This window comes from Frankia sp. CeTa3Moorea, from assembly GCF_978021225.1.
On the sequence record NZ_CDXDOR010000004.1, the window covers coordinates 1 to 57,671 of the forward strand.

General features: G+C 72.0%; 44 protein-coding genes (1 of these 44 running past the window's edge). 26 read left to right on the top strand and 18 right to left on the bottom strand.

The annotated features are described in order from the left end of the window. Nucleotides 1–266: 266 nt before the first annotated feature. The 7 genes from wecB (AC08OV_RS01490) (at nucleotide 267) to AC08OV_RS01520 (ending at nucleotide 10,747) form a co-directional block, all read left to right on the top strand. Nucleotides 267–1,439, top strand: a complete 1,173-nt coding sequence (gene wecB, locus AC08OV_RS01490) for a non-hydrolyzing UDP-N-acetylglucosamine 2-epimerase (RefSeq protein ID WP_476616196.1) — start codon at nucleotides 267–269, stop codon at nucleotides 1,437–1,439. 21 nt (nucleotides 1,440–1,460) lie between these two features. Beyond that, nucleotides 1,461–2,807, top strand: a complete 1,347-nt coding sequence (locus tag AC08OV_RS01495; protein ID WP_462202891.1) for a nucleotide sugar dehydrogenase — start codon at nucleotides 1,461–1,463, stop codon at nucleotides 2,805–2,807. 207 nt (nucleotides 2,808–3,014) lie between these two features. Continuing rightward, nucleotides 3,015–4,124: a glycosyltransferase gene (locus AC08OV_RS01500; RefSeq protein WP_476619161.1), complete on the top strand. Its 1,110-nt coding sequence runs from the start codon at nucleotides 3,015–3,017 to the stop codon at nucleotides 4,122–4,124. Nucleotides 4,125–4,187: 63 nt separating this feature from the next. Further along, nucleotides 4,188–5,468 (top strand): glycosyltransferase, encoded by a 1,281-nt coding sequence (locus AC08OV_RS01505; RefSeq protein ID WP_476619162.1) that lies wholly within the window; start codon nucleotides 4,188–4,190, stop codon nucleotides 5,466–5,468. A gap of 366 nt (nucleotides 5,469–5,834) precedes the next feature. Further along, a complete protein-coding gene (acnA, locus tag AC08OV_RS01510) occupies nucleotides 5,835–8,618 on the top strand; it encodes an aconitate hydratase AcnA (protein WP_476612886.1) in 2,784 nt (927 codons plus the stop codon). Nucleotides 8,619–8,830: 212 nt separating this feature from the next. Then, nucleotides 8,831–10,204, top strand: a complete 1,374-nt coding sequence (gene wecB / locus AC08OV_RS01515; RefSeq protein WP_476612885.1) for a non-hydrolyzing UDP-N-acetylglucosamine 2-epimerase — start codon at nucleotides 8,831–8,833, stop codon at nucleotides 10,202–10,204. A gap of 126 nt (nucleotides 10,205–10,330) precedes the next feature. Continuing rightward, nucleotides 10,331–10,747 carry a hypothetical protein gene (locus tag AC08OV_RS01520; protein ID WP_462186970.1) on the top strand — a complete coding sequence of 139 codons (417 nt, stop codon included), beginning with the start codon at nucleotides 10,331–10,333 and terminating at the stop codon, nucleotides 10,745–10,747. Between the two features lie 87 nt (nucleotides 10,748–10,834). Here the strand turns inward: AC08OV_RS01520 and AC08OV_RS01525 are convergent, their stop codons facing one another. Further along, nucleotides 10,835–11,602 (bottom strand): hypothetical protein, encoded by a 768-nt coding sequence (locus AC08OV_RS01525; protein WP_476612884.1) that lies wholly within the window; start codon nucleotides 11,600–11,602, stop codon nucleotides 10,835–10,837. A 357-nt stretch (nucleotides 11,603–11,959) separates the two neighbouring features. Between AC08OV_RS01525 and AC08OV_RS01530 the strand changes: the two genes are divergently transcribed. Next, nucleotides 11,960–14,785 carry a helix-turn-helix transcriptional regulator gene (locus AC08OV_RS01530; protein ID WP_476619163.1) on the top strand — a complete coding sequence of 942 codons (2,826 nt, stop codon included), beginning with the start codon at nucleotides 11,960–11,962 and terminating at the stop codon, nucleotides 14,783–14,785. A gap of 39 nt (nucleotides 14,786–14,824) precedes the next feature. On the opposite strand, the gene AC08OV_RS01535 is transcribed toward AC08OV_RS01530, so the two are convergent. Further along, nucleotides 14,825–15,631 carry an inositol monophosphatase family protein gene (locus tag AC08OV_RS01535; RefSeq protein WP_462186965.1) on the bottom strand — a complete coding sequence of 269 codons (807 nt, stop codon included), beginning with the start codon at nucleotides 15,629–15,631 and terminating at the stop codon, nucleotides 14,825–14,827. A 264-nt stretch (nucleotides 15,632–15,895) separates the two neighbouring features. Here AC08OV_RS01535 and valS point away from each other — a divergent pair, with 264 nt between their 5' ends. Then, complete coding sequence (gene valS / locus AC08OV_RS01540; protein WP_476612882.1) at nucleotides 15,896–18,535, top strand: valine--tRNA ligase; 2,640 nt, start codon at nucleotides 15,896–15,898, stop codon at nucleotides 18,533–18,535. A 19-nt stretch (nucleotides 18,536–18,554) separates the two neighbouring features. Here the strand turns inward: valS and AC08OV_RS01545 are convergent, their stop codons facing one another. The 3 genes from AC08OV_RS01545 to AC08OV_RS01555 all read right to left on the bottom strand — a co-directional run bounded on the left by AC08OV_RS01545 (nucleotide 18,555) and on the right by AC08OV_RS01555 (nucleotide 21,122). Beyond that, the gene (locus AC08OV_RS01545) at nucleotides 18,555–19,937 is read right to left on the bottom strand and encodes a nitrate/nitrite transporter (RefSeq protein ID WP_476612881.1); all 1,383 of its coding nucleotides are present in this window, start codon (nucleotides 19,935–19,937) and stop codon (nucleotides 18,555–18,557) included. Between the two features lie 202 nt (nucleotides 19,938–20,139). Continuing rightward, complete coding sequence (locus AC08OV_RS01550) at nucleotides 20,140–20,658, bottom strand: gamma carbonic anhydrase family protein (protein WP_476612880.1); 519 nt, start codon at nucleotides 20,656–20,658, stop codon at nucleotides 20,140–20,142. Nucleotides 20,659–20,813: 155 nt separating this feature from the next. Beyond that, a complete protein-coding gene (locus AC08OV_RS01555; protein ID WP_476612879.1) occupies nucleotides 20,814–21,122 on the bottom strand; it encodes a DUF4235 domain-containing protein in 309 nt (102 codons plus the stop codon). 248 nt (nucleotides 21,123–21,370) lie between these two features. Here AC08OV_RS01555 and dut point away from each other — a divergent pair, with 248 nt between their 5' ends. The 4 genes from dut (at nucleotide 21,371) to AC08OV_RS01575 (ending at nucleotide 24,050) form a co-directional block, all read left to right on the top strand. Next, on the top strand, nucleotides 21,371–21,949 hold the full coding sequence (gene dut / locus AC08OV_RS01560) for a dUTP diphosphatase (protein WP_476612878.1): 579 nt from the start codon (nucleotides 21,371–21,373) through the stop codon (nucleotides 21,947–21,949). After that, complete coding sequence (locus AC08OV_RS01565) at nucleotides 21,930–22,643, top strand: DUF3710 domain-containing protein (RefSeq protein WP_476612877.1); 714 nt, start codon at nucleotides 21,930–21,932, stop codon at nucleotides 22,641–22,643. The genes dut and AC08OV_RS01565 overlap by 20 nt, the downstream gene beginning before the upstream one ends. A 254-nt stretch (nucleotides 22,644–22,897) precedes the next feature. Then, the gene (locus tag AC08OV_RS01570; protein ID WP_462187663.1) at nucleotides 22,898–23,284 is read left to right on the top strand and encodes an OB-fold nucleic acid binding domain-containing protein; all 387 of its coding nucleotides are present in this window, start codon (nucleotides 22,898–22,900) and stop codon (nucleotides 23,282–23,284) included. A 40-nt stretch (nucleotides 23,285–23,324) separates the two neighbouring features. Continuing rightward, nucleotides 23,325–24,050 (top strand): DUF3159 domain-containing protein, encoded by a 726-nt coding sequence (locus tag AC08OV_RS01575; protein WP_476612876.1) that lies wholly within the window; start codon nucleotides 23,325–23,327, stop codon nucleotides 24,048–24,050. 44 nt (nucleotides 24,051–24,094) lie between these two features. On the opposite strand, the gene AC08OV_RS01580 is transcribed toward AC08OV_RS01575, so the two are convergent. Together AC08OV_RS01580 and AC08OV_RS01585 are read right to left on the bottom strand one after the other, a co-directional pair. Beyond that, a complete protein-coding gene (locus tag AC08OV_RS01580; RefSeq protein WP_462187661.1) occupies nucleotides 24,095–24,790 on the bottom strand; it encodes a potassium channel family protein in 696 nt (231 codons plus the stop codon). 46 nt (nucleotides 24,791–24,836) lie between these two features. Further along, on the bottom strand, nucleotides 24,837–25,508 hold the full coding sequence (locus AC08OV_RS01585; RefSeq protein WP_476612875.1) for a potassium channel family protein: 672 nt from the start codon (nucleotides 25,506–25,508) through the stop codon (nucleotides 24,837–24,839). Nucleotides 25,509–25,637: 129 nt separating this feature from the next. Here AC08OV_RS01585 and AC08OV_RS01590 point away from each other — a divergent pair, with 129 nt between their 5' ends. From AC08OV_RS01590 to AC08OV_RS01610, 5 genes are all read left to right on the top strand, one after another. Next, nucleotides 25,638–27,644: an APC family permease gene (locus AC08OV_RS01590; protein ID WP_476612874.1), complete on the top strand. Its 2,007-nt coding sequence runs from the start codon at nucleotides 25,638–25,640 to the stop codon at nucleotides 27,642–27,644. Beyond that, entirely contained in the window at nucleotides 27,641–29,107 is a 1,467-nt protein-coding gene (locus AC08OV_RS01595) for a class I SAM-dependent RNA methyltransferase (protein ID WP_476612873.1), read from the top strand. The genes AC08OV_RS01590 and AC08OV_RS01595 overlap by 4 nt, the downstream gene beginning before the upstream one ends. 301 nt (nucleotides 29,108–29,408) lie before the next feature. Next, a complete protein-coding gene (gene dxs, locus AC08OV_RS01600) occupies nucleotides 29,409–31,376 on the top strand; it encodes a 1-deoxy-D-xylulose-5-phosphate synthase (protein ID WP_476612872.1) in 1,968 nt (655 codons plus the stop codon). Nucleotides 31,377–31,549: 173 nt separating this feature from the next. Then, the gene (locus AC08OV_RS01605) at nucleotides 31,550–32,548 is read left to right on the top strand and encodes a lysylphosphatidylglycerol synthase domain-containing protein (protein WP_462187656.1); all 999 of its coding nucleotides are present in this window, start codon (nucleotides 31,550–31,552) and stop codon (nucleotides 32,546–32,548) included. After that, nucleotides 32,545–33,213, top strand: coding sequence for a hypothetical protein (locus AC08OV_RS01610; RefSeq protein WP_476619164.1), 669 nt, complete (start codon nucleotides 32,545–32,547; stop codon nucleotides 33,211–33,213). The genes AC08OV_RS01605 and AC08OV_RS01610 overlap by 4 nt, the downstream gene beginning before the upstream one ends. Before the next feature lie 60 nt (nucleotides 33,214–33,273). Here AC08OV_RS01610 and AC08OV_RS01615 read toward each other — a convergent pair whose 3' ends face one another. The 6 genes from AC08OV_RS01615 to AC08OV_RS01640 form a co-directional block, all read right to left on the bottom strand. Then, nucleotides 33,274–35,421: a 3-hydroxyacyl-CoA dehydrogenase NAD-binding domain-containing protein gene (locus AC08OV_RS01615; RefSeq protein WP_476613838.1), complete on the bottom strand. Its 2,148-nt coding sequence runs from the start codon at nucleotides 35,419–35,421 to the stop codon at nucleotides 33,274–33,276. Nucleotides 35,422–35,510: 89 nt separating this feature from the next. Further along, on the bottom strand, nucleotides 35,511–36,719 hold the full coding sequence (locus AC08OV_RS01620) for a thiolase family protein (RefSeq protein ID WP_476613839.1): 1,209 nt from the start codon (nucleotides 36,717–36,719) through the stop codon (nucleotides 35,511–35,513). A 266-nt stretch (nucleotides 36,720–36,985) separates the two neighbouring features. Continuing rightward, entirely contained in the window at nucleotides 36,986–38,335 is a 1,350-nt protein-coding gene (locus AC08OV_RS01625; RefSeq protein ID WP_476613840.1) for an HRDC domain-containing protein, read from the bottom strand. A gap of 173 nt (nucleotides 38,336–38,508) precedes the next feature. Further along, nucleotides 38,509–39,162: a DUF3000 domain-containing protein gene (locus AC08OV_RS01630; protein WP_476613841.1), complete on the bottom strand. Its 654-nt coding sequence runs from the start codon at nucleotides 39,160–39,162 to the stop codon at nucleotides 38,509–38,511. Between the two features lie 137 nt (nucleotides 39,163–39,299). Then, complete coding sequence (locus AC08OV_RS01635) at nucleotides 39,300–39,551, bottom strand: hypothetical protein (protein WP_476613842.1); 252 nt, start codon at nucleotides 39,549–39,551, stop codon at nucleotides 39,300–39,302. 284 nt (nucleotides 39,552–39,835) lie between these two features. Beyond that, nucleotides 39,836–40,351, bottom strand: a complete 516-nt coding sequence (locus tag AC08OV_RS01640) for a DUF3817 domain-containing protein (protein WP_476613843.1) — start codon at nucleotides 40,349–40,351, stop codon at nucleotides 39,836–39,838. 224 nt (nucleotides 40,352–40,575) lie between these two features. On the opposite strand from AC08OV_RS01640, the gene hemE reads away from it, so the two are divergent. From hemE to AC08OV_RS01660, 4 genes are all read left to right on the top strand, one after another. Beyond that, nucleotides 40,576–41,685 (top strand): uroporphyrinogen decarboxylase, encoded by a 1,110-nt coding sequence (hemE, locus tag AC08OV_RS01645; protein WP_476613844.1) that lies wholly within the window; start codon nucleotides 40,576–40,578, stop codon nucleotides 41,683–41,685. A gap of 102 nt (nucleotides 41,686–41,787) precedes the next feature. Continuing rightward, nucleotides 41,788–43,203, top strand: coding sequence for a protoporphyrinogen oxidase (gene hemG / locus AC08OV_RS01650; protein WP_476613847.1), 1,416 nt, complete (start codon nucleotides 41,788–41,790; stop codon nucleotides 43,201–43,203). Between the two features lie 51 nt (nucleotides 43,204–43,254). Then, complete coding sequence (gene hemQ / locus AC08OV_RS01655; protein WP_011435779.1) at nucleotides 43,255–43,950, top strand: hydrogen peroxide-dependent heme synthase; 696 nt, start codon at nucleotides 43,255–43,257, stop codon at nucleotides 43,948–43,950. A gap of 975 nt (nucleotides 43,951–44,925) precedes the next feature. After that, complete coding sequence (locus tag AC08OV_RS01660) at nucleotides 44,926–46,587, top strand: sugar transferase (RefSeq protein ID WP_476613845.1); 1,662 nt, start codon at nucleotides 44,926–44,928, stop codon at nucleotides 46,585–46,587. Here the strand turns inward: AC08OV_RS01660 and cysC are convergent. Next, nucleotides 46,584–48,419, bottom strand: coding sequence for an adenylyl-sulfate kinase (cysC, locus tag AC08OV_RS01665; RefSeq protein WP_476619170.1), 1,836 nt, complete (start codon nucleotides 48,417–48,419; stop codon nucleotides 46,584–46,586). The genes AC08OV_RS01660 and cysC overlap by 4 nt on opposite strands. Nucleotides 48,420–48,580: 161 nt before the next feature. Between cysC and AC08OV_RS01670 the strand changes: the two genes are divergently transcribed. The 3 genes from AC08OV_RS01670 to AC08OV_RS01680 all read left to right on the top strand — a co-directional run bounded on the left by AC08OV_RS01670 (nucleotide 48,581) and on the right by AC08OV_RS01680 (nucleotide 51,750). Further along, nucleotides 48,581–49,393 carry a 3'(2'),5'-bisphosphate nucleotidase CysQ gene (locus tag AC08OV_RS01670; RefSeq protein WP_476613894.1) on the top strand — a complete coding sequence of 271 codons (813 nt, stop codon included), beginning with the start codon at nucleotides 48,581–48,583 and terminating at the stop codon, nucleotides 49,391–49,393. A 198-nt stretch (nucleotides 49,394–49,591) separates the two neighbouring features. After that, complete coding sequence (gene cysD / locus AC08OV_RS01675; protein ID WP_476613893.1) at nucleotides 49,592–50,506, top strand: sulfate adenylyltransferase subunit CysD; 915 nt, start codon at nucleotides 49,592–49,594, stop codon at nucleotides 50,504–50,506. Beyond that, on the top strand, nucleotides 50,506–51,750 hold the full coding sequence (locus AC08OV_RS01680; protein ID WP_476613892.1) for a sulfate adenylyltransferase subunit 1: 1,245 nt from the start codon (nucleotides 50,506–50,508) through the stop codon (nucleotides 51,748–51,750). The genes cysD and AC08OV_RS01680 overlap by 1 nt, the downstream gene beginning before the upstream one ends. 25 nt (nucleotides 51,751–51,775) lie before the next feature. Here AC08OV_RS01680 and AC08OV_RS01685 read toward each other — a convergent pair whose 3' ends face one another. The 3 genes from AC08OV_RS01685 to AC08OV_RS01695 form a co-directional block, all read right to left on the bottom strand. After that, nucleotides 51,776–54,067 (bottom strand): hypothetical protein, encoded by a 2,292-nt coding sequence (locus AC08OV_RS01685; protein WP_476613891.1) that lies wholly within the window; start codon nucleotides 54,065–54,067, stop codon nucleotides 51,776–51,778. 5 nt (nucleotides 54,068–54,072) lie between these two features. After that, on the bottom strand, nucleotides 54,073–54,390 hold the full coding sequence (locus AC08OV_RS01690) for a hypothetical protein (protein WP_476613890.1): 318 nt from the start codon (nucleotides 54,388–54,390) through the stop codon (nucleotides 54,073–54,075). Nucleotides 54,391–54,569: 179 nt separating this feature from the next. Next, complete coding sequence (locus AC08OV_RS01695) at nucleotides 54,570–55,364, bottom strand: pyrimidine reductase family protein (protein WP_476613889.1); 795 nt, start codon at nucleotides 55,362–55,364, stop codon at nucleotides 54,570–54,572. Between the two features lie 140 nt (nucleotides 55,365–55,504). Here AC08OV_RS01695 and zapE point away from each other — a divergent pair, with 140 nt between their 5' ends. Beyond that, nucleotides 55,505–56,668 carry a cell division protein ZapE gene (gene zapE, locus AC08OV_RS01700; RefSeq protein ID WP_476613888.1) on the top strand — a complete coding sequence of 388 codons (1,164 nt, stop codon included), beginning with the start codon at nucleotides 55,505–55,507 and terminating at the stop codon, nucleotides 56,666–56,668. Between the two features lie 319 nt (nucleotides 56,669–56,987). Here the strand turns inward: zapE and treZ are convergent, their stop codons facing one another. Then, nucleotides 56,988–57,671 carry the final stretch of a malto-oligosyltrehalose trehalohydrolase gene (treZ, locus tag AC08OV_RS01705; protein WP_476613887.1) on the bottom strand. It continues 1,098 nt past the right edge of the window, so only the last 684 of its 1,782 coding nucleotides appear in the window; the start codon falls outside the window, past its right edge — the gene reads right to left on this strand; the stop codon is at nucleotides 56,988–56,990.

Sequence of the window (57,671 nt, forward strand, 5' to 3'; positions counted from 1 at the left end):
GCCGACGTCGCCGCCGAGACGGAACCGGCCGCGCGCGACGGGCTCGCGGCCCCCACCGGGCGGGCGGGAGCGGCCCGTCCCGCCGGGCCTACCGTCGTCGACCAGCCGCGCGGCGGATCGGATCGTTCCGGGGCCCGCTCGTGACCGGCGTATCGGCGGGTGGTGAGTCCGTCGCCGGTGTACCGGTGGATGGCCCGCCCTCGCCGCGGGCCCCGCTCGCGGCCACGCGCCGCCGGTCCGGACCGGTCCCGACGCTCGCCGAGCCCGTGCTCGTGCCGAGGCCGCACGCGGTGGTCGTGGCCGGGGCGCGACCGAACTTCATCAAGATCAAGCCGATTCTGGACGCCCTCGACGCGGAGGGTTTCCGGACCACGCTCGTGCACACCGGTCAGCACTATGACGAGGCGATGAGCGAGGTGTTCTTCGCCGATCTCGGGCTGCGTCCCCCTGACCATCACCTCGCGGCGGGATCGGGCTCCCACGCCGTGCAGACGGCCGCGGTCATGACGTCGTTCGAGCCGTTGCTCGACCGGCTCGTCCCGGAGATCGTCGTCGTGGTCGGCGATGTCAACTCAACTCTGGCCTGTGCGCTCGTCGCGGCGAAGGCGGGCGTGCCCGTCGCCCATGTGGAGGCGGGACTGCGCAGCGGTGACCGGTCCATGCCCGAGGAGATCAACCGCATTGTCACCGACCATGTGTGCGACCAGCTGTTCGCGACCTCACCGGACGCGGTGGAGCATCTGTACCGGGAGGGCCTGCCCCCCCGGGCGGTCCATCTCGTCGGCAACGTCATGGTGGACACCCTCCTGGCGTGCCGGGATGAGGCGCTGGGCCGGCCGACGCTGACCGAGCTCGGCCTGCACCCGGGCGGGTACGGCCTGGTGACCATGCACCGGCCCGCCAACGTCGACGATCCGGACGTGCTCGCCGGGCTGCTCGGGGCGCTCGGGGAGATCGCGGTGCGGTGCCCGCTGGTCTTCCCGGCGCATCCCCGTACGGCGGCGCGGCTGGCCGGGATGCTCCCCCCGGGGGTTCGGCTACTCGGGCCCGTGGGATATCTCGACTCCCTGGCGTTGCAGGCCGGGGCGCGTCTCGTGCTCACCGATTCCGGCGGCGTGCAGGAGGAGTCCACCGTGCTGGGAATACCGTGCCTGACGCTCCGCGACTCGACGGAACGTCCATTGACTGTTACCGAGGGTACCAACCGGGTGGTGGGTCGGGACCGGCGGGTGGTGGTCACGGCCGCGTTCGACACCCTGGAGCGGCCGCCTGCGCCCCGGCGTCCGGCCCTGTGGGACGGCCACGCCGCCCGCCGCATCGCGCGAATTCTGGCCCGGGTGGTCGCACCCCCGCCGGAACCGGGCCGTCCGGGCGCACCGGATCCGGAGATCCGTCCGCCGGCTCGGGACACAGTGAGCCACCTACCTCTCTCTATGTAAACAATCTGACACACTATGTGTATGACTTCGAAGAAACTGGTGGTCGTCGGGCAGGGATACGTCGGTCTCCCGCTCGCGATGCGGGCGGTCGATGTGGGTTGGCGGGTCGTCGGGGTGGACGTGGACGCGAGCCGTGTCGCCCAGCTGGCCGCCGCGCGGTCCTACGTCGAGGACATCCCCGATAGGCAGCTCGCGGCGGCGTTGGAGTCGGGCCGGTACGAGCCGACGTCGGACTACGCCCGCGCCGCGGGGTTCGACGTCGCGGTGGTCACCGTCCCCACCCCGTTGCGGGAGGGGGCTCCCGACCTGTCCTACATCGTGGGCGCGGCGCACAGCCTCGCGCCGCTGGTCCGGCCGGGCGTGACCGTGATCCTGGAGTCGACGACCTATCCGGGGACGACCGAGGAGCTGTTCGCCCCGCTGCTCACCGAGGGTTCCGGTCTGCACCCCGGTATCGACTTCCATCTCGGCTACTCGCCGGAGCGGATCGATCCGGGTAACCGGGTGTGGAACCTGGTGAACACCCCCAAGGTCATCTCCGGGGTGCACGAGGACTCCCTGGCGGCCGTGAGCGCCTTCTACGACACCGTGGTCGAGCGGACGGTTCCGGTCGGCTCGACCCGGACCGCCGAACTCACCAAACTGCTGGAGAACACCTTCCGGCATGTCAACATCGCGCTGGTGAACGAACTGGCGATGTTCGCGCACGAACTCGGCGTCGACGTGTGGGAGGCGATCGACGCGGCGTCCACCAAGCCGTTCGGGTACCTGCGGTTCACTCCCGGCCCGGGGGTCGGCGGCCACTGCCTGCCCATCGACCCGTCGTACCTGTCCTGGCGGGTGCGCCGCAGCCTCGGCCGCAGCTTCCGATTCGTCGAGCTCGCCAACGACATCAACGACCACATGCCCGACCACGTGGTGCGGCGGGTCACCGAGATGCTCAACGCCCGGCGACGGTCGGTCGCGGGCAGCCGCATCCTGCTGCTGGGACTTGCCTACAAGAAGAACACCGGGGATGCGCGCGAGTCGCCCGCGACGCGGGTCGCCACCCTGCTCGCTGACCTCGGTGCCCACGTGCGGGCGGCGGACCCGCACGTCGACGCGGCCCGGCTGCCGCCCCGGGTGACCCTGGTAGAGGTGGGTGCGGGGGAGCTCGCGACCGCGGATCTGGTGGTGCTCCTGGTCGACCACGACGCCTTCGACCGTGACCAGGTAGCGCGGCACGCCCGTGCGGTCCTCGACACCCGGCACTGGCTGCCCACGCACGACCGGGGCCGCCGGCCGGTGGCAGCCGGCGGGGGACACCCGGTGATACCGGCGCAGGTTGCGCGGCACGACGAGCTCGCGTTCGCCGTGGAACCCCTGTGACGCCCTCCCCACCCTCTGACGCCCTCGCACCCTCGCGGCGTCCCACATCTTCCCGTATCTTTATGTAGTTGAATGATAACTGAAAATTATCGTCATCGAGAGGGTGCGGGCGGAGGGGCGGATGCCATGCGGGTCGTCGCCACCGACGCGTGGTTCCATCACCGGCCAAGCGGGCGCAGGCGCCGGGGCCCGATAACGGTGCTGAAGGTGCTGAACCGGACGGAGCGCTCCGGCATCCAGCTGGGGGCCGTGAACCTGCTCCGCCGCCTCGACCAGGACGAGTTCCGGCTGTTGTTCGCGGTGACGTCCGGCGCGGCAGGGGCGTTCGACGGTGAGATCCGGGCGTCCGGCGGCGAGGTGTACCACTGCCGGGCCGACTGGCGCTTTCCATGGTCCTTTCTGGGGCTGTTGCGCCAGGTACGCCCGGACGTGGTGCAGGCGGAGGTGGTGCAGGCGGACGTGACGATCCTCTCCGGGGTGGTCCTCGCGCTGGCCCGGCTCGGGGGGGTTCGGCGCCGCGTCGCCTACCTCGCCGATGCCCCGGACCGGCACGGCGACAGCCTGGGCGGCCGGGTGCGGCGGATCGGCGGCCGGTTGCTGCTCGACCGGTTCGCCACCCATCTGGTCGCAGTGAGCGAGGCGGTGATGCGGGGTCTGTGGCGGGAGAACTGGCGGCTCGACCCTCGTTGCCGCGTTATTTACCACGGCGTCGAGCTGGAACCGGTCGGCGTCGCCATCGCGGCCCGCCGCCGCGCGGAGGAACTCGCCGAGGACGATCAGGAGCTTGTCACCGTCGTCCACGTCGCCTGCCCGGATTCGGCGAAGAACCGGGACCGGGCCGTGGAGATCCTCGCGGCGCTGCGGGGGCGATCCGTGAACGCCCGGCTCCTCTTCGTGGGTCGTCAGGATGCCGCCGAGACGGCCCGGCTGGTCGCGCTGGCGTCCCGGTGCGGCGTCGCTGACCACGTCGAGTTCACCGGCGAGGTGCTCGAGATCCCGCGCCTGCTGGTCGCGGCCTCGCTGCTGCTGGTCACCTCCCGTCACGAGGGCCTGCCCGGCATCGTGCTCGAGGCCTGTGCGGTCGGGACGCCCGTGCTCGCCGCGGACCTGCCCGGGGTCGACGAGATCGCCCGGCTGCTCCCCGGCGTGACGATCCTGCCGCTGCGCATCTCCGACGCGGTCTGGGCCGGCACCGCCGAGATGCTCACCGCCGTTCCCCCGACCATTGATCAGCGCCGGGAGGCGATGCGTCTGCTGCGCCGGTCCCCGTTCACGATGGAGCACTGGCAACGCGACATCGCGGCGGTGTGGTCGTAGTCGGCGTCCCCGCCCGCCCGGGTACCGCCACCGCCCGGCCACGACCAGAGAGGACCGCCCACGATGAAGATCGTCACCTTGCTCGAGGCGGGGGACGGCCCGCGGTGGCCCGTTGCGCACGCCGTCGCCGAACAGGAGAGTGGGGACCACGTCATCGTTCTGATGCCCCCGCCCGACCACATCGACAGTCCGCTGGCCCGGGAGTTGACCGCGGGCGGCGTGGAGGTCGTCGCGAGCCCCGTGCCGCGCCGGGGAGCGACGATCCGCCGTCAGGCCGGCGGGATTCTCCGGCTGCGGGCGGAGCTGGCCGCGCTCGGGGCGGACGTCGTCCACTACCACCACTACGCCTCGGCGGTGGCCGCCCGCCTCGCCACCGTGGGCACCACGATCACCCGCGTGTACATGGTCGCGAACCCTCTGCACCTGGACCACCCGCTGATCCGGCCGGTCGAGCGGGTGCTCTGCCGGCTCGATCACCTGCTGATCGCGCCGACCTCCGACGTCCGGCGCCGCTACGCCGCGCTCGGCCAGCCGGTGCGCCGCCTGCGCACCGTGTCCTACGGCGTGGATCTGGACCGGTTCACGCCGGCAGACGACCGGGAGCGCCGGGCGGCCCGGACGGATCTCGGTCTGCCCGAGGACGGGTTCGTGGCGGTGCAGGTGGCGCGCTTCCACCCGCCCGGTCGTCTTGTCCATCCGGGCCGGGGGGTGGCGGGCCACGAGGTACTGCTGGCGGCCTGGTCGCGGTTCGTCGAGCTGGGCGGCCGTGGCACCCTGATCCTCGTCCACGGGGCTCCCGAGGACGGGGCTCCCGAGGACGGAGAGGATGTCGCCGGCCGGCGGAACGAGGCCGCGGCCCGTTACCGCGAGCGGGTCCGGGCCTGGGCCGGGGCGCTTCCCGGCGCGGCGGCGGTGCGCTGGGTGCACGGTGTCCGCGACGTGCGGCCGTACTACGCCGCCGCCGATGTGAACGTGGTGCCCTCCCGGGTGGAGGACTACGGTGCCGTCGGGGTGGCGTCGGCCTGCGGGGTACCGACCGTGGCGACGCGGGTCGGGGCGATCAGCGAGCTGGTGGACGACGAGACCGGCTGGCTGGTGGCACCCGGCGACGCGGTGGCGGTGGCGGAGTGTCTCACCGACGCCGCGGCCGGCCGGCGGGCACCCGCCGCGCGCGACCGCGGCTTCGCCGCGCGGGCACGGGCCGAGAAGCTGCTGGATCGCCGGTCGTTGAGCCAGGACGTCGTCGCTGCCCTGCACGAGGCCGTGCGCGGCGCGCGGTCGTGGCACGCGTGCTCCGGCCCGGGCCGGAGTGTGCCGGGATGCACCCGGGTACCGGAAGAATGAGTTCACCCGCAGGTGGGGTGATTGTCGCCGAACATTCCGCCGTTGTGGGCAGGGGCTGCCGGTAGCCTCCGATGCTGTTAGCAGTGTTAAATAATTGCCGGAGTCGGGTGTGACGACCTTGTTCGGGAGGCCCCGGCGGTTCCCGCCGACCCGGAGGGTCGGCGGGGTCACAGCGCCGCGGGCGCGGTGCGAGACGCGCCGGAATGCCAGGATGGGACGGAGCTGGCCGAGGCAGGCAGGCGCCGGATGCGTGCCCACCCGGGACCGTGGGTCCGGCGTCACCACGGTGCGGCCAGCCGGGCGGGGCCATGGGAGCGAGCCCCGCCGCTCGCGGGTGGCGGGCGGTGGGCGACGAGAAGGAGAACGATGGACACCTTCGGCAGTACCGGATCGCTCGTGGTGGGTGATCGCACCTACACGATCAGGCGGCTGGACGCGGTGCCCGGGGCCGATCGACTCCCCTACAGCCTCAAGGTGCTGTTGGAGAACCTTCTGCGTACCGAGGACGGCGCGAACATCACCGCGGACCACGTCCGGGCGCTGGCGAACTGGGATCCCTCGGCCGCCCCCAGCCAGGAGATCCAGTTCACGCCCGCCCGCGTCATCATGCAGGACTTCACCGGCGTACCGTGCGTGGTGGACCTTGCCGCCATGCGGGAGGCGATGGCCGCCCTCGGCGGCGACCCGTCGAAGATCAATCCGCTGGCCCCCGCCGAGCTCGTGATCGACCACTCGATCATCGCTGACCACTTCGGTCGGCCGGACGCGTTCGAGCTCAACGCGGCGCTGGAGTTCGGCCGCAACCGGGAGCGTTACCAGTTCCTGCGCTGGGGTCAGGAGGCGTTCGACAACTTCACCGTCGTCCCGCCGAACACCGGCATCGTGCACCAGGTCAACCTGGAGCACCTCGCCCGGGTCGTCTTCACGAAGCAGACGGCCGACGGGACGCTGGCCTACCCCGACACCCTCGTCGGCACGGACAGCCACACCACGATGATCAACGGTCTCGGTGTGCTCGGCTGGGGCGTCGGCGGCATCGAGGCCGAGGCCGCCATGCTCGGCCAGCCGGTGAGCATGCTCATCCCCACTGTGGTGGGCTTCAAGCTGACCGGCGAGCTGCCGACGGGCACCACCGCGACCGACATGGTGCTCGTCATCACCGAGATGCTGCGTCGGCACGGCGTCGTCGGCCGGTTCGTCGAGTTCTACGGCGACGGCGTGACGAACGTCCCGCTGGCGAACCGGGCGACCATCGGCAACATGAGCCCCGAGTACGGCTCCACCTGCGCGATCTTCCCGATCGACGCGGAGACGCTGAACTACCTCAGGCTCACCGGCCGTCGCGCGGAGCTGGTGGCGTTGGTCGAGGCGTACGCCAAGGAGCAGGGCCTCTGGCACGACCCGAGCCGCGAGGCTGCTTACACGACCACCCTCGAGCTGGACCTGTCCACCGTCGAGCCGTCGCTTGCCGGGCCCAAGCGCCCGCAGGACCGGGTGCCGCTGGCGAGCGCGAAGCAGGCCTTCCGGGCGGCGTTGGTCGACTACGCCCAGCCCCTGGTGCTCACGAACGGTGGCGCGGACGAGGCGGATGCCGAGTCCTTCCCGGCCTCCGACTCGGCGGCGGCATTCGCCGACAAGCCCTCCGACGCCCCGATCTCGGTGAACGCCGTGGCCGGGGACGTCGCCGCCCGCTCGTCCAACCCGACGGCGGTCACCCTCGCCGACGGCACGAGCGTCGAGATCGACCACGGCGCCGTCGCCGTCGCGGCCATCACCTCCTGCACCAACACGTCCAACCCGCAGGTCATGGTCGGCGCGGCCCTGCTGGCCCGCAACGCCGTCGAGAAGGGGCTCACCCGCAAGCCGTGGGTGAAGACCACCCTCGCGCCGGGCTCGAAGGTGGTCATGGACTACTACGAGCGGGCGGGGCTCGTGCCCTACCTGGACAAGGTCGGCTTCAACCTGGTCGGGTTCGGCTGCACCACCTGCATCGGTAACTCCGGGCCGCTGCCGGAGGAGATCAGTGCCGCGGTGAACGACGCAGACCTGGCGGTGGTCAGCGTGCTGTCGGGTAACCGCAACTTCGAGGGCCGGATCAACCCCGACATCAAGATGAACTACCTGGCGTCCCCACCGCTGGTGGTCGCCTACGCGCTGGCCGGCACGATGGACATCAACCTCGACACCGACCCGCTGGGCACCGGCACCGGCGGGGAGCCCGTCTACCTGCGTGACATCTGGCCGAGCGAGGCCGAGGTCGCCGCGGTCGTCGGCGACGCCATCCAGTCCGAGATGTACGAGTCCGACTACGCCGACCTGTCCGGTGACGAGCGCTGGCGCTCGCTGCCGGTCGGTGATGGGGGGGAGGCGTCGCGGACGTTCGCCTGGGCGCCCGACTCCACCTACGTCCGGCACCCTCCGTACTTCGAGGGGATGGCGGCGAAGCCGGAGGCCCGGACCGACATCATCGACGCCCGGGTGCTGGCGGTGCTCGGCGACTCGGTCACCACCGACCACATCTCCCCGGCTGGCTCGATCAAGAAGGACTCGCCTGCCGGCCGCTACCTTACCGAGCACGGGGTCGCGCCCGCCGACTTCAACTCCTACGGGTCGCGGCGCGGCAACCACGAGGTGATGATCCGCGGCACGTTCGCCAACATCCGGTTGCGCAACCGGCTGGCGCCGGGCACCGAGGGCGGGGTCACCCGGCACCTGCCCGACGGTGAGCAGTTGGCCATCTACGACGCCGCGCAGAAATACGCCGCCGAGGGTGTGCCGCTGGTGATCCTGGCCGGTAAGGAGTACGGCTCGGGATCCTCCCGGGACTGGGCGGCGAAGGGCACCTCGCTGCTCGGCGTGCGGGCGGTCATTGCCGAGTCCTACGAGCGCATCCACCGGTCGAACCTGATCGGCATGGGCGTGCTGCCGCTGCAGTTCCCCGTCGGCGAGTCGGTGGAGTCGCTCGGCCTGACCGGGGAGGAGACGTTCACCATCACGGGCCTCGCCGAGGTGGGCGAGAGGACCCCGTCCCTCACGGTACGTGCCGGCGACAAGACCTTCGAGGCGGTCGTGCGGATCGACACCCCCGGCGAGGCGGAGTACTACCGCCACGGCGGGATCCTGCTGTACGTCCTGCGCTCGCTGCTGTAGCCCACGGCCGATGATCCGGGACCGGCGGGTTCGCTCCCGCCGGCCCCGCCCGCCGGCCCGCATGTCGCCTGCCGCGCCTCGTGCGCTCCTCCCTTGCCCTGGTCGGCGTGCTGGGTAATTTACGTACTACCGAGAGTGATAAGCTTGCTGGGTGAACACGGACGGCCGTGCCGTCCGATCGTCACCATCCGTTGCGGTAGGGGGAAGTCCGAATGCCGCGTGGCACCCCGGAACAGAGTGGGCCCTCGGTACCGACGGTTCCGTCGGGAATCCCCGGTGAGCGGGTCACCCCGATCGTCCCCCAGCCCAGCGGGCCCCGGCCACGCCGCCCCCAGCCGGCCGTGGCCCGGCCGGGGCCGGCCGCGGACGACGCCGCCGGACCGCGCGGGCGGCGCCTGCGGGTCATGGTCATCGTCGGCACCCGGCCGGAGGTGATCAAGCTTAGCCGGGTGATCGCCGCCCTCGACCAGGCGGTCGACCTGTGTCTGGTCCATTCGGGCCAGAACTACGACCACGAACTGAGCGGAATCTTCTTCGAGGAGCTCGGCATCCGCCGACCGGACCACATGTTGGAGGCCGCCGGAGCCACGCCCGCGGAGACGATCAGCAGGATCATCGCCCGGGTGGACCCGGTGCTCGCCGCCGAGGAGCCTGACGCCGTGCTGCTCTACGGCGACACGAACACCTGCCTCGCCGCGATCCCGGCGAAGCGCCGACGCATCGGGGTGTTCCATCTCGAGGCCGGGAACCGCAGCTTCGACCAGCGGGTTCCCGAGGAGATCAACCGTAGGGTCGTCGATCACCTCAGCGACGTGCATCTCGCCCTGACTGAACATGCCCGCCGTCACCTGCTCGCCGAGGGACTGCCCGCGCAGCGGGTCTTCGTCGTCGGATCGCCGGTGAAGGAGGTGCTCACCCACTACGCGCCGCTCATCGACACCTCGTCGGTGCTCGCCACCCTCGGGGTGCAGGCTGGCCGGTACCTGCTCGTCAGCGCCCATCGGGAGGAGAACGTCGACCGCCCCGAGATGTTGTCGGCGCTGCTGGACACCCTCAACCGGCTGGTGGCCCGCTACCGGCTGCCGATGATCGTTTCGACCCACCCGCGGACCCGCGAGCGGCTCTCGGCGCTGCGCCGCTCCGGACACTTCCCGCTCATCGACGAGCGGGTGCGCTTCTGCCGGCCGTTCGGATTCTGTGACTACCTCGCCCTGCAGCGGTCCGCGCTGTGCGTGCTGTCCGACAGCGCCACGCTCACCGAGGAGGCGTCCCTCGTCGGCTTCCCTGCGGTGCTGATCCGGGAGGCCCACGAGCGCCCGGAGGGCATGGACCGCGGCGTGGGCGTCTCCAGCGTGCTGCGCCCCGACCGGATCCTTGACGCGGTCGAGCTCGTCGTCCGGGAGGCGGAGAGCGACCGCCGCCCCCGGGTCGTCGCCGACTACGACGTCGACGACGTCTCCCGCCGGGTGCTGCACATCATCGTCAGCTACGTCGATCACATCCGCCGGACGGTCTGGTACGGCGACCCCGGCCCGTCCGCCGGGCCGAGTCCGGCCGCTCCCGCCACCACCGCCGAGAGCCACTGAACCCTCCCCGTCCCGGGCACGGTAGTCAGCTTTTTTAGGGATCTCCCTGACGCGCGCCCCCGTTCCCGTTTCCCAGACTGAAAAGCGACACGCCGTCAGCGGTATCAGTTGGGGAGGAACACCGTCATGCCCGGACAGTGGGACGCCACCGTCAAGTCGGTCTACGCCGTCGACAGTGGTACCAACAACACCATTGATGTCATCGCGGATGACAAGGCCTTCGATGTCATCGCCGACGTCGAGATCGGGGAGAGCCTGATTGACTTCGGTGGCGCCGAATACACGCTCAGTGTTTCTGTTCGCAACCTGAGCCGGTTCGTCGTCGTGGCCACCGGAAACGTGATCGGCAAGATTCCGGTCAAGCCGGGGGACCCGAGGAAGGCCTTCAACAAGCCGTTGACGGTGCCAATCTCCGCACCCTGGTTCGCGAATGCTGCGGAGGATGGGGACGCCCTCGACGTCATCGCCGCACTCAAGGTGGCGTCGGGACGGTTCGTCAACACCACGGTCGCGATCAGCCCCTCGTTCATCGTCTCACCCTGATCGGGTCCGGCTCCTCACGAGGACATCGGATCCGATTGTTTGACGGTGGCCCCGGCGGAGGATCTCCGCCGGGGCCACCTCGCGCTATCAGGGTCTTGCGGTCAGCAGGGCCAGGGCGCACCGGGTCTTCGTCTCCTCGTCCTCCTCGATGTCGAGCCCGAGGCGGCGCAGGGCGGCCTCGAAGGCGATCTGGGCGATCTGGGCACCATCCGGCTCAACCCGGATGGACAATTCCAGCAGATCGAGCCCGCGGTCGCCGGGACCGGGGGCGAGCCGCCATCTCTCGGCCGCCACGGGAAAACCCGCCACCGGGATCGGAACCGGGGTGTTCCAGCGGACACCGTCGAGTGGGCCCAGTACGGACAGGCTGTCCAGGTCGATGGGGCGGTCCGCGTACTCGCGAAGGAACCGGCGCTGGCGGGGTGAGAACAGTTTCCGCGGCGACGTCGCGCCGACGAGGACGTCGGTCACCCGGCGTGCTTCCGGGTGTGCGGTCAGCGAGGCCGCGGGAACCCTGCGTTCCCCCGTCCAGTCCGCCTCCATCCGGAACACCGCGACGCGGTCGGGGCGCAGGCCGAGCCATTCCGGACTGAGCCGGGATCGCCCGGCCGGCCGGAGCCTGACCGTCGTATCACCGTGTCCGGCACCGTACTGCCGCAGCCGCAGGATGATTCCCTCGTCGAGCAGCGCTATTCCGCCGCGTTCCGCCGTTCCAGCCGGGTCCGCGCAGAAGTAGACCCGACGGCCGATGCCCAGCTCGGCGGTGAGCGCCAGAGCGTCACGCGCGGCGGATATCCACGGCCCGGTGAGGTTCACCTTGATCTGAACGCAGTCCAGGCGACGACGGGGACGCATCTCAGCTTCCGTGGGAATTACCGGGAGTGAGTAGAAGTCCGGTCATATACGGGCAACACCGGGATCATTTCTCTGCGTGGGTAACCGGACGTGACGGCCGGATCGTCAATGGCACTGGGTCGGGCACCGGACACCCCTCCGTACGGCTTCTCCCGGTTCTCCCAGGTCAACACACCGAGGGCCGAACCGCGTCCGGGAATCCCCGGCGGTTCCGGACATCGTCGTTCACTTCTGTGCTTAAAGTCCCTTTGCCGACCGTTCTGGTCGCGGAAGGATGATGTTGGTGGACAACGGCGTCACGGGGGAAGGACGGTTGTCGTGAAAGGGGCAAAGGCCACCATCGATGACTCTACCGGTATGCATCCGCTGGTAGGCCGGGAAAAGGAGTGTCGTCTCCTCGACGGCCTGCTCGCGGCCGTGGCGCAGCGCGGATCTGCCCTCGTTCTGCGGGGTGAACCCGGGGTGGGGAAGACCGCGTTGTTGCGGTATGCCGCCCGGATGGCCAGCACCCGGGCGGCCACCGCCCGGGTGCTCCAGCTTCGCGGGGTCGAGTCGGAGAGCACGCTGCCTTTCGCCGCGCTGGCGGACCTGGTGCTGCCGCTGCGGGAACATCTACCGGATCTCCCTGACGCGCAGCGGGTGGCGCTGCGGGTATGCCTGGCGCTCGCGGAGGGGGTGTCAACGAGCCCGTACGCCGCGTGCGCGGGAACCCTGAACGTCTTGGCCGCGGCCGGGGACAGGCATCCGCTCGTGGTGCTCGTCGACGATCTGCAATGGGTGGACCCGCCGTCGCAGCAGGCGCTGCTGTTCGTCGCGCGCCGGCTGGCGGTGGAACGGGTGGCGATGGTGATGACGGTCCGCTCGGATACCGCCGACCTGTGCGAGCGGTCCGGCCTGCCCTGTATGGAGGTCGCCGGGCTGTCCACCGAGGCGTGCGGCGAGCTGATCCGCGAGCACGGTTATCGGATGGCCCCGCACGTGCTGGGCGACCTGGTCCGGCGGATCGCCGGCAACCCATCGGCGCTGCTGGAGACGGCGGCCTCGCTGGGGGAGGCCCAGCTGCTTGGGCAGGAACCGCTCGGTGAGCTGCCGCCGCCGGGACGTCAGTTGGAGCGTGCCTGGTCCGACCGGCTGGACGGGCTGCCCGAACGCACCAGGCAGGCGTTGGTCGTGCTCGCCGCCAGCCGCACGACGTCGGTGGGAGCCCTGGCCCGTGCCGTGACCGCAGCCGCTCTCACCCTGGCCGATCTGGACGCCGCCCACGACGCGGGTCTGGTCAGGGTCGCCGCCGCGGACGGCGGCGTCGGCGGCGGTGATGGCGTCGATGCCACGCTGGAGTTCGCCCATCCGATGCTGGGGCCCTTCGTGCTGCGCCACGCCGCACTGTCGGCGCGCATGCGCGCCTACCAGGCACTCGCCGAGGTCTCCCATGGTGATGCGCGGGTGTGGTACTTGGCCGCCGCGGCTGGCGGTCCGGACGACGGGGTGGCCGACGCGCTTGCCGAGGTCGCCGTCCGGACACGCCGACGCGGGGGATACGGCGCGTCGGCACGGGCGTGGCACCGCTCCGCCGCACTGACCTCCGAGCGGGCCACCCGGGTCGACCGCGTCCTGCGTGCTGCCGCCGACGCGCATCTCGGCGGCCTGTCCCAGGATGCGGCAGCCTGGGCCGACGAGGCGGCGCGGCTGGCCCGCGGGCCGCTCGTGCGAGCCGACGTCGAGCTGGTCCGCGGCCGGGTGCTCACCTGGTCCGGTCATCCGACCCGGGCGTACGACCAGCTCGTCCAGGCGGCCGAGGCGGTCATGGACACCGATGCCGGACGGGCGGGCGCGCTGCTCGCCGAAGCCGTCCTGCCGGCTCTGATGGACGGCAGGGTGACGGTGGCCCTGAACACCGCCCAGCGCGGGCAGGCACTGACGCCGCGCCATCCGGCCCGCGCCCTGCCCCTGTCGATCCACCATGGCCGCGCTCTCGCCCTCACCGGGATGACCGGCGAGGCGGCCGCCTGCCTGGACGCCGTGTCCGGAGAGATCATCGCCGCGGACGACGTGGAGGACCAGCAGGCGCTGACTCTGACCGGCCAGACCCGCCTCGACGTCGAGGCGGACGGTGAGGCCGCCCGACTGCTCACCGCCGTGGTCAATGCGGCCCGCCGCGCCGGAGCCCCCGCGATGCTGCCTTACGCCCTCGCGGTGCGCTGTGAACTGGAGGGCTGGCGGGGCCTGTGGGCGGCCGGTTACGCGGATGGGGTGGACGCGCTGCGCTGGGCCGAGGAGCTCGGGCAGGTAGGCGCGATCGGCCTCAGTCTTATCGTGCTCGCCCGGATCGACGCCGCCCGCGGCGACCGTGCCCTGAGCGAGCAGCGGATCAGCCGCCTGCGGCGTGAGATCGGGCCGTACGGCATCGGCAGCCTGGACCTGCACGCGGCCGGCGTCCTCGGGCTCGCCGCGCTCGGTCACGGCGAGTACGACGTCGCCGTCATCACACTGCGAGAGGCCTGGTCGCGGGCCCGAGCCATGGGGCTGGCCAATCCCAACGCGATGCCGCTGGTCGGCGATCTCGCCGAGGCGCACATCCGGTCCGGTGACCACGACGGTGCCGCGGAGGTCGTGGATTGGCTCGCCGAACGTGCCGAGACGACTGGACTCGCGTGGCCCGCGGCGGTCGCCGCCCGCTGCCGCGGCCTGATGGCCGACGGCCTGGCGGCGGCCGAGACCGCCTTCGCGCAGGCCGAAGCCGCTCACCGGCGCCGGCGGATGCCGTTTGAGCACGCTCGGACCCGGTTGTGCCGGGGCGAGGTCGTGCGTCGTTTCCGCCAGCCGGCCGCCGCCCGGGTGCCCCTGCGCGAGGCGTACGCGACCTTCGAGATGCTGGGAGCGAAACCGTGGGCCCGCCGAGCCGCCGCCGAACTCACGGCCACCGGCGACCGGAGTGTCCTCAACGACCGCCCGACGGAGCACCCGACAAGGCTGGAGCGGCTCACCCCCGCCGAGCTCCAGGTGGCCCGCGCCATCTGCGAGGGGATGAACAACGCCGAGGCCGCGGCCGCCCTGTTCGTGTCCCGCAAGACGGTCGAGACCCATCTCACCCGGGTCTACCGCAAGCTCGGGATCCGCTCTCGCGGCGGTCTCAGCCGGGCGCTCGTCGCAGCCGGAGTCGACGACGTCGTGCCCTGGCCGTGAGTGGCGGGCCGGTGGTGAGCGGCGGGCCGGTCGGGGACCTCAGTCTCGGTCGGCGGGGGGATCCTCGGCGAGCAGGGCGGTCAGCGCCGGGAACAGGGCCGGCGGGGCGGCGACGGTGAGATCTTCGCCCGCCGGGCGGCCGTGCAGCCCACCGACCCGCAGCCCGGCCTCCACCGCCACGAGGCCGCCGGCGGCCTGGTCCCAGGGCTTCAGCCCGCGCTCGTAGTAGGCGTCGACGAGGCCGCCGGCCGCCGCGCACAGGTCCAGCGATGCCGCACCCATCCGACGGATGTCGCGCACCCGGGGCACCACCCGGCTGGCGACAGCGGCCTGCGCGGCCCGGCGGGACGCCGTGTAGCCGAAACCCGTTGCGACGAGGGCGCCGGCCAGCGTCGTCACCGCCGACCCGGTCAGCGGTTCCCCGTCCCGGTAGGATCCGCCGCCGCGCGTGGCGGTGTAGGTCACGCCCAACGCCGGGGCATGCACAACTCCGGTGACGACCTCCCCGCCGACCTCGGCGGCGATCGAGACCGCCCAGTTGGGCAGCCGGTAGAGGAAGTTCACCGTACCGTCGAGCGGGTCGACGACCCAGCGCACCCCGGTCGTGCCGGCGGAGTCCGAACCCTCCTCGCCGAGCAGTCCGTCGCCGGGGCGCAGTTCGGCGAGCCGTCGGGCGACGAGCGCCTCGGAGGCGCGGTCGAGGGCGGTCACGACGTCGGTGGGAGACGACTTCGTCGTCTCCGCGGCCACGGTGCCCTCCCGGCCCCGCGCGAGCAGGTCACCCGCCTCACGGGCGATCGTCAGCGCAATGGCGAGCAGTTCGTCCGGGTCTGGCAGGTCGCTCATCGTCCGGCGCTCCAGGGATCGGCACGGGAGTGGGGATCGGCACGGGAGTACGGTCCGTTCAACGGTTCATCCTGCCAAGACGGCCGGTCGTGCACTCCCCGTGGAATGTGAGAGGCGTCACGTCCGTCGGCTGCTTCCGGTTCCCGTTCCCGGCTCCGGCTCCGGCCCAGGGGCGCGTGCCCGGGCCGGAACCTCGCCGGTCCGCCGACCGGGGGACCTCGGTGGTCGGTGACCACGATCGAGGCGCCCGTAGGATCGTTGCTTGTGGTCGCGACAGACGGTACGGAACGGTCCACCCGCGCGGTCCCGGCGAAGCCGAGCCTGGACGGCATCGAGGCGCGCTGGTCGACGGTATGGCAGGATGAGGGCACCTACGCGTTCGACCGGACGGTCGACCGCGGGCAGGTCTACTCCATCGACACCCCGCCGCCGACCGTCAGCGGTTCCCTGCACGTGGGGCACGTCTTCTCGTACACCCACACCGACCTGATCGCCCGCTACCAGCGGATGCGGGGTCGCGAGGTCTTCTACCCGATGGGCTTCGACGACAACGGGCTGCCGACCGAACGCCGGGTGCAGAACTACTTCGCTGTCCGCTGCGAGCCGTCGCTGCCTTACGACCCGGGTTTCACCCCGCCGGACAAGCCCGGTAAGGAGCAGATCCCGATCTCGCGACGCAACTTCGTCGAGCTCTGCGAGCGGCTGACCCTGGCGGACGAGAAGGGCTTCGAGCAGCTCTGGCGCCGGCTGGGGCTCTCCGTCGACTGGTCGCACACCTACGCAACGATCGACGCCCGGTCGCGGACCGTCGCGCAGCGGGCCTTCCTGCGCAACCTCGCTCGCGGTGAGGCTTATCTTGCCGAGGCCCCGACGCTGTGGGACGTCACCTTCCGCACCGCAGTGGCCCAGGCCGAGCTGGAGGACCGGGACCGCCCCGGCGCGTACCACACCCTGGCCTTCCCCCGGTCGGGCGTCTCCGCCCCGGGCGAGGGGCTGGACCCGGCGGACCCGATCGTCATCGAGACGACCCGTCCCGAGCTGCTGCCCGCCTGCGTCGCCCTGGTCGCCCATCCGGACGACCCGCGTTATCAGTCGTTGTTCGGCGCCACGGTGCGGACCCCGCTGTTCGACGTCGAGGTCCCGGTGGTCGCGCACCGGCTGGCCGACCCCGAGAAGGGATCCGGCATCGCGATGATCTGCACCTTCGGCGACCTCACCGACGTGACGTGGTGGCGCGAGCTGCGACTTCCGGCGCGTGCGGTGATCGGCCGTGACGGCCGGTTCATCCCGGACCCACCGGACGCCGTCACCTACGCGGCCGGCCGGGAGCGGTACGCCGAGCTCGCCGGAAAGACCGTGCACGGCGCCCGGGCGCGGATCGTCGAACTGCTCGCCGAGTCCGGCGCGCTGCTCGGCGAGCCGCGGCCGATCACCCATCCGGTCAAGTTCTACGAGAAGGGCGACCGGCCGCTGGAGATCGTGACGACCCGCCAGTGGTACCTCCGCAACGGCGGGCGGGACGAGCCGCTGCGGGCCGCGCTGCGTGGACGAGGCCAGGAGTTGCGCTGGTACCCGGACTACATGAAGGTCCGCTACGAGAACTGGGTCGACGGCCTCAACGGCGACTGGCTGATCAGCCGGCAGCGGTTCTTCGGCGTGCCGTTCCCGGTGTGGTACCCGCTGGACGCCGCCGGTGCGCCGCGGTATGACGCGCCGATCGTGCCCGACGAGGCGTCGCTGCCGGTCGACCCGTCCAGCGACGTCCCGCCCGGGTACACCGCCGAGCAGCGGGGCGTGCCCGGCGGGTTTGCCGCCGACCCCGACGTGATGGACACCTGGGCGACGTCCTCGCTCACCCCGCTGATCGCCAGTGGCTGGGAGCACGATACCGATCTGTTCTCCCGGGTCTTCCCGATGGACCTGCGCCCGCAGGCGCACGAGATCATCCGGACCTGGTTGTTCTCGACGGTGGTGCGCACCCACGCCGAGTTCGGCGTGCTGCCCTGGTCGAACGCGGCGATCTCCGGCTGGATCCTCGACCCGGACCGTAAGAAGATGTCGAAGTCCAAGGGCAACGTGGTGACCCCGATGGGCCTGCTCGAGGAGCACGGGTCGGACGCGGTCCGTTATTGGGCGGCGTCCGGGCGGCCGGGCACCGACACCGCCTTCGACGTCGGCCAGATGAAGAACGGCCGCCGGCTCGCCATCAAGATTCTCAACGCCAGCCGGTTCGTGCTCGGTCTCGCCGTGACTCCCGACACCGTGACCCCCGACGCCGTGGTCTCCGACGCCGGGGCGGCCCCCGCCCCGGCCAGTGAACCGCTGGACCGGGCCCTGCTGGCCGCCTTGGCCGACGTGGTCGACACCGCCACCGCGGCCTTCGACGGCTACGACTACGCCCGGGCCCTCGAGGTCACTGAGTCGTTCTTCTGGCGGTTCTGTGACGACTACGTCGAGCTCGTGAAGGGCCGGGCGTACGGCTCCTCCGGGGCGGCGGGCGCGGCCTCCGCGCACACCACGCTCTCGGTGGCCCTGTCGGCGTTGCTCCGGCTGTTCGCCCCGGTCCTGCCGTTCGTCACCGAGGAGGTCTGGTCCTGGTGGCGTCCTGGTTCGGTGCACCGGGCGAGCTGGCCGGACGCCGCCGAGATCCGCAAGCTCGCCGAGGGCGCCCGCGCGGAGCTCCTCGGTGCCGTCGGGGCGGCGCTGTCCGGTGTCCGCCGGGCCAAGTCCGAGGCGAAGGTGTCGCAGAAGGCCGAGGTCGCGAGCGTCCTGATCAGCGGCGAGGCCGACCTCGTCGCCCTCGTCGAGTCGGTGGCCGCGGACCTGCGCAGCGCCGGCAGCATCCGGGAGCTCACGCTGAGCCCGACCGGCGGCGAGATCGCCGTCGCCGTCGAACTGGCCTGAACACAGGGCACAGACGGGATCAGATGCCGGCGAGGCGCTTGGCGGACGGCCGCAGATACACGAACCAGGTCACCACGAAGCACAGCGCGTAGAAGGCGATGAAGGAGATGTACGCCGCGTCGCCGGTCCGGTAGCTCAGGAACGACTGCCGGAAGGCCAGGTTCACCAGCACCCCGCCGAACGCGCCGATCGCGCCGGCCAGGCCGATGAGGGCTCCGGACAGCCGCCGGGCCGAGTGCTGCGCCGCGACCGGGTCGCCACCGGCGTCGATGGTGGTCTGCGCCTTCGCCTGGAAGATCGCCGGGATCATCTTGTACGTTGACCCGTTCCCGACACCACTGAAGACGAACAGCGCGATGAACCCGACCAGGAACAGGGGAAGCGACTCCGTCAGCGAGGCGACGAGCACGATCGCGGCTGCGGCCGCCATCGCCACGAAGTTGGCGAAGGTGACCTTCGCTCCGCCGACGCGGTCCGCCAGGATGCCGCCGACCGGGCGGATCAGTGAGCCGAGCAGCGGACCGAGGAAGGTCAGGTAGGCGGCCTTGATCGGGGTGCTGAACTGGTCGTGGAACTGCACCTGGAGCACCTGGCCGAACGCGAAGCCGAACCCGATGAACGACCCGAACGTGCCGATGTAGAGCAGCGACATCACCCAGGTGTGACCGTCACGGGCGACGTCGCGCATCGCGCCCCGGTCGTTCTTCGCGCTCGACAGGTTGTCCATGAACAGCGCCGCGCCGAGCGTCACCAGGACGATCAGCGGTATGTAGACGGCAAGGACGACCCGGGGGTGGTCCTTGCCGGCGGTGGCGAGGACGAGCAGGCCGACAAGCTGGATCGCGGCCACCCCCAGGTTTCCGCCGCCGGCGTTCAGTCCCAGGGCCCAGCCCTTCAGCCGCTCCGGATAGTAGGCGTTGATGTTGGTCATCGAGGAGGCGAAGTTGCCGCCTCCGACCCCCGCGACCGCGGCGACGATCAGCAGGGTGGGGTAGGAGACGCCGGGAGAGAGAACGACGGCCGCGAGGATCGTCGGCACGAGGAGCACCGCCGCGCTGAAGATGGTCCAGTTACGCCCCCCGAACCGGGCGACGGCGAAGGTGTAGGGGATCCGCAGCACACAGCCGACGAGCGCGGGCAGCGAGGTCAGCAGGAACTTGCCGGCCGGGTCGATGTGGTAGGCCGGTCCGAGGAACAGGACCGTCACCGCCCACAACGACCAGATCGAGAACCCGACGTGTTCGGCCAGGATCGAGAAGATCAGGTTTCGGCGGGCGATGCGGGAACCGCCGTTGTTCCAGAAAGTGCGGTCCTCGGGCCGCCAGTCGTCGATCCAGCGGCCGCGTCGGGACGGACCGGTCACGGTGCCGGTAGTCGGGACGCCTTCCAGCGTGGCGCTCATAGATGATCCTCCGAGGTGCGGGTGATGCCACGACGGTAGAAATGCGCCGTTACGTGGCGCGGCGTCGGCTGTGACACTCTCTGAGACATCTGCTCACCTGGGCGGGGACCCGACGGTGAGACCTCGGGCGCACCGGCCGTCGGGCCGTCGGCGGATCCGCCGGGAGGCCGGGCGAGGCGTGGGTGGCCTGGCGGTCGACCGGTCAGTCGATCCGGCGTAGCTGCTCGCGGTAGCGCTTGCCGTTCGCCACGTAGATCGCGGCCCCGGCGGCGAGGGCACCCGGGGCGACGGAATCCGGCAGGATCTTCGCCGGCACGCCGAGCGCCCTCGCGCCCGGCGGCACGACCGTGCCGCCCACGACGACCGCGCCCGCGCCGACCAGCGCGCCCCGGCCGATCCGGGCCCGGTGGAGCACCACCGAACCGGAACCGACCAGGGCGCCGTCCTCGACGACGCAACCCTCCAGATGAGCCAGATGCCCGACCGTGCAGTCGTCACCCACCACCGTGGTGAGTTCCTCGGTAGCGTGGATCACCGTGCCGTCCTGGATGGACGTGCGGGCGCCGATCTCGATCGTCCCGTAGTCGCCACGCAGCACCGCGCCCGGCCACACCGTGGACTCGGGCCCGATCGTCACCGTGCCGATGACCGTCGCGTCCGGATGGACGTAGGCCGTGGGATCGATGGTGGGGACGGCGTCCCCCAGGGCGTACACGGCCATCCGAGCCTCCCGCTGATCGTGACGCCGCCGATCCGGACGGCGCACCGGTGGATCCCATCGTGCCCGGAAAGGAGCAGCCGGGTGCCCCGGAGAGCCGCTCGTGGCCGGCCGCTCATCAGTGCTCGCCGGTCACGCGTTCAGTCCTCGGATGCCGTTCAGTCCTCGGAGAAGGAGGTCTTCGGGTGGAGCATGCCGGGCGGTGGTGAACCCGTCGCCCGGGCCCATCCGCGCGCGGCCGCGCGCTCGGCCGCCAACCGGCCGATCCCGATCGCGAGACCCGAGATCGCCGCCCAGGCGACGGCCTCCGTCCAGGCGGTGTCCGGGTCCGCCGGGTTGGCCGGCGGGTCGGACTTGCGCACCTTGCGGTACAGGGCGCTCACGACTCGGCTCGCGGCCATGCCCGCGAGCGCGGTCGCCCCTCCGCCGACGATCTTCCATCCCAGCTTTGACGCTGCTTTCGTCACCCCGCACCTCTCGTTCCTCGGCGAGGACCATGCCGGTCCGCCCGCCCCCTGCTTACCCCGACCGGCCTGCTTAGCCCCTCGGATCGTCTTAGCCTCTCGGATCATCTGCTATCCGATCACGCCGGGATACGCCCGCCGGAGTCCGGGGCTCGCTGCGGCCCGTCGGACCGGCAGGCCGATGGCGGTACGAGGGCCATGGCCTAGCGTGGGGGTCACGCCCGGACCGGGCACCCTCGACCAGGAGAGCCATGACCGCCACCGATCCGACGACGCCCACCGCCCCGCCTCCCGCGTCCGCGGTGCCACTCGCCGTACAGCCCGCGCCCGCCGTACCGGGTCGGGTGGAGATCCTCGTCCGCCGGTCGGACCGCGAGCTGGCGCTGCCGGCGTACGCCCAGCCGTCGGACGCGGGGGCGGACCTGGTGACGGCCCAGGATGTGACGCTCGGCCCGGGGGAGCGGGCGACGGTCGGAACCGGCCTGAGCATCGCCCTGCCGGCCGGGTACGCGGCGTTCGTCCATCCGCGCAGTGGCCTGGCCGCGCGGCACGGCCTGTCCGTGGTCAACGCCCCGGGAACGGTGGACGCCGGTTACCGTGGAGAAATTAAAGTCATTCTGATCAATACCGACCGATCTGACATGATCACCCTACGTCGGGGCGACCGGATCGCCCAGCTGGTCGTGCAGCGCGTGGAGCACGCCGTGTTCCGGGAGGTCGATGAGCTGCCGGCCTCGGTGCGCGGAAGCGGCGGGTTCGGCTCCACAGGGGGTTTCGGGTCCGCCGGGGGGGCAGGAAAGGAGACCACCGGTGTTCGGGCGAGGGCGTAGGGAGTTCGACCGTCGCGAGGCCTCCGAGGTGGACGTCCCCGAGAAGGTCACCTCGCGGGGCTCGTCGGAGCCCGACGGTCCCTACGACATCGCGCAGGCACCCGATGACGACGTGCATCGCCTCGATCTCGGGTCGTTGCGGATTCCAGCGCTCGACGGCATGCAGGTGCAGTTCCAGGTCGAGGAGTCGACCGGCAAGCCGCTGACGGTGCTGGTGACCGACGGGCGCAGCGCGATGGAGCTCTCCGTCTTCGCGGCGCCGAAGAGCCGGGGCCTCTGGGACGAGGTACGGGCCGAGATTCTGGAGACCATTCAGGGGGGCGGTGGGTCGGAGGCAGACGGTCGCTACGGCCCCGAACTGCGGATGAGGTTGCCGACCGGGCGACCGGGCGAGACCGTGCCGGGTCGCATGATCGGTGTGGACGGTCCGCGCTGGTTCCTGCGGGCGGTGGTGACCGGCGCGGCCGGACAGGATCCGGCGGCCGGCCCCCTCCTGGACGCCGCGTTGCGCAATCTGATCATTTCTCGTGGTGACGGCGCGATGCCGGTGCGGGATCCGTTGCCCCTGAGGCTGCCGAAAGAGGTCACTGATCACCCCGATCACCCCGCTGGTTCCGGCGGACCGGTCGCCTCGGCGGCCAGCGGACGGCCCGAGATGCCCGTGCGCGGTGCGCGTATAGCCGAGATCCGCTGACCGCCCTGTGCCCGGGGTCCCCGCATTGCGCCGAAGGCCCCCGATGGCTCCCGGAGGAGGATCGCCGGAGGTGATTCGACGGAGACCCCGTGCGGCGCCCTGTGCCCGGGGTCCCCGCATTGCGCCGAAGGCGCCATGCGGGGCGGGCACATTGAGCGCCGGTCATGCGTTGCATTGGACGTGTTGAACGTGTTGGACGTGCTCGAGCAGCAGTTGCTTGCGCCGAGTCGCCGACGAGCCGGATCGGAGGAGCGGTGGGCGAGTCACGCGGCTGGTTGGGGCGCAAGCTCCACAGACTGACAGCAGGGACGAGCGAGCTCGACGCCGAGGACCTCCAGGCGGCCTCGGCGGCGGCGGGCGCCGCCCCGATGAGCGGCTGTCGTGACCGGGACGAGATCTGCGTCGCGGGTACCATCCAGGCCGTGACGGTACGTGCGCGTTCGGGTGCACCGACCCTGGAGGTCGACATCTACGACGGCAGCGGCACCGTCACGTTGGTCTTCCTCGGCCGCCGGGACATCCCGGGCCTGCGGGCTGGCGCGTCGGTCAAGGCTTCCGGGCGCGTTACCGTGCAGGAGAACCGTCCGATCATCTTCAACCCGCGTTACGAACTACTCCCCGTTCCGTCGGCGAGCGCCTAGGTCGGCGGGTCCGCCCAACCCGACGGGATCTTAACCAGACATGCCACGTACGCCATCTCCCGACACGCCTCCGATGACGATGTCCGAGGCCATCGGCGGCCCACGGGGGATCATTGACAGCTCCGTGCCCACCGTGGCGTTTGTGACGGTGAACGCCGAGGCCGGACTGACCGCCGGCATTGCGGTCGCCATTGCCACGGCGGCCGCTCTGCTGGTGCTGCGCATCGTGCGCCGTGAGCCGACCCAGCAGACCTTTTCGGGGTTGTTCGCCGTGGCGATCGCTGCATTCGTGGCCTCTCGCACCGGGAACGCGAAGGGGTTCTTCCTGCCCAGCATCGCGAAGAACGCGCTCTGGGGGGTGGTGGCCCTGCTGTCGATCGTCCTGCGCCGGCCGGTGACGGGGTATCTCATGGCCGGTCTGGACAGCCGCTATGCGAACTGGCAGCGGGTGCCCCGCCAGCGGCGGGCCGCGGTGTGGGCGACGGTCGTCTGGATCGCCGTGTTCGGTGTGCGGTTCGTCGTGCAGGGGGTGCTCTACCTCGCCGACGAGCCCGGCTGGCTGGCCGCGGCCAACATCGCCCTGGGACTTCCGTTGTTCGGTGTCGCGGTGTTGGCCAGCTTCGCCATCGTCCGCCGGATCGCACCGCTGCCCCCCGCCGCCACCGACCCGACGGTCGTGGACGGCGAGGTGCTGGACGGCGAGGTGCTGGCCGGGGACGCCCCGCGCGGCGAGCTCCCGCGCGGAGAGCGGCGGCCTGCCGGCTGACGGCCTCCGCATCGCCAGCCTGTCGCGCGTCAGCCTGTCGCGCGTCAGCCCGGCGTGCCCGCGCCTGCCGGCGCTTGACCGAGCAGCACGGCGAGCTTCTCCTCGGCCTCGGCGTTCGTCGTGACCGCGAGAACCTCGTCGCCGTCTTCCAGGGTGGCGTCGGGCGAGGGAATGACCGCCCGTCCGTCACGCAGGATCACCACCAGGGCGCTGTCCGCCGGCAGGGCGATCTCGCTGAGCCGCTGGCCGATCACTGGCGCGTTCTCGGCCAGCGTCAGCTCGACGAGGGATGCATCGCTCTGCCGGAACCGCATCAGCTGGACGAGGTCGCCGACGCTGACGGCCTCCTCGACCAGAGCCGTGAGCAGGCGCGGCGCGGACACCGCCACGTCCACCCCCCACGACTCGGTGAACAGCCATTCGTTCTTGGGATGGTTGACCCGCGCCACGACCCGGGGCACGCCGAACTCGGTCTTCGCGAGCAGCGAGACGACGAGGTTCACCTTGTCGTCCCCGGTGGCGGCCACCAGGACGGTGTACTCGTTCAGCCCGGCCGCGTCGAGCTGGGACAGCTCGCAGGCGTCCGCGAGCAGCCACCGGGCCTCCGGTAGCGCGTCGGTCCGGATCTTCTGCGGATCCCGCTCGATGATGAGCACCTCGGAGCCGTTCTCCAGCAGTTCGGCGGCGATGGACCGGCCGACCTTGCCCGCTCCCGCGATCACCACCCGGCGCACGCTCATCGCTTCTCCTCCTCGCGCGGCATCGTCTGCCTGGATCTGCCCGGAGCTACCCGGCGCCCTCGCCGTCCGGCCCGGTGCGCAGCACCGTGTCCGCCTTGGATGCGTGCGCCTTCGTCACCGCCACGTGCACGACGTCACCGTCCTGGACGAGGGTGCGGGCGTCGGGCAGGACACCCTCGCCGAACCGGGTCACGCAGACCACCCGTACCCCGGCGGACTCCTCCAGCTCCCGGATCCGGCAGCCCACCCAGGCGGGTCCTGGTGGGATCGCGGCCAGCAGCACCGAGCCCGACGGATCGGACCACTGCGGCGTGACAGCGTCGGGCAGGAGCCGGCCGAGGATCTGGTCCCGGGTCCAGCGCACCGTGGCGACGGTGGGGATACCGAGCCGCTCGTAGACCTCGGCCCGGCGGGGATCGTAGATCCGCGCGACGACCCGCTCGACCCCGAACATCTCGCGGGCCACCCGGGCGGCGATGATGTTTGAGTTGTCCCCGCTGGAGACGGCGGCGAACGCGGCGGCCCGCTCGATGCCCGCCTCGATGAGGGTGTCGCGGTCGAAGCCTATCCCGGTGACCCGCAAACCGGTGAAATCGTGCGGTAGCCGCCCGAACGCGGCGGGGTTCTGGTCGATGATCGCTACTGAGTGGCCGAACCGTTCGACGCTGCGGGCAAGCGCGGAGCCGACTCGGCCGCAGCCGAGGATCACGACATGCACAAGGGTTCAGGGTAGTCCGATCCGGCCTGACCGGCGCAGGTCACGTGGCCGGATCTCCGGATACGGAGCATCTGTGTGCCACGCCACACTGATGCTGAACTGCGTGGCTGGCGTCGGTAGCATCGCCGCGTGGCGCTCACGGATCGCCTCAAGCGCGGTTTCGTCGGTCGACCGATCGGGAGCGACCGGCTTGGGGAGACACTGCTCCCCAAACGGATCGCCTTGCCCGTCTTCGCGAGCGATGCCCTTTCCTCGGTGTCGTACGCGACCGAGGAGATCCTGCTTGTCCTGTCACTCGGCGGGCTGGCCTTCTACCACTACTCGCCCTGGCTCGCTGGAGCCGTCGCCATCCTGATGCTGACGGTGGTGGCGTCCTACCGGCAGAACGTGCACGCCTACCCGAGTGGCGGCGGCGACTACGAGGTCGTCTCGGTCAACCTGGGCTCGCGGGCCGGCCTGCTGGTGGCCAGTTCCCTGCTGGTTGACTACGTCCTCACGGTCGCGGTGTCGGTGTCGGCCGGTGTCGCGAACCTGACGTCGGCCGTCACCGGGCTCGCCGCGCACAAGGTGCTCCTCGCGGTCGTCATCGTGATCCTATTGACGATAATGAACCTGCGTGGGGTGCGCGAGTCCGGCACGGCGTTCGCCATCCCGACCTACGGCTTCGTGCTCGGCATCTTCGTAATGATCGTCACCGGGCTGGTCCAGGCGGCCGTCGGTCATCCGCCGCGGGCCGAGAGCGCCGGATACCAGGTGGTCGCCGAACACGACTACGCGGGATTGGCCCTGGTGTTCCTGGTGCTGCGGGCGTTCGCCTCGGGATGCACGGCGCTCACCGGGGTCGAGGCGATCAGTAACGGGGTGCCCGCGTTCCGGAAGCCCAAGAGCCGCAACGCCGCGACCACCCTGCTGATGCTGGGGTTCATTGCAGTCACGATGTTCGGCGGCGTCACCGCGCTGGCTCTGATCTCCGACGTGCATGTCGCCGAGCACACCGGGGACCTGATCGGCGCCAGTGGTGAGCAGCCGACCGTGATCGCCCAGGTCGCCGCCGCCGTCTTCGGGGACGGATCGCCCGGCTTCGGCTACATCGCCGTCGTCACCGCTCTCATCCTGATGCTGGCGGCGAACACCGCCTTCAACGGCTTCCCGGTGCTGGGTTCGATCCTTGCCCGCGACGGCTACCTGCCGCGTCAGCTATACACCCGCGGCGACCGACTGGCCTACTCCAACGGGATCGTGCTGCTCGCCGGCTTCGCGATCATGCTGATCATCGTGTTCGACGCGCAGGTCACTGCCCTGATCCAGCTCTACATCCTCGGGGTCTTCATCTCGTTCACCCTCAGCCAGACCGGGATGGTGCGGCACTGGGCGCGCATCCTGCGCTCGGACGACCCGGCTGCGTCCGATCCGGCCGCCCGTCGGCGGATCCGTCGGTCTCAGGCGATCAACTTCTTCGGCGCCTGTCTCACCGGCACCGTGCTGATCATCGTGCTGGTCACGAAGTTCACCCACGGTGCCTGGATCGTCTGTCTGGCTATCCCGATCATCTTTCTCGGGATGCGGGGGATCAGGGCTCACTACGACCGGGTCGCGGTCGAACTCACCCCGGAACCCGGGCCGCCGACCCTGCCCTCCCGGATCCACGCCGTCGTCCTCGTCAGTAAGATCCATGCCCCGACGCTGCGGGCCCTGGCCTACGCCAAGGCGTCGCGGCCGCACAGCCTCGTCGCGGTCACGGTCGCCGTCGACCAGGCGGAGGCCGATCGGCTCCGCAAGGCGTGGGCGGAGCGAGGGATCACCGTCGATCTCGTGGTGCTGGCCTCCCCCTACCGGGAGGTGACCCGCCCGGTGCTGGACTACGTTGCCCGGATCAGGCGGGAGAGCCCACGGGACGTCGTCGCCGTCTACGTCCCCGAGTACGTCGTCGGTCACTGGTGGGAGCATCTCCTGCACAATCAGAGCGCGCTGCGGCTCAAGGCCCGGCTTCTCTTCCAGCCCGGCGTCATGGTCACCAGCGTGCCCTGGCAGCTCGCCTCGTCCAGGCTGGCCGAGCAGCGGCTCGAGCGGACCGGGGCGGGCGCGGTGCGACAGGGCCGGGCCACGCTTCCCGGCCCGTCGGAGCGGAAGCGGTGAGTCGACAGCGCCGGCCCGCGCGATCGCGCGTCTCCGGGGACACCGCACGGCAGGCCCGCGCCCCAGGGATCGCGGTCGGCTCGCTGCTCGACCTCGACGTTGGGCCGGTGGCCCACGGCGGCTTCTGCGTCGCCCGCTCGGGCGGTCGGGTGGTGTTCGTCCGCCATGCCCTGCCCGGCGAACGGGTCCGTGCCCGAGTTACCGACGCCTCCCACGAGCGGTACTGGCGGGCGGACGCGGTCGCCATCCTGACGCCCTCGCCGGACCGAGTGGTCGCGCCCTGCCCGCACGCCGGCCCAGGGTTGTGCGGGGGGTGCGACTGGCAGCATGCCGGCCTCGCGGCGCAGCGGCGCGGCAAGGCCGAGGTCGTGGCCGACGCCCTTCGGCGGTTCGGTGGCCTCGACGCCCGGGTCAGCCCCGCGCACGCCGGGTCCGGCCTCGGGACGGCGGCCGAGGCCGGACCCGGCGCCGAGCCGGCGCTGGAGGTGCTGGTCGAGGCGGTGCCCGTCAGCGGCCCGGAGCGGCTGACCGGATCCGACCGGTCCGGTGGCGTCGACGACGGACTGGCGTGGCGGACCCGGATGCGCTTCGCGGTGACGGCCGGCGGCGAGGTCGGGCTGCGGGCGAGCCGCTCGCACGAGGTGGTGGCGACGCCGGACTGCCGCATTGCCCACCCCCTCGTCCTCGCGGCGCTCGCCGGCCGGCGGTTCCCCGGGGCCGACGCCGTCGAGGTCGCGGTCAGCCCGGCGACCGGGCAGGTGGCCGTGGCGGTGCATCCCGCCGGCGCCGGGACGGTCGTCGACGACGGGCGCGTCGGGACCGGCGAGGACCCCGGGGAGGCCGGAGTCCCTGGGGAGGTCGTCGAGGTGGTGGGGGAGCGGAGGTTCCGGCTCGGGCTGGAGGTGTTCTGGCAGGTCCATCCGGCGGCTCCCGGCGTGCTGGTGGACGCGGTCCGCGGGGCTCTGCGTCCCCGAGCCGGGGAGACCGCGCTCGACCTGTATGCCGGGACGGGCCTGTTCGCGGCGTTCCTCGCGGAGGATGTCGGCGCCGCTGGCCGCGTCATCGCACTGGAGTCCGACGCCGCGTCGGTCGCGGCCGCGGCGAACAACCTCGCCGATCTGCCATGGGTCTCGCTGCGGGCGTTGCGGGTGACACCGGCTACCATCCGCGGGGTGCTCGGTACGGGCGGGCCGGCCGGCCGGGTCGATCTCGCGGTGCTCGACCCGCCGCGCACCGGGGCGGGCCCGGCGGTGGTGGCCGCGCTGCTCGCCCATCGCCCCCGCGCGGTCGCCTACGTCGCCTGTGATCCCGTCGCATTGGGTCGGGACCTCGCTGCCGCGGCAGCCGTGGGCTACGATCTCGTCGCGTTGCGCGCCTTCGACCTGTTCCCGATGACCGCCCACGTCGAGTGTGTGGCACTGCTCGAGCCGCGAGGCGCGGACCGGAGTCCGCACCTGGTGTGATTGTGCCGGTACCAGAAGTGTCGCCGGAATGGCGTGGACTCCACTTCCGGCCGCTTCTGGCACGACCTGGTCGTCCCGGCGTGTCGCCCGCGCGCCACGCCGACAGAGTGTGTGCATCCGCGTACTCGGATCCGGACCAATAGTGGACAACCGGGGAGGTGGATTCTACCGCGATCAGGCCTATTGCCTGACGGTCTACGAGGAACTCACATGTCGGGTGCCCGTCTGCAAGGGACCAGGCGGGCTGCGTAGACTTTGCCGGACCCGGACCGATCCCCTTTCGGGAGAGGGAGTTCACGCCGTGTCGCTTCTGTCCACGATCAGTAGTCCGCAGGACGTCAAGCGCCTCGACCACGAGGAGCTCGGCACCCTGGCGGCCGAGATCCGTGATTTCCTCATTCACGCAGTCGCGCGTACGGGAGGTCACCTCGGGCCGAATCTGGGGGCTGTCGAGCTGACGTTGGCAATACATCGTGTGTTTGATTCGCCATTCGACCGCATCCTTTGGGACACCGGCCATCAGTCCTATGTGCACAAGATTCTGACCGGCCGGGCGGACGATTTCTCCGGGCTGCGCCAGAGGGGTGGCCTTTCCGGCTACCCCAGCCGGGCCGAGTCCGAGCACGACATCATCGAGAACTCGCACGCCTCGACCGCCCTGTCCTACGCCGACGGGCTGTCGCGTGCCTACGCGCTGCGTGGTGAGGGCCGGGCCGTCGTCGCCGTCGTCGGTGACGGTGCCCTGACCGGCGGGATGTGCTGGGAGGCGCTGAACAACATCGCCGCCGACGACCGGCCCGTCGTCATCGTCGTCAACGACAACGGCCGGTCCTACGCACCGACGATCGGCGGCCTCGCCGACCACCTCGCCGCGCTGCGGCTGGCGCCCGAGTACGAGCAGGTCCTCGACGTCGTCAAGCAGGTCCTCGGCCGCACCCCGCTGGTCGGCCCCCCGCTGTTCGACGCGCTGCACGGCATCAAGAAGGGCATCAAGGACGTCGTCCAGCCGCAGGGCATGTTCGAGGACCTCGGCCTGAAGTACGTCGGCCCGGTCGACGGCCACGACGTCGTCGCGGTCGAGTCGGCCCTGCGCCGGGCTCGGGACTTCGGCGGGCCCGTCATCGTCCACTGCGTGACCCGCAAGGGCTTCGGCTACCCGCCGGCGGAGCAGGACGACGCCGACAACTTCCACGGCGTCGGCATCATCGACCCGGCGACCGGTAAGCCGGTGTCGACGTCGAAGACCATCAGCTGGACGAGCATCTTCTCGGGCGAGATCGTGCAGATCGGTTCCGAGCGGCCCGACGTCGTCACGCTGACCGCCGCGATGCTCCAGCCGGTCGGTCTCGGCGCCTTCGCCAAGGCCTACCCGGACCGGGTGTTCGACGTCGGTATCGCCGAGCAGCACGCCGTCACCTCGGCCGCCGGGCTCGCGATGGGTGGGCTCAAGCCCGTCGTGTGTCTCTACGCCACGTTCCTCAACCGCGCGTTCGATCAGGTCCTGATGGACGTCGCCCTGCACCGCCAGCCCGTGACGTTCGTGCTCGACCGGGCCGGTATCACCGGGGAGGACGGGGCGTCGCACAATGGCATGTGGGACCTGTCGTTCCTGCAGGTTGTCCCGGGGCTCGCGATCGCCGCCCCGCGGGACGCGCCGACCCTGCGGGCGGAGCTGCGCGAGGCCGTGGGTAACACCGACGGCCCGACCGTCGTGCGCTTCCCCAAGGGCAAGGTCGCCGCGGACGTGCCGGCGATTGACACGGTCGGCGGGGTGGACGTGCTCTACCGTTCGCCGAAGGTGGCCCAGCGCCGCGAGGTGCTGCTGGTCTCCATCGGCGCGATGGCCGCGACCTGCCTGGAGATCGCGGAGCGGGTCGCGAGCCAGGGCATCGGCATCACCGTCGTCGACCCGCGGTGGGTCAAGCCACTGGACCCGGCACTGATCGATCTTGCCCGCGCCCACGACCTCGTCGTCACCGTCGAGGACAACGGCCGGGTCGGCGGGGTCGGGGCTGCGCTGGCCCAGTTGCTGCGCGACGCCGACGTCGACGTGCCCCTGCGGGACTTCGGCATCGCCCAGCGCTTCCTCGACCACGGCAAGCGGGACGAGGTCATGGCCGAGGTCGGGCTTGCCCCGCAGGACCTCGCCCGCAAGGTCGTCGAGGCCGTCGCGAAGCGCCAGCCGGCCATCGAGGACGACCCGGCCTCGCCCGGCGAAGCGGCCCCGGCGGGCGAGCGGGCCGGCGAGGCCATCGGCGACCAGCGTTGATCCCCGGCGCCCTGATCCCCGGCGCCCTGACTCGGGTGCCCTGATCCCGAACGCACCCGGGTATCGCCCGGTCACCGGGGTTCGGCGGGCGAGGACCCGCCACCGTGTCGGGACCCGCCACCGTGTCGGGGCCCGGCACGATGGCGGCCCGACCGCCGTCCTAGGCTGACCAGGTGGGTGAGCACACCGTGTCGGCGCGCCGGGGCGCCGCCTCCCGCCGCCGGGCTGGGCGCGGCCCACGCTGGTGGGCCATGCGTGGTGCGCTCTTGGTGGCCCTCGGGCTGCTGGTTCTCGCCCTGGTCAGCCAGTGGAACGAGATCGAGGAGTCCGTCCGCTCGCTCACCGTGGGCGGCGTGGTGGCCTCGGGTGTGGTCACCGTGCTTGCCGTCGGTACCACCGTGCTGTCCTGGCGGGCGTTGCTGGGAGGGCTGGGTGCCGCGCTTCCCCTGCGGGCCGCCGTGCGGATCTTCTTCGTCGGGCAGATCGGCAAGTACATCCCGGGCAGCGTGTGGCCGGTGCTCGCGCAGATGGAGCTCTCCCGTGACCACGGCGTCTCCCGGTCGAAGGCGGCTTCGGCGAGCCTGGTCGTATTGGCGCTCGCGGTGCCGAGCGGGGGGCTCGCCGCGGCGGTCACCCTGCCGTTCGTCTCCGCGCAGGCGCTCGCCGACTACTGGTGGGCGCTGGCGGTCGTGCCCGTCTTCGTCGTCGTGCTCTGCCCGCCGGTGCTGTCCCGCCTGCTGGCGCTGGCGTTCCGGCTGCTGCGCCGCCCACCGTTGACCGAACCGCTGCCCCCGCGGGCCGTCGCCGCCGGAGCCGGCTGGTTGCTGCTCAGCTTCTGCTGCTACGGGGTGGCGACCTGGCTGCTCGTCCGGGATCTGCATCCGGCGGTCGGCGGCGGCCGGCTGTTGCTGCTCTCCCTCGGGGCCTATGCCCTGGCCTGGACCGCCGGATTCCTGGTACTGGTGCTGCCCGCCGGGGCGGGGGTGCGGGAGGCGGTGCTGGTACTGGCGCTGGCCCCGGCGGTCGCCAGTGGGCCGGCGACCCTGGTCGCGCTGGTGGCGCGGCTTCTCGCCACGATCGCCGACCTGGTCTGGGCGCTCGTCGGTGTCGCCCTGCGGCAGCGGGGTGCTCGGCTGTCGTGTACTGATGATGTGGTGCAGGAGCGAATGTGAGGAAGTGGGAGGAGGGTGGGGGGGTGCACCATGAGCCGCAACGGCCACCCTGGTGGCCCCCGCCTCCACCCGTCCCGCCGACCTCGTGGGGCGGCCCCGGGTGGCCGGGCGGGCCGCCGGCGCCCCGCCGTAGCCGGGCCCGGTGGCTGATTCCGCTCGTCCTCGTGCTCGCCCTCCTGGCCGGCGCGGGCGGGACAGGCCTGTTCCTGTTCTTCCGCTCCGCCGACGGCCCTGCCGACGCCGTCCGCGCCTACCTGACGGAGGTCAGCGACTCGCGCTACGAGGCCGCTTACGCCCGCCTCTGCCCATCGGTCCAGGAACGCCGCCCGGCGTCCGAGTTCGCCATCATCATGCGGGCTCTGGACGATGTCCAGGGCGGTATCGCCTCGTTCGCCGTGCGGGGAGTGCAGATCCACCGGTCCGTGGGTTCCCCGACGGTCCGGGAGGTTCAGGTCGACGTCCGGCGCGGCAGCGCCTCGGCGAGTCACGAGACGTACCAGGTGGGAAAGGAATCCGGAAGCTACTGCCTGCTGGCGCCCGGCGCCCCGTTCTCCTTGGACCCGTCGCTGCCCCCGGATCTTCAGCCGCCGGGCCCGTTCGGTGATTTCCCCGGCGATGGCCGGCGTGGCGGTAGCGACGACGAGCCACCGGTCCGCACGGCCTGACCCTCTTCGCCAGCCTGAGGTGAGACACCCATGTACTGAGTGCCGGTATTTCGGATTGGGTCAGCGCAGGGTGGCGATGCCTGGCGGGGTGAAGCGCTGCCCGGTGACGGCCTCGCTGATGCCGGTACGGTCCAGGTAGGGCGTGATGCCGCCGAGGTGGAACGGCCAGCCGGCGCCGAGGATCATGCACAGGTCGATGTCGGCGGCCTCCGCGACGATCTTCTCGGTCAGCATCAGGTGGATCTCCTCGGCGAGCGCCCGCAACGCCGCCTCGCGTACCTCGTCCCCGGTCAGCGGGGTGGCGGCCGGGGACGGCGTGGAGATGAGCGCGGCGGCGTCCGGGTCGACGGTCTGGACGCCGTCCGGGCCCGTGGTGTAGACGCCGCTCCGGCCCGCCTCGACCAGCCGGGCGAGAGCCGCCGGCCGCCGGAACCGGTCCGGGAATGCCGCGTGCAGCGTCTCCGCGACATGCAGGGCGACCGGCGGCCCGACGAGGGCGAGCAGGGTCATCGGGGACATCGGCAGCCCCAGCGGATCGAGGGCGTGGTCGGCCTCCTCGAGCGGCGTACCGCCTTCCGTCGCGCCGAGCACCTCCCCGAGGAACCGGGTCAGCAGCCGGTTGACGACGAACGCCGGGGCATCGGCGACCAGGACCGCGTTCTTCTTCAGGTTCTTCGCCACGGCCAGCGTCGTCGCGATGGTGGCGTCGTCGCTGCGGGCAGCGCGGACCACCTCGACCAGGGGGAGGACCGACACCGGATTGAAGAAGTGCAGCCCGGCGACCCGTTCGGGATGATCGAGCCCAGCGGCCATCTCGGTGACCGACAGCGCCGAGGTGTTCGTCAGGAGCACGGCCGTGGGCGCTACGACGGCTTCGAGCTCCGCGAGCACGGTCCGCTTGACGGCCAGGTCCTCGAAGACGGCCTCGATGACGAGGTCCACGTCCGCGAAGCCGTCCTTGGTCAGGGATCCGGTGACGTTCGCCTTGTAGCGGTTCGCCTGGTCGGGGGTGATGCGGTGGCGCAGCAGAAGGTTGTCGATCTCCTGGTGGACCCCCGCGACCCCGGCGTCGAGCCGGGCCTGGTCGATGTCGGTGAGCACCACCGGCACCTCGAGCCGGTGCGCGAACACGAGGGCGAGCTGGCTTGCCATGAGGCCGGCGCCGACCACCCCGACCTTCGTCACGGGCCGGGCCAGCGCCGGGTCCGGCCCGCCCACCGGCCGCTTCGCCCGCTTCTGCACGAGGTCGAAGGAGTACAGGCTGGCGGCGAGCTCGTCGCTGACGGACAGATCGGCGAGGGCCTCGGTCTCGGCCGCGTACCCGGTGGCGCGGTCGGCGGTCTCGGCGAGCGCGAGGAGGTCCAACGCCCGGTAGGCGGCCGGCGCGGCCCCGTGCAGCTTCGCGTCGGCGAGCGCCCGGCCCCGTGCGATCGCCTCCGCCCAGGCCGCCCCCCGCTCGACCGGCGCGCGGGCGGCCACCGGGTCGACCTCGCCGCGCAGCACCCGGCCCACCCAGCGCAGCGCCTCCGCCAGGAAGTCCGCCGGCTCCAGCAGCACGTCCCCGAGACCTAGCTCGAACGCCTGCCGGCCGCGCAGCATGCGGTTCTGGCTGAGCGCGTTGCCGATGATGACGGACACCGCCCGTTCGGCGCCGATGAGGTTGGGCAGCAGCTGGGTGCCGCCCCAGCCCGGGACGAGGCCGAGGAAGACCTCTGGGAAGGCGAGTGCGGGAATGCCGGCGGACAGCGCCCGGTAGTCGCAGTGCAGGGCCAGCTCCAGCCCGCCGCCCAGCGCCGCCCCGTTGACGAGGGCGAAGGTCGGGACCTTCCGGTCACCCAGGCGACCCTCACCCACCCGGGCGAAGGCCTCGTGCCCGAGGCGGCCGAGCGCCGCGAGCGATGGGCGGATCTGCTCCGGGTCGGTGAGCGACGAGCGGAAGGACAGGTCCGCACCCACGCTGAAGATGAACGGCTTGCCGGTGACGGCGATCGCGGCGATCGGCGGGTCGTGCGCCTCGATCTCGTCGACGGCGGCGAGCAGGGACCGCAGGCCGGCTGGGCCGAAGGTGTTCGGCCGGGTGTGGTCATGACCGTTGTCGAGGGTGATCAGGGCGACGGGCCCGGCCACCCCGGGCAGCCGCGCGTAACGGGCGTGGGCGGCCGTGACGACCTCGTCCGGCAAGGACAGGGTCACCTCGTCGATGGTCATGGATCTCCCCTCGGTTCCGCCGCGGGCCCGGTCGTGTCGGACGGGTCGTCCCGGGTCGGTCGTCGTGCCTGCTCAGTCGTCGTGCCTGCTCAGTTGGCCGCGGCGTGGTGCGGGTTCGCCCAGATCGTGGTGGCGCCCATGCCGAGACCCACGCACATCGCCGTCATGCCGTAGCGCACCTCGGGATGCTCGGCGAACTGCCGGGCGAGCTGGGTCATCAGGCGCACCCCGCTGGACGCCAGCGGGTGACCGAACGCGATGGCCCCGCCGTACGGGTTGACCCGGGGATCGTCCTCGGCGATGCCGAAGTGGTCGAGGAAGGCCAGGACCTGCACGGCGAAGGCCTCGTTCAGCTCGAACAGGCCGATGTCGTCGATGGTCAGGCCGGTACGGGCCAGCGCCTTCTCCGTCGACGGGATCGGCCCGACGCCCATCACCTCGGGGGGGACTCCGGCGAACGCGAAACCCACCAGGCTCATCTTCGCCGACAGGCCCAGCTCGGCCGCCACCTCGGCGGCGGCGAGCAGGCAGCCGGTGGCGCCGTCGTTGAGCCCGGCGGAGTTGCCCGCGGTCACCCGCCCGTGCGGCCGGAACGGCGTGCGCAGCCCGGCGAGCCCCGCCTGCGTGGTGTCCGGTCGCGGCGGCTCGTCGGCAGTGACGAACTCCCAGCCCGTCTCGACGTGCCGGGCAGCCACCGGGACGAGGTCGGGCTGGATCTGACCGTTCGCGTACGCCTTGGCGACCTTCTCCTGGGAGGCCAGAGCGAAGGCGTCCGCCCGCGACCTGGTGATCTTGGGGTACCGGTCGTGCAGGTTCTCGGCGGTCGAGCCCATCACCAGCGCGGAGGTGTCCACGAGCCGTTCGGCGACGAACCGGGGGTTGATGTCGGCGCTTTCGCCCATCGGGTGGCGGCCCATGTGTTCCACCCCGCCGGCCATGGCCACGTCGTAGGCGCCGACGGCGATCGACGAGGCCGTCGTGGTCACCGCCGTGACGGCGCCTGCGCACATCCGGTCGATTGCGAAGCCCGGCACCGTTTCCGGCAACCCGGACAGGATGGCGGCGACCCGGCCGATGGTCAGGCCCTGATCGCCGATCTGGGTGGTGGCCGCGATCGCCACCTCGTCGATCCGCTCAGGGGGGAGGGAGGGATTGCGCCGCAGCAGCTCCCGGACCACCCGCACGATCAGATCGTCGGCACGGGTCTCGGCGTAGACGCCCTTGGCCTTCCCGAACGGGGTTCGGACCCCGTCGACGAACACGACGTCGCGTACGAAGTTTCTGGATGATCCGAACACGGGACCTCCCGACCCGCGGCCGCCACCGACCGCCGGTTCGTCGCCGTCGAACGTCGGCTGTTGTCCGGAACCCGGTTCCAGGGCCCGGACAGCCAGCCGGCACCGGCGCGGATACCGCCGGCACGGCTAGCCTACGGCAGCGGTTACCAGCCGGTAGACATCTCGGAGCCATGGATGCCCCAGGTGCCCGGGGAGGCCGATGTCGTGGGATGCCAATGTCGTGATGCGCCGGTCCGTCCCTGGCCCACGACCCGCAGATCCGGCCGTCAGCCCGCCGGCTCGGCTGTCGGTTCGGCCGGTGCTGTCGGTTCGGCCGGTGCTGTCGGTTCGGTCGGCGGCTCGGCGAGGACGGTGAGCAGGGGAGCGGCCGTCAGCTCGATCTGCCAGGGGCGTGCCCCGCCGGCCCGCAGCGCCCCGGCGACGGCCGTGTCCGTCAGGGGATTCGGCGGGGACCAGGCGAGCCGCCGGGACAACGCGGGCTCGAGGAGGTTTTCCACCGGCATCGTGTGGGTGGCGGCGAGGGCGGCCAGCGCGGCCCGTACCCGGGCCAGCCGCGACGCGGCCACCGGGTCGCGCTCGGCCCAGCGGTTGGGCGGCGGCAGACCGTCGCCGCCCGGTCCGGCCGGGGCGGGCAGCTCTTCCTCGGGTAGCGCGGCGGCGCTACGCAGGGCGTCGAGCCAGACGTTCGCGGTGCGGCGGATCCGTGGTCCGGAGAAGATGGGCAGTCGGACCAGCGCGGCCGCGTCGGTGGGGGCGTTCAGCACGGCGTCCATGATCGCGCTGTCCGGGAGGACGCGACCCGGCGCGACGTCACGGGTACGAGCGAGCCGGTCCCGGGCGGTCCACATCGCCCGGACCGCCGCGAGCTGGCGGCGGGACCGGGCGCGGTGGATCCCGCTCGTCCGGCGCCACGGCTCGGCCCGTGGCTCGCGTGGCGGGGCCGTGACGATCGCGGCGAACTCCTGCCGGGCAAATTTGATCTTGTTTTGTTCGATCAGCTCCGCCTCGAGCGCGTCGCGCAACTCCACCAGCAGCTCGACGTCGAGTGCCGCGTAGCGCAGCCACGGCTCGGGAAGCGGGCGGGTCGACCAGTCCGCGGCCGAATGGCCCTTCTCCAGCCCGTAGCCCAGCACCCGTTCGACCATCATCCCCAGCCCGACCCGTTCGTAGCCCAGCAACCGGCCGGCGAGCTCCGTGTCGAACAGCAGACTCGGCCGCAGACCGAGCTCGGACAGGCACGGAAGGTCCTGGCTGGCGGCGTGCAGCACCCATTCGACCCCGTCCACCGCGTCCTGGATGACGCTCAGATCCTCGAGCGCGATCGGATCGAGGAGCAGCGAGCCCGTGCCCCGCCGTCGGATCTGGACGAGGTAGGCCCGCTGGCTGTACCGGTAACCGGACGCGCGTTCGGCGTCGAACGCGACCGGCCCGACGCCGGCCGCGAGGCGTTCCGCCGCCGCGGCGAGTTCTGCGGTGTCGACGATGACGGGGGGTACCCCGTCCGCAGGGGTGAGCAGCGGGATGGGCTCATGGGCACCAGTGCTGGACTGTACCTCCACCTCTGCGCTGACACCCCCGCTGACCCGCTGTGTTGATTCAGGAACCGTCGACGTCACGATCAGTGATCGTACGTCTGAATCCTGGCAGAGGTAGCCGTGTCCTACAGCGAATCGCGTTATTTATACGCTTTGTAACGACTCGGTAATGGGAGGTGCGCGCGGTGGAGGATCGGCCGCGGCGCGCGGTGGGTGGTGCGGTGCTGTCCGTCCGGCGGGCCGGTGTGACGCGGTCAACCCCGGCGGGTTGGTAGTGCGATGACTCCGGACAGTTGTGGGGGAAGGCCGGCCATGGCCGCGAGCAGGTCGCCGAACGCGAGCAGGTGGGCGGCCGTCGCCGAGGCGCTCCAGGGCGGCTGGCCCTGCGCGCCCGGCCCTGCGGGGCCGAGGTCGGATGCGAGGGTGGTCTCCGCCCAGTCGGGTGACCAGGAGCAGCGCAGCTCCACGGCGAAGCTGTCCCCGTCGGCCGCGAGCACGCCGAAGCGTTGTGACGCGGTGGCCGTGACCGTGCCGCCCAGGGCGCGCACGCCCGCGCCGTGCGCCTCCAACGATTCCCGCAGCCACGACCAGGCGACCTCGGCAAGCAGGGGATCGCCGGCGATCTCCCGGTCGATGCTCGCGCGGGCGTAGCAGACGATGCGGGCCGTGCCCTGCCAGGCCGGCTGTCCCTGAGGATCCATGAGCAGGATGAGCCGGCCGGCCGCGGTGTCGGCCTCGTCCCCGGTCAGCCCACCGGCCAGAGCGAAGGAGAACGGCGCGACCCGGGTGGGCGCCGCCACCTCGTGCACCGCCACCTCCGGGCGCAGCCGCGCGATCCCCGCGCGCAGGGCGTTGGTGACCGCGAGGAAGATCGGAGGGCTCGCCTCGGATGACTGCGCGACCCCCATGACGGCAACGGTAGGACGTCGGTCTTGATCATGCTGGCCGGACGTCGGAGCGTACGGTTTCGGTCCCGTTGCGTGCGGGCGGGAACCGGTGAGCCGGTGTCCGGAGTACCCCGGCTGAGGGGCGGAACTGTGCAGGCTCACGCCGGGATCCGCGCGGCGGCACGATCGCGGCCGCGGAGATCCCGGACTGCGGGGGTCTCGCGCGCGGGCCTCGGCCGGGCCGTCGGCCGCTCCGCGGGGGCCGGCCCGACCAGCACCGCGGCGCCACAGGAGGTGCAGGCCCACTCCGGGCAGTCGTCACCGTGCCCGTCGGAGCACGGGGGTTGTTCGAAGATGCGCTCGTCGCCGCATGCGATGCAGACGAGAACGATGTGATCCTCGGCGCTCATCCGGACCCGTTCCACTCGACCACCACTCCCCGCGCACGTCTGCCCGTGATGCGTCCCGTTGGATCGTGGTGGGCGCATAACCACGGATCGCGCGCCACTCGCCACGGCCGGCGGGAGGGGGAACGCGGGATGACGCGCACCCTCTACCCCAATTCCGACCGGACTGACGGTGCCACGGGACGGGCGGATGTCCGTGCATTCTCTCCGGCGTGTCGCGTGAGCCCGTCTCGGGGCGGTGCGGGGCGGATCGCCCGGTCTGTGGGCCGGTGGGGCCGGGCCTCGGCTCAGCCCGCCTGGCCGGCCGGCTTCGAGGTGGGACGTGCCGGCTCTGCGTCGCCCAGCCGGGCGGCGTCGCCGCGCAGCCAGTGCCGCTCGACGAAGAACGGGGCGACGGGCAGCACCGCGGCGATCAGCGCGAGCACGGTCCGCTTACGGCGCCAGCGCCCGACCACCGAGAGGTAGCCGATGAGGGCGCAATAGATGAGGAAGAGCACGCCATGGACCGGGCCGAGGATCCGCACGCCGATCGGGTAGTCGGCACCGTATTTGATCGCGGTCGCGACGAGCAGCAAGAGGAAGGACGACGCCTCGGCGAGCGAGACGATGCGGGCCAGGGCAAGGGGCTGGGAGGCGCCGCTCGGGGCACGACCGGTCATCGGTGACTCCTCGTCGTAGCAGATGGCGTCGTAGGGGATGGCGTCGTAGCGGATGACACCGAGGTGTTCCACTGTCCGGGTGCCCTGGAGTGCCGGGACCCGGGACGCGCCGTGGCATGCCACGGCGACCGCGGGATTCGTCACGTCCGATCGTTCGTCCCCGTCCGCCGGCGCGGCCTCGACGGACGGGAGCGCCCGGCACCGGCCGGACCTGGAAGTTCTTCTACCCAGAGTAGAAGATAGCGGATGTGCAACGTTCCGGTTGGTACTCCCCGGTCCTCGCCGCCGGGAGCCGTCAGGCCCGTGCGGTGGCCCATCCCGCTATGGCCGTACTCCCACACATCTCACGGGCGTGCAACGATCGACCCATGCCTGTCCTCCACGTCGACGCGGGACCCGGATCCGGGCCGGGCGGCGTCTCGCCCCCGCCGACCGGTGCCGCGCTCGCCCGGCGGCTCGGCCTGGCCGACACCGCGCCCTTCCTGCGGGCCTGTCGACGGGAGCCCCCCGGGACCACGCCGGTGTGGTTCATGCGTCAGGCCGGGCGGGTCCTGCCCGAGTACCGGGCCCTGCGCGCGGGAGTCGCCATGCTCGACTCCTGCCGGGAGGCCGAGATGATCACTGAGATCACGCTCCAGCCGGTACGCCGGTTCCGGCCGGACGCGGCGATCTTCTTCTCCGACATCGTGGTGCCCCTGGTCGCGATCGGCCTCGACATCGACATCGTCGCCGGGATCGGACCGGTGGTGGCCGAGCCCGTGCGGGACGCCGTCGGGCTCGCCGCGTTGCGCGCACTGGAGCCGGACGACGTTCCCTACGTGGCCGACGCGGTCCGGCTACTGCTGGCCGAGCTGGGTTCAACCCCGCTGATCGGGTTCGCCGGGGCGCCGTTCACCCTCGCGAGTTACCTCATCGAGGGCGGGCCGAGTCGCGACCACGCCCGCACCAAGGCGTTGATGTACAGCGAACCGAAGCTCTGGCACGACCTGCTGGCCCGGCTCGCCGACATTACCACCGCCTTCCTGCGGGTCCAGGTGGATGCCGGTGTCGACGCGCTGCAGCTGTTCGACTCCTGGGCCGGGGCGCTGGACGAGGCGGACTACCGTCGCTACGTCGCGCCGCACAGCGCTCGGGTGCTGGCCGCCTTCGCCGGTGAGGTGCCGCGCATCCACTTTGGTGTGAACACCGGTGAGCTGCTCGCCGCGATGGGCCAGGCGGGTGCGGACGTCGTCGGGGTCGACTGGCGGGTCCCTCTCGACGAGGCCGCCCGGCGGATCGGGCCCGGTCACGCCGTGCAGGGAAACCTCGACCCGACCGCGGTCTTCGCCCCCGAAGCGGTGCTCGCCGCCAAGGTGCGTGACGTCTGCGCCCGCGGGGCCGAGGCGGAGGGGCACGTGTTCAACCTCGGCCACGGGGTGCTGCCGCAGACCGATCCGGGCGTGCTCGCACACGTCGTTGACCTCGTCCACGGCAGGTGAGTCCACGGCAGGTGATCCGCCCTCATCGGACCGGTTCACTGGAACCGGCTCGATGGTGAAAACTGGCGGGCGGCACCACTCAACGTGAAGGGCGGCAGGAACGTGCGGGTTGTGATCGTCGGTGGGGGTATCGCCGGGCTCTCGGCCGCCCGCGCCCTGGCCGGGCACGCCGAAGTGACCGTCCTCGATGCGGCGGACCGGGTCGGTGGCAAGCTGCGTACCACCCCGATCGAGGGTCTGGACGTCGAAGAGGGCGCGGAGTCCTTCCTCGCCCGGGTTCCCGACGGACTCCGTCTGGCCCGGCAGATCGGGCTCGGGCACGACATCGTGCATCCGGCCACGACGTCGGCGTCACTGTGGATCCGCGGCCGGCTGCGTCCCATCCCCCCGAACACTCTGCTCGGAGTGCCGACCGACGTCCTCGGCCTGGTCCGCTCGCGGGTGCTGTCCCCGTGGGGGCTGGTGCGGGCCGCCGCCGACCTGGTGCTGCCGCGGACGCGTTTCGCCGACGATCCGACCGTCGGCCGCTACGTCGGCACGCGGGTCGGGCGCGAAGTCGTCGACCTGCTGGTGGATCCGCTGCTCGGGGGGGTGTATGCGGGCCGGGCCGACGCGCTGTCGCTGCGGGCTACCGTGCCCCAGCTCGTCCCCATCTTCGCCGAGGACCGCTCGCTGCTCCTCGGCGCGCACCGGGTGCGGGCCCGTACCGGACCCGCGACGACGACCTCGACGGCACCGCTGTTCGCCACGCTTCGGGGGGGCCTGGGCTCCTTCGCGGCGCGGGTGGCGGCGCAGTCCGGCGCCACCGTGCACACCGGGGTGCTCGTCCGCTCGATCGCGAAGACCGCGGGCGGCTGGCAGGTCAACTGTGACCGGGTGGGCGGCGCGGACGCCCTTGGGCCGTTCCAGGCCGACGCCGTGATCCTCGCGGTGCCCGCCGGGGTGGCCCGCGCCCTGCTGGCGCCGCTGGCCCCGCATGCCTCCGCCCCGCTTGCCGGCGTGCCCTACGCCTCGGTCGGCCTGGTGACGCTGGTCTACCGGGATGCCGCGCCGCCACCCGGCAGCGGATTCCTCGTGCCCGCCCGGGCGGGCACCGCGGTGAAGGCGGCCACCTTCCTGTCCGCCAAGTGGCCGCACCTGGGCTCCGACCGGCTCACGGTGGTGCGGGCGAGCATCGGCCGCGCCGGTGCCGAACAGGACCTGCAGCGTGGGGACGTGGAGCTCGCCGGGGTGGCGGCGGCGGAGATCGCGCAGATCACCGGTCTGTCCGGTCGGCCGGTCGCGACCCGGGTGAGTCGCTGGGGCGGGGCACTCCCGCAGTACCTGCCGGGTCATCTCAACCGGATCGCCGCGGTGCGCCGGGGGCTTCCAACGGGGATCGTCCTGGCCGGCGCGGGATACGACGGTGTAGGCATCCCGGCCTGTATCCGGTCGGGGGAGACCGCCGCGCACGCGGTGCTGAGGGCTACCCGGACGGCGCAAGGCAGTCCGGCCGATCCGGTGGGCCCGGGAATCTGATTACGTGCACCGGCCCGGACCGCGTCCGGCCGCCGGTGAAGGAGGATGGGAATGTCGGAGTCCACGAAATCGGCCCGCGAACTCAACGCGGAGCTGCTCTACACGGGATGGTCGGTCTTCGCGGCCGACCGTCCGCTGCCCGCCGAGCGGACCCCGCTGATCGACGAGGCGACCGCCTTGCTCGACGGGGCGCTGGCCAAGGACGTCTACACCCGCGGTGTCTACGAGATCTCGGGCTACCGGGCCGACGCGGACCTGATGGTCTGGTGGACGAGCCCGGACCCGGACCTGCTGCAGGAGACCTACCAGCGGTTCCGGCGGACGGCCCTGGGCGGGCACCTGCGTCCGGTGTGGTCGGCGGTCGGCCTGCACCGGCCGGCGGAGTTCAACCAGAACCACATCCCCGCCTTCGTCCGGCGGGAGGACCCCCGCGGTTATCTCTGCGTCTACCCGTTCAACCGCTCGCTGGAGTGGTACCTGCTGCCGGACTATGAACGGCGCGGGATGCTCGCCGAGCACGGGATCATGGGCCGGGAGTACGAGGACGTCCGGGCCAACACGGTGGCTTCGTTTGGACTGGGCGACTATGAGTGGCTGCTCGCCTTCGAGGCGGATGAGCTGCACCGGATCGTCGACTGCATCCGACACCTTCGGGCCAGCGCGGCGCGACGGCACACCAGGCTGGAGACGCCGTTCTACACCGGTGCCCGCAAGCCGCTGGCGGACGTCGTCACCGCCCTGCCCTGAGGCGGGTGGCTGCCGGGTAGACCGGCGGAGGACCGGTGCCGGCGGAGGACCGGTGCCGGCGGAGGACCGGGACGGCAGCCGGCGCCTGCCTGGGCGCCCCCACCCGTCCGGCAGGCGCCGACCGTCCCGTGACTGTGCTCACCGGCCTCACCCGGGCGGCATCACTCCAGGTGACATCAATCCCGACGTGACATCACCCCGGCGATGTCACCCCGGCGATATCACGTCGGCGACGTCGCACGGGGCGCGCAGGATCGCACAGCCCCACCCCTCCCGGCGCCCGCGGGGGCGGGCAGCCGACGGATCCCGAGCCGAGACCCGCGATCCATAACGCAGAGTAGCATTATCGCCGCTGTTTGTGTGCGCAGCGTAGGCGTCAGGCGTCCGTGGGTCGATGGTGCCTGTCATGCCCGCGTCGGCGGGCGGACTCGGAAGGTTCGTCGACTCGGAAGGTTCGTCATGGCGGTCGCTGGTCGACGACCGCATCTCTGTTACTGTGAGTTGCCATAAACGCATGGATCACGCCATCGCCACGGTCGGCGGTCGGGGCGTCACGCTGCCATCGCCGGGCCGGGCCGCTGGTAGATCATCTCGGCGTAGCCGGTAACGTTGCCCCCGTGACCACGGAGCGCCACCCGTGTCGGCGTCCGGTATTCCAGTTCGCTCCGGTGTGCCGACACACCCCAGTGGAACCTGGATGATGCGCGCGTTCGGCTCATCGTTCGGGGTGGCCCACAGTCAGTGGCGGGGGAAGATCGCTGGAGGTCCGGTCGATGCACCACCGAGGGATGAATTCGTGGCTGTCTGAGCGAGGGGTGCCGCGGGCCGCCGAACGGGGAGGACGATGACACCTCCGGGCCCGTTCGGATCCTGGCTCGGGCTCGGGCACGTGCCGGCGCCACTGGGCCAGTCCGTTCGGCCGGGTCCGGTCGGTGTCGTTGACGCGCGCCGTCGCGGTGCTGGGGGGGACCACGAGTGACGGAGACGGTGCCCGGCGACACGCGCGCGACCGCTGGGTCGAACTTCGTTCCGCGCGCCCGCGGCGGGCAGGGGATGCCGTCCCCGCCGGGCGCGCCGGCGGGGACGGCCGGTCGTCCCGTCGGCGCACCGCCGAGCCGCACGGCCACCGGGCCCGGCGGGCGGCACAGCGCGGGGCGGGTGAGCCCAGCCGCCGTCGAGACGGGCGGCTACCGCGCTCAGGTGACCTGGGAACGGCGTTACGTCCGGCTGCTCGTCCTGTTCGACGCGGCCGCCTGCGTGGTGGCAGCGGGGCTCGCGTATTTCGTGCGATTCGGCGACCTGGTCGACTTCGGTACCCAGCCGGTGTCCTCCAAGCCATACATCCTCATGACGGTTCTGCTGCCGCTCGCCTGGGTGCTGGCGATGTCCCTGAACCGGGCCTACGAGAGCCGGTTCCTCGGCGGCGGGTCGGAAGAGTTCCGGCGGGTGGTCAACACGGCGGCCCGGTTCACCGCGGCGGTGGCCATCGCCTCGTATGCGACAAAGGCGGAGATCGCCCGTAGTTACGTGCTGATCGCCTTCCCGGCCGCGACCCTGTTCTCCATGGTGGGTCGGGTCGTCGGCCGCGGCCTCCTGCACCGCATGCGCCGGGCCGGTCGTTGCCTGCACCGGGTGCTCGTGGTCGGGGCCGGGGAGTCGGCTGCCACCCTGGTCCGGCTGGCCCAGCGCGATCCGACGTCGGGCTGGGCGGTCGTCGGTGTCGTGCTTGACCGCTCGCCCGGCCGGCACAGTCACGACCGGCCGGAACGCAGTGGGTTCGACCTGCTCGGGGTGCCGATCGTCGGCACCTCGGAGACCCTGCACACTGCCATCACGGCCACGCACGCCACCACGGTCGCGATCAGTCCGCAGATGGACGGCGAGACGCTGCGCCGGGTGCTGTGGACGCTGGAGGGCAGCGACGTCGACGTGCTGGTCTCCTCGGCGCTGACCGACGTGACCGGGCCGCGGATCTCGATCCGTCCGGTGGCCGGGCTGCCGCTGCTGCACATCGAGGAGCCGGAGCTCACCGGTACCCGTCGGGTGATGAAGATGGTCTTCGACCGGTGCGTGGCCGGAACGATCATTCTGCTGTTCTCCCCGCTGCTGCTCGGTCTCGGGCTCGCGGTGCGACTGACCAGCCGCGGCCCGGCGTTGTTCAAGCAGACCCGGGTGGGGCGGGGTGGTGAGCACTTCACCATGTACAAGTTCCGGTCGATGTACGTCGACGCGGAGGCGCGCAAGGCGGAGCTGGAGTCCCGCAACGAACGGGCCGAGGGGCTGCTGTTCAAGATGCGTGACGACCCGCGGATCACCAAGGTCGGGAAGTTCCTGCGCAAGTGGTCGCTCGACGAGCTGCCGCAGTTGTTCAACGTGCTGGGCGGCACGATGTCGCTGGTGGGGCCGCGCCCGCCGCTGCCGTCGGAGGTCGCCCGCTACGAGGACGACGTGCACCGCCGGCTGATGGTGAAGCCGGGGCTGACCGGCCTGTGGCAGATCAGCGGCCGGTCGGACCTCGAATGGGACGAGTCGGTCCGTCTCGACCTACGCTACGTCGAGAACTGGTCACTGGCGATGGACTTCGTCATCCTCTGGCGTACCGTGTTCGCCGTGCTGCGCCGCGAGGGGGCGTATTAGGGGCCCGCATGGCCAGCTAGCCAGCCAGCGTGGCGTAGGTGGTCGATGATCCGGTCCACGGCGTCCTCGGCGGAGAGCTCCGCGGTGTTCACCGTGACGTCGGCGTCGGTCGGCGTCTCGTACGGATCGGACACGCCGGTGAAGGCGGGCAGGACGCCTGCGCGCGCCTTGGCATAGAGCCCCTTACGGTCCCGCGCCTCGCACACCTCCAGCGGTGTGGACACGTGTACCAGCACGAATCCGCCGCCTGCGGCCCGGACCATCCCCCGGACCTGGGCGCGCACGTCGGCGTACGGCGCGATCGGCGCGCACACCGCGGTGCCTCCGGCTCCCGCGACCTGGGCCGCGACGAAGCCGATCCGTCGGACGTTGATGTCGCGGTCGGCGCGGGAGAATCCCAGTCCCTGGGACAGCTGGGTCCGCACGACGTCCCCGTCGAGCAAAGTGAGCCGGCGTCCGCCGTATTCCAGTAGTCGGCAGACGAGCAGGCCGGCCAGCGTCGACTTCCCGGAGCCGGACAGCCCGGTGAGAAACACGGCCAGGCCCCGCTTCGAACGTGGTGGGATGGCGCGGGAGAGCTCCGCGGCCACCGCCGGCGGGGTCAGTTCGGCCGGTATCGGGTTGCCGGCGTCGAGCAGCGAGGCCAGTTCCATCCGCCCGGGTGCGCCGATCGCCGGCCCGATGAGGCTGCCGGTCAAGCCGTAGAAGCTGGCCAGATGCGCCCGCTGGGCGGCGAGTTTCGCCAGTTCGTCGGCGGAGCTCGCCGCCGTCTCCACGCCTGTCCAGGCCGCGCCCGCCGCCGCCCACGCAATGTCCGCCAGGTCCGTGGGTGCCGGGGGGGCGGGCGTCACGGCCGTGGCCGGGCCCGGTACCCCCGCCGCCGCGCCGCTCGGTTTCGCGGATGTTTTCAGGACCGTCGCGCTCATGCCCGGTTCGCGGGGGGTGGCCAGCGCCTCCGACGGGATGACCGGAACGAGGACCAGCAGGCTGCGGTGCTCCGGCGTTCCCGCCTCGCCGGCTTTCGGCCGCCGGTAGGGATCCGGCGGCGGTTCCGACCGCCGGCCGGCAATACCCGGCGGACTGATCGCGTCGGCGGCGAGCGCCTCCGAGGAGAGCGTCGCCTCGGCGGCCCGCAACGGGGCGTCGACCGCCTTGAGGGCGGCGAGCAGGCAACGGACCCGCAGGTGATGCCCAGCGTCCGCGGGATCGGCGCCACCCACCGGGGCGAGGACGACGCACCGTTTGCCTTGCCGGGTCAGCGCCCGGATCCGGCCCACGTCCGCCGTGTGGAGCAGGCCGTCCGCCCACACCGCCCAGCACGCGCCGGAACCCGCCTCGAGGCTGATCCAGCCTCGGGCGAGCAGTTCGGCCCGGACCTGGGCCGGGGTGAGCCGCAGGCCGGGATGATCGGGGTGGTGGGGCAGCCGGATGCCCTCGACCGTGCCGACCAGCCGGACCCGGGGCCCGTCCGGACCCCCCGGCTGGTCCGGCAGGGGAATGGTCGTTCGGAGGTGCAGCGCCGCGATCATCACTCCCTCGGTGTCCCGCAGGGCCGCCGTGGAGCTCGGTGTCAGTGCGCCGGCCTCGGCCGCGCCGACGATGAGGGTCGGCACCGGCACGCCATTGATCTCGGGGTCCTCGGGATAACCAGGTTCCGACCCGAAGGCACCGAGCAGCAGCAGTTCCAGCTCGGCGAGCTGGGCCGGGCGCAGGGTCAGCGACGGCCAGGCGACCGACGCGGCCGTCAGCTCCGCGACCCGGGCCGGCGTCGCCAGGACGGGGGTTGGTCCGGACCCGCCGGTCACACCGGACCCACCGGACCCACCGGTCACACCGGACCCGCCGGACCCGCCGGTCACACCGGACCCGCCGGACCCGCCGGTCACACTGGCGGCACCGTTGGCACCGGACTTGGGGTGGTGATCAGGACCGGGGGCGGGATGGGAGGTGGTACTCACACTTGCGACGGTAGCTGGTGACAGACTCCGTCCCAATGAACACCGATGACACCCGCCCGCCGTCCACCGTGCCGGTCGACATCGCGACCGACGAACTCGACGACGACGTCCTGGCCCGACGGCTGGCCACGGACGCCGGCAAACTGCTGTTGCGGATCAGGGAGGAGGTCGGGTTCGCCGAACCCGCGACCCTGCGTGACGCCGGAGACGCGCGTTCGCATCAGCTCCTGGCCCGGGCGTTGGCGCGGCACCGCCCGCAGGACGCTGTGCTGTCCGAGGAGGGCGTCGACGACGTCGCGCGGCTGTCCGCGGAGCGGGTCTGGATCGTCGACCCCCTGGACGGCACCCGCGAGTTCGCCGAACCCGGCAGGTCGGACTGGGCGGTGCATGTCGCGCTCTGGCAGGCCGGCGAGCTCGTCTCGGGCGCGGTGGCGCTGCCGGCGCTCGGGTTGACGCTGTCCAGCGCGGGCGGGCTGCCGCCGCGGCCGGCCGAGGCGCGTCCGCCACGGATCGTGGTCAGCCGGACCCGGGCCCCACAGCTGGTCACGGAGGTCGCGGAGGCACTAGGCGCCACCATCGTCCCGATGGGTTCGGCTGGTGCGAAGGCCGCCGCCGTCATCCGTGGGGAGGCCGAGATCTACCTGCACGCCGGCGGCCAGTACGAGTGGGACTCCGCCGCCCCGGTGGCGGTCGCGCGGTCGGCGGGGCTGCACGCCAGCCGGCTGGACGGCTCGCCGCTGCGGTACAACCAGCCCGACCCGCTGCTGCCCGACCTGGTCATCTGTGCTGCGAGCTGGGCATCGGAGGTTCTCCGGGCGATCGGCGCCGCGGGGGGCTCCGGCGGTTGAGGCGCGTGCTCGCGGAGTGCTCTCGGAGTGGTTGCGGAGTTGTTGCGGAGGGTAGCGATTGTTGATCCATGGTTGTCCTGGATGACGTCGGTCGTGGTTGTGGGTCCACCGTGAGGGGCGTAATGTCGCCGAAACCGCCGGCACGGCCGCCGTGTCCGCTACTTTGGTGGGACACATCGCCTCGACGGGGGGTTTCGCGTGCCGGTGATGGGTTACGAGCTCACCCAGCTGCAGATGCTTGAGGCCGAGGCTATCCACATCTTCCGTGAGGTGGCCGCGGAGTTCGAGCGTCCCGCCCTGCTGTTCAGCGGCGGGAAGGACTCGATCGTCATGCTCCGGGTCGCGCAGAAGGCCTTCTGGCCCGCGAAGCTGCCCTTCCCCCTGCTGCACATCGACACCGGGCACAACTTCGACGAGGTCCTCGAGTTTCGGGACAAGCGGGCGGCGGAGCTCGCCGCCCGCCTGGTGGTCGGTTCCGTCCAGGCCGCCATCGACGCGGGCGTGCTGACCGAAGACACCCGTCCGGGGGCCTCGCGTAACCAGCTGCAGACACCGGTGCTGCTCGACGCCATCGCCGACAACAAGTTCGACGCGATGTTCGGCGGCGCGCGCCGGGACGAAGAGAAGGCGCGGGCCAAGGAACGGGTCTACTCCTTCCGGGACGAGTTCGGCCAGTGGGACCCCAAGAACCAGCGCCCCGAGCTGTGGTCGCTCTACAACGGCCGGCACCGCCCCGGTGAGCACATCCGGGTGTTCCCGCTGTCGAACTGGACCGAGCTCGACATCTGGCGGTACATCGCCCAGGAGCGGCTGGAGATCCCCTCTATCTACTACGCGCATCGCCGGGACGTGTTCGAGCGCGACGGCATGCTGCTGGCGGTCACGCCGCTGACCCGGCCCCTGGCCGGTGAGACGGCGGCGCCCCGGCAGGTGCGCTATCGCACGGTGGGCGACATCACCTGCACCGGAGCGGTCGAGTCAACCGCGGCGACCGTCGAGGAGGTCATCGCCGAGGTGGCCGCCACCCGGCTCACCGAACGCGGCGCGACCCGGGCTGACGACCGGGTCAGTGAGGCGGCGATGGAGGACCGTAAGCGGGAGGGGTACTTCTGATGGCCGAGCTGCTGCGGGTCGCGACGGCGGGGTCCGTCGACGACGGGAAGTCGACCCTGATCGGGCGGCTCCTCTACGACACGAAGTCGCTGTTCTCCGACCAGCTCGCCGCGGTCGAGCGCACCAGCCGGGAGCGCGGCGACAGCTACGTCGACCTCGCGCTGCTCACCGATGGTCTGCGGGCCGAGCGGGAGCAGGGCATCACGATCGACGTCGCGTATCGTTACTTCGCCACGCTCCGGCGGTCGTTCATCCTCGCCGACACCCCCGGGCACGTGCAGTACACCCGCAACATGGTCACCGGCGCGTCCACCGCCGACCTCGCGCTGCTGCTCGTCGACGCGCGCAAGGGGGTCGTCGAGCAGACCCGCCGGCACGCCTTCCTGACGTCCCTGCTGCGCGTGCCCCATCTGGTGCTCTGCGTGAACAAGATGGACCTCGTCGACTTCGATCGGGACGTCTTCGAGAAGATCAAGGAGGAGTTCCGGCACTTCGCGGCGAAACTAGAGATCGTCGACGTCACGACGATCCCGATCTCCGCGCTGGGCGGGGACAACGTGGTCTCCCGGTCGCCAAGCACTCCCTGGTACGAGGGCAGCTCGCTGCTGCACCACCTGGAGGAGCTCCACATCGCCTCCGACCGCAACCTCATCGATGTGCGTTTCCCGGTGCAGTGGGTGGTCCGGCCGCGGAACGACGACCTGCACGACTACCGCGGGTACGCCGGTCAGGTTGCCGGCGGGGTGCTCAAGCCCGGCGATGAGGTCGTCGTCCTGCCCTCCGGGCTGACCACGCGGATCGCCGGCATCGACACGTTCGATGGCCCGGTCGACGAGGCGTTCCCGCCGATGTCGGTGACCATCCGGCTCGAGGACGATCTGGACGTCTCCCGGGGCGACATGATTGCTCGGCCGATGAACCAGCCGGCCGTCGGCCAGGACCTCAACCTGATGGTCTCCTGGATGGTCGACGCCCCGCTGCGCCGCCGGGCCCGGATCGGGATCAAGCACACCACCCGTTCGGTACGGGCGATGGTCACCGACATCTGCTACCGCGTCGACATCGACACCCTGCACCGCGACGAGACCGTCGAGACACTGGGTCTGAACGACATCGGCCGGATCGCCCTGCGGACGACGTCCCCGCTGTGCTACGACCTGTACCGCCGCAACCGGAACACCGGCAGCGTGCTGCTCATCGACGAGTCGACCGGGACCACTCTCGGCGCCGGGATGATCATCTAGCCGGTGGTGACGGGGAGAACCGGGGTCAGCCCGGCCGCCGTCCCCAGTCCGGTGGCAGGGAGGATCCGCGGCTGCCGGCCCGGCCGTCGAGGAACGAGATTCGGTCGTTGTTCGCGACCATCGCCGGGCTCGCGAGCCAGGCGGCATAGGCACGCCGCTGGGTCGGGGTCATCCGCGCGGATGGACGCGGATTCCCCGAGGCGTCGAGGAAGTTCTCCGCCGGCGAGGTGATGAACCCGTCGGCCCTCGGATCGCCGGTGTAGACGCGGCACGGCCCGCCGGCGGGGGTCACCGCGATCGGCCGGAGCGGGTCACGATCCCGGCGGGCCCAGAGCCGGCGGGCGCTGGTCTCGTAGGCTGCTGCCCAGCCGGGCAGGACCCGGGAGGCGTCCCGCAGGTCCGCGACGACCTGGGCGGGGCGGGTGGTCGGCAGGTCGCTGTGCCGTGCCCGGATCCAGGCCTCGATCACCTCCACGGTGACCCCGACGCCCAGATGGACGAAGGTGCCCGGTGGGTTCGTCGGATCGATGGACTTGCCCACCTCCCCGAGCACGTCGAGCAGCACCGCCTGCTGCCGGCGGTAGGCGCCGACCGCGTCGGCGTGCTCGCGCAGCACCGCCTCGGTCGCATCGGCGAGGGCGCCGGCGAAGAACGCCTGCGCGCGCTCGACCCGCAGGTAGCCCAATGCCAGGGGGCTCGACGGATACCCGCCGGGGGCCGTTCTCCAGCCCTGGGCCGAGGCGGCCATCTGGTCCTCGAGACGAAGACCGTAGGTCGCGACGTCCTGGGCGAGCAGACCGGCCAGCGCCCCGCCGCGCAGGCCCTCCCGCAGCAGCGACTCCCACGCCTCGATCGGGATCAGCTCGACCAGGGCGGACTGCTCCGCCGCGGCCCCGGCCTGCGGGTCCACCGTGGGACCGGGGACCACGGCGGTGACGGCGTCGTAGAGCTCGTCCCGATAGGTCCGTAGCGCCGGGACGAGGGCCGCCCGCAGCCGGAGGAGCAACGGCCGATCACCGGTCGCCTGCACGGCCCCGGCCAGCCGGGAGACGAACGAGGCCGAGGCCCGCGGATCGGCACGGCGGCTCTCCTGGCTTCCCGCCGCGGCCACCAGCCGGATCCAGGCATCTTCCAGGGATCGGGCCGTCGCGAGATCCACCGGCAGCGGAAGGGCGAGCACGGCCGCGCCGCGCAGGATGGTGTCGATGTGGTCCGCCGCGAACCGGGCGGCCAGCGCCGGGGTCGCGGCGATGGCGTCCAGCAGCACCCCCTGGTAGTCGGTGACGGTCGGTCGGCCCCGGCTCGTGAGCCCGGCTGCGGCGGGGGCGAGCAGGCCGACGTCGTGCGGCGCCGACGGGGCGGCCGCGGCGTCACCCGGCCCGCTACCCGGTCGGTTACCCGGTCGGTCACCCGGTCCGAAGGCCATCCGGCCCAGCCGCTCCAGCAGCGCGCCGTCGAGGCGGGCCGAGGCGAGCAGTGGGGTCAGCAGGACCGTCTCGGCCGTGTCGGTCCTCCCGGCGGTGTTGAACCGGCCGAGCCAGGCGGCGTCGAGAGTTCGCCGGTGGCTGTAGGAGGCCAGGGTGGCGCCGAGGATCCGTTCCGCCTCCCGCCGGTCGAAGCCGAGCGGTTCGGGTGGACGGTGGACCATCGGCCCCCGCGACAGTCCCTCCACCCGGTAGAGCAGCCGCGCGAGCCCGTCGGGTCCCAGCGCGTCGTGAAAGCCCAGGACGAAGTCCGGATCGTTCATCCGGGACCGCAGCACGGTCAGCGCGTCACGCGGGGTGACCATGCCCGAGTCGTTTCCGCCCGTTCCGCCCGTTCTGCCCAGCCCTGATCCGCCTCTGCCCGTTCCGCCTCTGCCCGTTCCGCCCCGGCCTGATCCGTGCCGGCCTGATCCGTGCCGGCCTGATCCGTGCCGGCCCGGCCCGTCCCCCCGCAGCGAGTGCGCCAACGCCCGTCCGGCGGCCACGGCCCGCTCGAAGGTGCGGAGCGCCTCGGAGGTACCGGGAATGCCCGGCGCCTCGCGGGGCACCGGCTGCCGAATCGGGGCGGACGTCGGCCTGACCGTGATGCCGATCCCGTCGTCGACGCCCTCGGCGAGGCGCAGCCGGCGCCGCAGCATGGTGGCCTCGGCCTCGACTTCGTCCTCCAGCGCGCCGAGCCGTTCCGCCGGGTCGAGCGGCAGCCCGGCATCCGCCAACGCCGCGACGAGGGAACGGGACCAGGAGCGCAGCAGCTCCCCAGCCTCGGTCACGCTGGACACCAGCACACGCATCCGATCGGGGTCGACGAGCACCCGGTCGCTTGGTCCGGGCATGCGCGTCAGCCGACCTTCCGCGGCCCGCCGGGGCCCGCCGATCGGACGGGGGACACCGGCCCGCCGGGGCCTGCCGCAACGAACGCTGTCCCGCGGACCTGCAACGCTGTCTCGCAGGCCTGCACGCACCGATCGAGGGCCATGGCCGCCTCCGCCGCGAGCCGCCGCATCCGGCGCTGCCAGATCTCGGCCTGACGACCCTCCCAGGCCTCGGCGCCGACCGCCGAGATCCGCTCCAGCGCGGCGGCCACGTCCAGCCGGGCACGCCGGGCCTGGGCCAAGGCGACGGCCACCGTCGCGCGACGTCCCTCGGGCACCGTCATGCGCACACCACCCAGATCGTGATCAGGTTCACCGGTGGCGACGCTAACAGCGGCCCGCCCGCCCGCGCCCGCGCGGCGACGCGACTGTGGATGACGCAGGTGCCGGTCCGGTCGCCTGTGGATGACGCCGGTGCCGGGGGCCAGCGCCGGTAACGCCGTTCAGCGCCGGTAACGCAGGTTCAGCGCCGGTAACGCAGGAACAGGACGTCGTCCTCGGCGAGGATCTGGGTCAGGGTGAGCGCGGCCGGTGCCGGCCACGGCTCGCCTTTCATGATCCCGAGCCGGCCCGGCCCGGCCAGTACCGGGGTGATCGTCAGGCACAGCTCGTCGAGGAGACCCGCCGCGGCGAGCTGGGAGTGCAGCAGCGGACCGCCCTCGGTGAGGATGCGGGTCATTCCCCGTTCCGCCAGGGCCCGGACGGCGACGTCGGGTTCGACGGCGCTGCCGCCGCAGATCGCGATGTCGGCGACCGCCGCCAGCCGCCGACGCCGGTCGAGGGGTGCGGTCTCGCAGGTCAGTAGCACCGGTCGGATCTCCCCGCTGAACAGCCGGGCACCCGGGTCGAAGCCCGCCGTCGCGGTCACGACCGCGATCGGGGGCACCGCCGCGAGCCCCGCGGCGACGCGCCGCTCCCGCCGTTCGGGCGGGATGACCATCGGCCCGTAGTTCTCCGTCCGGGCGGTGCCGGCACCGACCAGCACCACGTCGCTGAGCCAGCGCAGCAATCGGAAGACCCGCAGGTCGGCCTCCCCGCCCAGGGGGCCCGAGCGGCTGCCCACCTCGGCGGCCCCATCGACCGAGGCCACGAAGTTCGCCCGGATGTAGGGGGTGTGCGCGGCGGACGAGGGGTAGGCGTACGCCTCGTCGAGATCGATGTCCTCGACGGCCTCCTCGGCCTCCTCGGCCTTCCTCGCGAGCCCGGCGGCCCCCGCGGAACCGGCGAACGGGGGTGGAACCGGGAAGATGCGCCGCACCGGGCCGACTGTAACGGGTGACGGTGCTGGTCATCCGATCGGCGGCGAATCCAGGTCGGCGGCGAACCCATGCGTTGTGACATCGGTCGCGAGGCCGCCGGCCGGGGCGACGGGTACGGGCGTCTCCGTACGCTGGGCGGGTGGCGCAGCGTCTCGTCGATCGCCGGCCGATTGTGCCACCCGGGGACCTGGTCGCGGCGCTTGTCCCGCCGCCCCGGTTCGACGCGGTCCGGTTCGCCGGCTACCTGCCCGATCCGGCCGAGCCGAGCCAGGCCGCCGCGGTCATGGCGCTGTCCGCCTTCGCCGACCGGTTGACCGCCTCCTCTAGGCGGTCCAGCCGTTCAGATCGTTCCAGCCGTTCCGGGCATGCGGGCCGTTCCGGGAAGGGCGGCCTGTTCGGGCTCCTGACCCGGGGGACGGGGGCGCCGGGCCCGTCCGGATCGGGCCCGCGCCGTTCCGGGAGCGCCGGTCCGTCCGGAATGCGGCCGGGGGTGTACCTCGACGGCGGCTTCGGTGTCGGCAAGACCCACCTGCTCGCCTCGCTGTGGCACGCCGTGCCCGGCCCGAAGGCGTACGGCACGTTCGTCGAACTGACCTCCCTGGTCGGCGCGTTGGGATTCGCCGCGACCGCGCAGGCTCTCGCGGGCCTGCGCCTGGTCGCGATCGACGAGTTCGAGCTCGACGATCCCGGCGACACGGTGCTGGTGTCCAGCCTGCTGACCCGGCTCGTCGAGGCCGGTGTCCACCTGGCCGCGACGAGCAACACCCAGCCGGAGGACCTCGGTGCCGGTCGGTTCGCCGCCGCCGACTTCCGCCGTGAGATCCAGGGTCTGGCGGCCAGGTTCGACATCCTCCGGGTGGACGGGGAGGACTACCGGCACCGGGGTCTTCCGGCCGCGCCCCCGCCGTGTGCCGACGACGAGGTCGGCGCGCGGGCGGCTGCCGAGGAGGGGGCGACCGAGGACGGATTCGCCGCGCTGTGCGAGCACCTCGCCGGACTGCACCCCTCTCGGTACAGCGCGCTCGTGGCCGGGGTCACCCTGGTCTGCCTGCACCGGGTCGCGCCGGTCGAGGATCAGGCGGTGGCGTTGCGGGTCGTGGTCCTCGCCGACCGGCTCTACGACCGGTCGGTCCCGGTCGTGGCCTCCGGCGTGCCCTTCGGGGAGCTGTTCGGAGCGGAGCTGCTCGCCGGGCCGCACCGCAAGAAGTACCAGCGGGCCATGTCCCGGCTGAGCGCGCTGGCCCGGGACGCCGCGGCGGGGAACGGCACCGCGGGCCGCGTCGCCGGGATGCTGCCCGGCTGACGCACCAGGCCGGGCGCGCGGCCCGAACGTGCGGCCGCCGCACCCGAGTGGGGTGTCGGAGCCGGCGGTCCGGACGCCGGACCTGCCGGAGTATCTGTTCGCCGTTCCGGGCGTGGGTGACCCGCTGGCGGTCGTGCCGGGGCCTGCGACCATGGGTGCATGGGAACCTACGTCGTGCTGCTCGTCATGGTGTTGTTGGTGGGGCTGGCGGTGCTGGGCGGGCTCTATTTCGTGCTGTCCAGGGACCACACCCGGCGCTGACGGCCGGTGCGCTGACGGCTGGTGCGCTCGGTGCGCTGACGGCCGGTGCGCTGACGGGTCAGCCGGCGGTCGGCTCGGCCGGGGGGAGCAGGCGGATGATCACGACCGACTCGCCGTCGAGTTCCACCCGTCCCGGCATGTAGGTGAACCCGTGGGCGGATGCGGCCGGGGCGTCGAACGGGACGCCGTCGAGGGGGACGGCCTGCCGTTCGGCGGCCAGGTTCACGACGATCGCCACGTCGCCGCGACGGACTACCAGCCAGCGGGCCTCCTCGTCGAAGGTGCACGCGACCGAGGACCACGCCGGGTCGGTCAGCGCCGGTAGCCGGCGACGCAGCGCGATCAGCCGGCGGTGCCAGTCCAGCAGGTCGGAGTGACCCTCCCGGCCCGGTTCGGACCAGTCGAGTTTCGACTGCTGGAAGGTCGCCGGGTCCTGGGGATCGGGAACGTCCTGCGGCTCCCAGCCGTGGGCGGCGAACTCGGCGCGCCGGCCCTCCCGCACCGCGTCCCCCAGCCCGGGGGCGGTGTGGTCGGTGAAGTACTGCCAGGGGGTGCGGGCACCCCACTCCTCGCCCATGAACAGCATCGGGGTGACCGCCGAGGTGAGCAGCAGGGCCGCACCGATTCGGAGCAGGCCGTCGCTGAGCGTGGCGGACGCCCGGTCGCCGGCGGCCCGGTTGCCGATCTGGTCGTGGTTCTGCAGGAAGGTGACGAGCCGGTAGGCGGGCGTGGTCGGGGGGAT

Bases quoted from the DNA above. Each gene is read 5' to 3' on its own strand.
- AC08OV_RS01495 (WP_462202891.1), top strand. From the start codon at position 1,461: ATGACTTCGAAGAAACTGGTGGTCGTCGGGCAGGGATACGTCGGTCTC.
- AC08OV_RS01505 (WP_476619162.1), top strand. From the start codon at position 4,188: ATGAAGATCGTCACCTTGCTCGAGGCGGGGGACGGCCCGCGGTGGCCC.
- acnA (WP_476612886.1), top strand. From the start codon at position 5,835: ATGGACACCTTCGGCAGTACCGGATCGCTCGTGGTGGGTGATCGCACC.
- wecB (WP_476612885.1), top strand. From the start codon at position 8,831: ATGCCGCGTGGCACCCCGGAACAGAGTGGGCCCTCGGTACCGACGGTT.
- AC08OV_RS01520 (WP_462186970.1), top strand. From the start codon at position 10,331: ATGCCCGGACAGTGGGACGCCACCGTCAAGTCGGTCTACGCCGTCGAC.
- AC08OV_RS01525 (WP_476612884.1), bottom strand. From the start codon at position 11,602: ATGCGTCCCCGTCGTCGCCTGGACTGCGTTCAGATCAAGGTGAACCTC.
- AC08OV_RS01530 (WP_476619163.1), top strand. From the start codon at position 11,960: ATGCATCCGCTGGTAGGCCGGGAAAAGGAGTGTCGTCTCCTCGACGGC.
- AC08OV_RS01535 (WP_462186965.1), bottom strand. From the start codon at position 15,631: ATGAGCGACCTGCCAGACCCGGACGAACTGCTCGCCATTGCGCTGACG.
- AC08OV_RS01545 (WP_476612881.1), bottom strand. From the start codon at position 19,937: ATGAGCGCCACGCTGGAAGGCGTCCCGACTACCGGCACCGTGACCGGT.
- AC08OV_RS01550 (WP_476612880.1), bottom strand. From the start codon at position 20,658: ATGGCCGTGTACGCCCTGGGGGACGCCGTCCCCACCATCGATCCCACG.
- dut (WP_476612878.1), top strand. From the start codon at position 21,371: ATGACCGCCACCGATCCGACGACGCCCACCGCCCCGCCTCCCGCGTCC.
- AC08OV_RS01575 (WP_476612876.1), top strand. From the start codon at position 23,325: ATGCCACGTACGCCATCTCCCGACACGCCTCCGATGACGATGTCCGAG.
- AC08OV_RS01580 (WP_462187661.1), bottom strand. From the start codon at position 24,790: ATGAGCGTGCGCCGGGTGGTGATCGCGGGAGCGGGCAAGGTCGGCCGG.
- AC08OV_RS01615 (WP_476613838.1), bottom strand. From the start codon at position 35,421: ATGACCATCGACGAGGTGACCCTGTCCTTGCCGGACGAGGTCGTCACG.
- AC08OV_RS01630 (WP_476613841.1), bottom strand. From the start codon at position 39,162: ATGGGGGTCGCGCAGTCATCCGAGGCGAGCCCTCCGATCTTCCTCGCG.
- AC08OV_RS01635 (WP_476613842.1), bottom strand. From the start codon at position 39,551: ATGAGCGCCGAGGATCACATCGTTCTCGTCTGCATCGCATGCGGCGAC.
- hemE (WP_476613844.1), top strand. From the start codon at position 40,576: ATGCCTGTCCTCCACGTCGACGCGGGACCCGGATCCGGGCCGGGCGGC.
- hemQ (WP_011435779.1), top strand. From the start codon at position 43,255: ATGTCGGAGTCCACGAAATCGGCCCGCGAACTCAACGCGGAGCTGCTC.
- AC08OV_RS01670 (WP_476613894.1), top strand. From the start codon at position 48,581: ATGAACACCGATGACACCCGCCCGCCGTCCACCGTGCCGGTCGACATC.
- AC08OV_RS01680 (WP_476613892.1), top strand. From the start codon at position 50,506: ATGGCCGAGCTGCTGCGGGTCGCGACGGCGGGGTCCGTCGACGACGGG.
- AC08OV_RS01685 (WP_476613891.1), bottom strand. From the start codon at position 54,067: ATGCCCGGACCAAGCGACCGGGTGCTCGTCGACCCCGATCGGATGCGT.
- AC08OV_RS01690 (WP_476613890.1), bottom strand. From the start codon at position 54,390: ATGACGGTGCCCGAGGGACGTCGCGCGACGGTGGCCGTCGCCTTGGCC.